The 42,546-nt window shown below is 66.0% G+C and carries 36 protein-coding genes (1 of these 36 only partly in view); 21 read left to right on the top strand and 15 right to left on the bottom strand.

Annotation, left to right across the window (positions count from 1 at the left end):
- Positions 1-521: 521 nt before the first annotated feature.
- The gene (gene tyrS / locus GGR61_RS07200; protein ID WP_184620942.1) at positions 522-1,733 is read right to left on the bottom strand and encodes a tyrosine--tRNA ligase; all 1,212 of its coding nucleotides are present in this window, start codon (positions 1,731-1,733) and stop codon (positions 522-524) included.
- A gap of 170 nt (positions 1,734-1,903) precedes the next feature.
- On the opposite strand from tyrS, the gene GGR61_RS07195 reads away from it, so the two are divergent.
- On the top strand, positions 1,904-3,322 hold the full coding sequence (locus GGR61_RS07195; protein WP_184620941.1) for a M23 family metallopeptidase: 1,419 nt from the start codon (positions 1,904-1,906) through the stop codon (positions 3,320-3,322).
- 285 nt (positions 3,323-3,607) lie between these two features.
- Positions 3,608-4,750: an anhydro-N-acetylmuramic acid kinase gene (locus GGR61_RS07190; RefSeq protein WP_184620940.1), complete on the top strand. Its 1,143-nt coding sequence runs from the start codon at positions 3,608-3,610 to the stop codon at positions 4,748-4,750.
- Positions 4,751-4,986: 236 nt separating this feature from the next.
- Here GGR61_RS07190 and GGR61_RS07185 read toward each other — a convergent pair whose 3' ends face one another.
- The 3 genes from GGR61_RS07185 to GGR61_RS07175 form a co-directional block, all read right to left on the bottom strand.
- Positions 4,987-5,214 (bottom strand): hypothetical protein, encoded by a 228-nt coding sequence (locus tag GGR61_RS07185; protein WP_184620939.1) that lies wholly within the window; start codon positions 5,212-5,214, stop codon positions 4,987-4,989.
- A 78-nt stretch (positions 5,215-5,292) separates the two neighbouring features.
- On the bottom strand, positions 5,293-6,660 hold the full coding sequence (locus GGR61_RS07180) for an MFS transporter (protein ID WP_184620938.1): 1,368 nt from the start codon (positions 6,658-6,660) through the stop codon (positions 5,293-5,295).
- Positions 6,657-7,457, bottom strand: a complete 801-nt coding sequence (locus tag GGR61_RS07175) for an exodeoxyribonuclease III (RefSeq protein WP_184406335.1) — start codon at positions 7,455-7,457, stop codon at positions 6,657-6,659. Before GGR61_RS07175 ends, GGR61_RS07180 begins: the two co-directional genes overlap by 4 nt.
- Positions 7,458-7,577: 120 nt before the next feature.
- Here GGR61_RS07175 and pyrE point away from each other — a divergent pair, with 120 nt between their 5' ends.
- From pyrE to GGR61_RS07130, 9 genes are all read left to right on the top strand, one after another.
- Positions 7,578-8,237: an orotate phosphoribosyltransferase gene (pyrE, locus tag GGR61_RS07170; RefSeq protein ID WP_184406336.1), complete on the top strand. Its 660-nt coding sequence runs from the start codon at positions 7,578-7,580 to the stop codon at positions 8,235-8,237.
- Positions 8,238-8,259: 22 nt separating this feature from the next.
- A complete protein-coding gene (locus tag GGR61_RS07165) occupies positions 8,260-8,928 on the top strand; it encodes a hypothetical protein (RefSeq protein WP_184406337.1) in 669 nt (222 codons plus the stop codon).
- A gap of 115 nt (positions 8,929-9,043) precedes the next feature.
- Positions 9,044-9,841 (top strand): AAA family ATPase, encoded by a 798-nt coding sequence (locus GGR61_RS07160; RefSeq protein WP_184620937.1) that lies wholly within the window; start codon positions 9,044-9,046, stop codon positions 9,839-9,841.
- The gene (locus GGR61_RS07155; protein WP_184406339.1) at positions 9,841-10,770 is read left to right on the top strand and encodes a ParB/RepB/Spo0J family partition protein; all 930 of its coding nucleotides are present in this window, start codon (positions 9,841-9,843) and stop codon (positions 10,768-10,770) included. The genes GGR61_RS07160 and GGR61_RS07155 overlap by 1 nt, the downstream gene beginning before the upstream one ends.
- 34 nt (positions 10,771-10,804) lie before the next feature.
- Entirely contained in the window at positions 10,805-11,113 is a 309-nt protein-coding gene (locus GGR61_RS07150; protein WP_184406340.1) for a helix-hairpin-helix domain-containing protein, read from the top strand.
- Between the two features lie 97 nt (positions 11,114-11,210).
- Complete coding sequence (locus GGR61_RS07145; protein WP_184620936.1) at positions 11,211-12,176, top strand: SDR family NAD(P)-dependent oxidoreductase; 966 nt, start codon at positions 11,211-11,213, stop codon at positions 12,174-12,176.
- A gap of 294 nt (positions 12,177-12,470) precedes the next feature.
- Complete coding sequence (locus tag GGR61_RS07140; protein ID WP_184620935.1) at positions 12,471-13,193, top strand: glycosyltransferase family 2 protein; 723 nt, start codon at positions 12,471-12,473, stop codon at positions 13,191-13,193.
- Positions 13,193-13,534 carry a lipid-A-disaccharide synthase N-terminal domain-containing protein gene (locus GGR61_RS07135; protein ID WP_039816706.1) on the top strand — a complete coding sequence of 114 codons (342 nt, stop codon included), beginning with the start codon at positions 13,193-13,195 and terminating at the stop codon, positions 13,532-13,534. Before GGR61_RS07140 ends, GGR61_RS07135 begins: the two co-directional genes overlap by 1 nt.
- Positions 13,535-13,745: 211 nt before the next feature.
- Positions 13,746-14,288 carry a hypothetical protein gene (locus tag GGR61_RS07130; RefSeq protein WP_184620934.1) on the top strand — a complete coding sequence of 181 codons (543 nt, stop codon included), beginning with the start codon at positions 13,746-13,748 and terminating at the stop codon, positions 14,286-14,288.
- A 508-nt stretch (positions 14,289-14,796) separates the two neighbouring features.
- On the opposite strand, the gene GGR61_RS07125 is transcribed toward GGR61_RS07130, so the two are convergent.
- Genes GGR61_RS07125 through coaBC form a run of 3 tightly spaced genes read right to left on the bottom strand, consistent with a single transcriptional unit; the run spans position 14,797 to position 18,909 of the window.
- Positions 14,797-17,160: a phosphomannomutase/phosphoglucomutase gene (locus GGR61_RS07125; protein ID WP_184620933.1), complete on the bottom strand. Its 2,364-nt coding sequence runs from the start codon at positions 17,158-17,160 to the stop codon at positions 14,797-14,799.
- Positions 17,161-17,173: 13 nt separating this feature from the next.
- Positions 17,174-17,641: a dUTP diphosphatase gene (gene dut, locus GGR61_RS07120; RefSeq protein ID WP_184620932.1), complete on the bottom strand. Its 468-nt coding sequence runs from the start codon at positions 17,639-17,641 to the stop codon at positions 17,174-17,176.
- Positions 17,638-18,909, bottom strand: a complete 1,272-nt coding sequence (gene coaBC / locus GGR61_RS07115) for a bifunctional phosphopantothenoylcysteine decarboxylase/phosphopantothenate--cysteine ligase CoaBC (RefSeq protein WP_184620931.1) — start codon at positions 18,907-18,909, stop codon at positions 17,638-17,640. Before coaBC ends, dut begins: the two co-directional genes overlap by 4 nt.
- Before the next feature lie 60 nt (positions 18,910-18,969).
- Between coaBC and radC the strand changes: the two genes are divergently transcribed.
- From radC to GGR61_RS07085, 6 genes are all read left to right on the top strand, one after another.
- Complete coding sequence (gene radC, locus GGR61_RS07110; protein ID WP_184620963.1) at positions 18,970-19,683, top strand: DNA repair protein RadC; 714 nt, start codon at positions 18,970-18,972, stop codon at positions 19,681-19,683.
- Positions 19,684-19,769: 86 nt separating this feature from the next.
- Positions 19,770-21,458: an arginine--tRNA ligase gene (gene argS / locus GGR61_RS07105; RefSeq protein ID WP_184406346.1), complete on the top strand. Its 1,689-nt coding sequence runs from the start codon at positions 19,770-19,772 to the stop codon at positions 21,456-21,458.
- Between the two features lie 186 nt (positions 21,459-21,644).
- Positions 21,645-22,535 carry an SPOR domain-containing protein gene (locus tag GGR61_RS07100; RefSeq protein ID WP_184620930.1) on the top strand — a complete coding sequence of 297 codons (891 nt, stop codon included), beginning with the start codon at positions 21,645-21,647 and terminating at the stop codon, positions 22,533-22,535.
- On the top strand, positions 22,536-23,075 hold the full coding sequence (locus GGR61_RS07095) for a hypothetical protein (protein ID WP_184620929.1): 540 nt from the start codon (positions 22,536-22,538) through the stop codon (positions 23,073-23,075).
- Between the two features lie 40 nt (positions 23,076-23,115).
- On the top strand, positions 23,116-23,871 hold the full coding sequence (locus GGR61_RS07090) for an SDR family NAD(P)-dependent oxidoreductase (RefSeq protein WP_184406349.1): 756 nt from the start codon (positions 23,116-23,118) through the stop codon (positions 23,869-23,871).
- Between the two features lie 27 nt (positions 23,872-23,898).
- A complete protein-coding gene (locus GGR61_RS07085; protein WP_184620928.1) occupies positions 23,899-24,192 on the top strand; it encodes a hypothetical protein in 294 nt (97 codons plus the stop codon).
- Between the two features lie 436 nt (positions 24,193-24,628).
- On the opposite strand, the gene GGR61_RS07080 is transcribed toward GGR61_RS07085, so the two are convergent.
- Positions 24,629-25,756: an acyltransferase gene (locus tag GGR61_RS07080; protein ID WP_184620927.1), complete on the bottom strand. Its 1,128-nt coding sequence runs from the start codon at positions 25,754-25,756 to the stop codon at positions 24,629-24,631.
- 396 nt (positions 25,757-26,152) lie between these two features.
- Between GGR61_RS07080 and GGR61_RS07075 the strand changes: the two genes are divergently transcribed.
- Positions 26,153-26,362 (top strand): hypothetical protein, encoded by a 210-nt coding sequence (locus GGR61_RS07075; protein WP_184620926.1) that lies wholly within the window; start codon positions 26,153-26,155, stop codon positions 26,360-26,362.
- Between the two features lie 204 nt (positions 26,363-26,566).
- Here the strand turns inward: GGR61_RS07075 and GGR61_RS07070 are convergent, their stop codons facing one another.
- The 3 genes from GGR61_RS07070 to speA all read right to left on the bottom strand — a co-directional run bounded on the left by GGR61_RS07070 (position 26,567) and on the right by speA (position 34,905).
- Complete coding sequence (locus tag GGR61_RS07070; RefSeq protein WP_184620925.1) at positions 26,567-27,904, bottom strand: glycosyltransferase; 1,338 nt, start codon at positions 27,902-27,904, stop codon at positions 26,567-26,569.
- On the bottom strand, positions 27,897-31,892 hold the full coding sequence (locus tag GGR61_RS07065; RefSeq protein ID WP_184620924.1) for a non-ribosomal peptide synthetase: 3,996 nt from the start codon (positions 31,890-31,892) through the stop codon (positions 27,897-27,899). The genes GGR61_RS07070 and GGR61_RS07065 overlap by 8 nt, the downstream gene beginning before the upstream one ends.
- A 1,126-nt stretch (positions 31,893-33,018) precedes the next feature.
- Entirely contained in the window at positions 33,019-34,905 is a 1,887-nt protein-coding gene (gene speA / locus GGR61_RS07060; protein WP_184620923.1) for an arginine decarboxylase, read from the bottom strand.
- 233 nt (positions 34,906-35,138) lie between these two features.
- Between speA and speE the strand changes: the two genes are divergently transcribed.
- Complete coding sequence (gene speE / locus GGR61_RS07055) at positions 35,139-35,996, top strand: polyamine aminopropyltransferase (RefSeq protein WP_184620922.1); 858 nt, start codon at positions 35,139-35,141, stop codon at positions 35,994-35,996.
- A gap of 395 nt (positions 35,997-36,391) precedes the next feature.
- On the opposite strand, the gene GGR61_RS07050 is transcribed toward speE, so the two are convergent.
- From GGR61_RS07050 to GGR61_RS07035, 4 genes are all read right to left on the bottom strand, one after another.
- Positions 36,392-37,003 (bottom strand): PH domain-containing protein, encoded by a 612-nt coding sequence (locus tag GGR61_RS07050; RefSeq protein ID WP_184406357.1) that lies wholly within the window; start codon positions 37,001-37,003, stop codon positions 36,392-36,394.
- Positions 37,004-37,195: 192 nt separating this feature from the next.
- Positions 37,196-37,981: a hypothetical protein gene (locus tag GGR61_RS07045; RefSeq protein WP_184620921.1), complete on the bottom strand. Its 786-nt coding sequence runs from the start codon at positions 37,979-37,981 to the stop codon at positions 37,196-37,198.
- Positions 37,982-38,260: 279 nt separating this feature from the next.
- Complete coding sequence (locus GGR61_RS07040) at positions 38,261-40,234, bottom strand: beta-N-acetylglucosaminidase domain-containing protein (RefSeq protein ID WP_184620920.1); 1,974 nt, start codon at positions 40,232-40,234, stop codon at positions 38,261-38,263.
- A 731-nt stretch (positions 40,235-40,965) separates the two neighbouring features.
- Positions 40,966-41,304, bottom strand: a complete 339-nt coding sequence (locus tag GGR61_RS07035) for a P-II family nitrogen regulator (RefSeq protein ID WP_184406360.1) — start codon at positions 41,302-41,304, stop codon at positions 40,966-40,968.
- Between the two features lie 188 nt (positions 41,305-41,492).
- Here GGR61_RS07035 and GGR61_RS07030 point away from each other — a divergent pair, with 188 nt between their 5' ends.
- Both GGR61_RS07030 and GGR61_RS07025 read left to right on the top strand, forming a co-directional pair.
- Complete coding sequence (locus GGR61_RS07030; protein WP_184406361.1) at positions 41,493-41,771, top strand: accessory factor UbiK family protein; 279 nt, start codon at positions 41,493-41,495, stop codon at positions 41,769-41,771.
- Between the two features lie 16 nt (positions 41,772-41,787).
- Positions 41,788-42,546, top strand: the 5' portion of a protein-coding gene (locus GGR61_RS07025; protein WP_184620919.1) for a YifB family Mg chelatase-like AAA ATPase. Its footprint extends 762 nt past the window's final position; only the first 759 of its 1,521 coding nucleotides appear in the window; it begins with the start codon at positions 41,788-41,790; its stop codon lies beyond the right edge, outside the window.

Raw genomic sequence — 42,546 nt, 5'->3', positions numbered from 1 at the left:
CTTCGTCGTTTCCGTCGAAGCGAGCCGCCTAGTATAGCGGACTTTTTCTTACCGTCAACACCTTGTTTCCGAGGTGGTTGACGCCGCTTCGTTTCCACCCGAAGGTTTTCTGCGAAGCGAGCCGGCCATATTAGCAGGCTTTTCATCTCCGTCAACCCCTCGTGAAGAGGACGTTGCCGCTGCTGCACCTCAATCCGCCGTAGCGTCTTTCCGTGTAGCGAGCCGCCCATCATAGCCGGCTTTTGCGTTTCGTCAACACCCTAAATTCAGGGGATTTTCGAACCCTTTTGCTCTGGTTCCGCGTTTGCGGGGCCGTTGCGTCGGGGGAGGCGAACTATAGACCCGCACGGAGCGTTTTGGAAGCGTTTTGTGAAAAAATTTTCACTGTTTCTATTGCGGTACTGCCAACCCGGCGTGGAAGCTAACTGCGGCACGCGCCTGACCGTAGACAGAGGTGCTGACGCCTACTAATAGGTTGCTGCAAGGCCAGTGGGTTGCCGCCCTGCAGCAACCTGTAACGCTCAGCCACTCACCAAAGCGATGCGGGCGAAATTGCGTTTGCCTACCTGGATGACGCCTTCAAAGCCCGGGCCGAACTGGCGCGCGAGGTCTTCGACCACTTCACCATCGATCTTGACCGCGCGCTCCCGGATCTTGCGCGTGGCTTCCGAATTACTGGGGGTCAGGCCGGCAGCGGTGAGCAGGCTTGCGATCCGCACCCCCTCGGCTGGCACGGCGACCTCTTGCAGCGGCAACAAGCTGGTGTCGCCCTGCCCCGTCACCACGGCATGCCAGCCAGCGATGGCCTGCTCTGCGGTGGCGGCGTCGTGGAAACGTGCAGTGAGCTCGCGCGCCAATCGCAGTTTCACCTCGCGCGGGTGCAGTTCGCCCGAGGCGACCTGCGCTTTCAGGCGCGCGGCCTCGGCCACGCCGATATCGAAGGACAGCAACTCGATCCAGCGCCAGGTCAGCTCGTCGCCGATCTTCATGGTCTTGGTGACGATGTCGATGGCCGGCTCGTTGATGCCGATGTAGTTGCCCAGCGACTTGGACATCTTGGCCACGCCATCCAGGCCTTCCAGCAGCGGCATGGTCAGCACGACCTGCGGGGCCTGGCCGTAGTGCTCCTGCAGACCGCGCCCCATTAGAAGGTTGAACTTCTGGTCGGTGCCGCCCAATTCGACGTCCGCCCGCAGGGCGACCGAGTCGTAGCCCTGGACCAATGGATACAGGAACTCGTGGATGGCGATCGGCTGCTGGCCGGCAAAGCGCTTGGCGAAGTCGTCGCGCTCCAGCATGCGCGCCACGGTGTGCTGGGCCGACAACTTGATCATGTCCGCCGCCGTCATCTGGCCGAACCACTCGGAATTGAAGCGCACCTCGGTGCGCTCGCGGTCCAGGATCTTGAAGACCTGTTCTTCGTAGGTCCGCGCATTGGACAGCACATCGTCGCGGCTGAGTGGCTTGCGGGTGGCGTTCTTGCCGCTCGGGTCGCCGATCATTCCGGTGAAGTCGCCGATCAGGAAGATCACCTGGTGACCGAGCTGCTGGAACTGCCGCATCTTGTTGAGCAGCACGGTGTGGCCCAGATGCAGATCCGGCGCGGTGGGATCGAAGCCGGCCTTCACCCGCAAGGGGATGCCGGATGCCAGCCGCGCTTGGAGCTGATCGAGCTTGAGGATCTCGTCGGCGCCACGGCCAATGAGTGCGAGGGATTCTTCGAGAGTGGCCAACTACAGGCTCCAGCGGCGCTTGCCGTCAAAAACGTGAACGATGTTAAACGCAGGTTAATTCCACGCCAATTGAAAATAACGAACAGGCTCAATGGTTTGACGCGCTGTTACAGGCTGTCTATGGTACCGGCGATTGGGCTCGCACTTCGAGCCACCGAGGAATTTGAACGATGCAGAATTCAGAGCAGGGCCGTGCACGCAAGCGGCGCTTTCAAGAACGCCTCCACGTCCTCCACGACACTGCCCTGCATCGCAAGCTCAAGGCCCATCTTCCGGCGGCATTCAACGACCGTTGGACGCGTCGCCACTGGATCCATGCCAGCCTGTTTGCCACCATCGGTGCGCTGGTCGCCACGATCGTGCCGGGTTTCTCCAACGCCATCGAGACGCCGTTATCGGGCCATTCCACGCTGGCCTTGCCGCTGCCGCCATTGGTCCCTAGCCGCAAGCAGTTGGCGCCGAGCACCGACTGGAACATTGTGCAGGTCAAGTCGGGCCAGACGCTGAGCGCCTTGTTCGGCGAGCTGGGAATTCCGACCACCGTGATGTATCAGGTGCTGGCGCATCCGGGCACCAAGGAAGCGCTGACCAAGCTGCGTCCGGGCGCCGAGATCGCCTTCGATATGCCGACTCCGGGCGAGCTGCGTGCACTGCGCTTCGATCGCGACGACAGCCATCGTGTGGAACTGCGTCTGCTGGGCGACAGCGTGCGCGAGAACGTCACCGAGCGCGCAACGACCACGCGCACCGTGGTGGCAAGCGGTGAAATCAGCAGCTCGCTGTATGCATCTGCCGGCAAGTCGGGACTATCGCCTGCGGCAGTGGCGACCATGACCGACGAGATCTTCAAGTACGACATCGATTTCGACAAGGACCTGCAGCCGGGCGACCGTTTTAGCGTGGTGATGGATGAGACCTGGCGCGAGGGCGAGCGGATCAGCACTGGCGACATCCTGGCGGCGACCTTTACCACCGGCGGCAAGACCTATACCGGCTTCCGCTTCGAACGCGCCGGCAAGCCGGCCGAGTATTTCGACATCACCGGCCGGCCGTTGAAGAAGAGCTTTATCCGCATGCCGGTGGCTTACAGCCGTATCAGCTCGACCTTTGGTGCACGCCGGCATCCGGTGTTGGGCACGATGCGCATGCACAAAGGCGTGGACTACGCAGCCGCTTCCGGTACGCCGATCATGGCCGCTGGCGATGCACGGGTGGTGTTCGTCGGAACCCAGCGCGGCTACGGCAATGTGGTGATCCTGGACCACGGCAAGAACTTCAGCACGCTGTACGGGCATATGTCGCGCTTCGGCAAGATCAAGGCCGGCCAGCGCATCAACCAGGGCACGGTGATCGGCTATGTCGGCATGACCGGCCTGGCCACCGGCCCGCATCTGCATTACGAATTCCGCGTGGCCGGGCAGCAGCGCAACCCGATGTCGGTGACCATGCCGCCGCCGGAGCCGTTGCAGGGCGCCGAGCTGGCAGCGTTCCGCGCGCAGACCGCACCGGCACTGGCGCGTATCGAAGGCATGGAGAAGTTGATCTACGCCGACGCCGCCAAGCCTGCCAAGGGCAAGTCACGCGGTTGAGTGGGGGCGGCGGACCTCTCAGCGGCTGACCGATCAACGGCAGCCGCTTGAACGACCGCGCATCCATTCGCCAATGAAGTTTTAGCTCACGCAAAGCCTGTCGGGCGCCCAGTGCCGCCAGCGACAAGCCGACACCGTGATGCCTACGCGATCGTCGGCACTGCATGTGGACTGCTCGCCTGGTAAGCGCAGCGTCCATTGGTGCTGTCGCGCTGCGTGCGGCGCCGGTTGACTCACCCGCCCCGGCTGCACAAGCTGGGCGATTGCGACGCAACCGGCTCTGGCATGTCTGCTCTGGAACTCAAGGAATCCCCGCTCTATCTGGGCCTGATGTCGGGCACCAGCGCCGATGGCATCGATGCCGCGCTGGTGCGCTTTGCCGACGACAGCCACCGACGCTGCGACCTGGTCGCAGGCACGACGGTGGCCTGGGAGCCGCAGCTGCGCGAGACGTTGGTGACGTTGAGCCAGGGTGCCGAGGTCATCGCCATCGATACGCTTGGACAACTGGACGCGCAAGTGGGGCTGGCGTTTGCGGCTGCGGCCAATCAGCTGATCGACGACAGCGGCATCGAGCGTGGCCGCATCCGCGCGATCGGTTCGCATGGGCAGACCATTCGCCATCGGCCAAAGGCGGACCCCGCGTTCACCTGGCAGATCGGCGATGCCAGCCGGATTGCCGAGCACACCGGCATTACCACGGTGGCCGATTTCCGCCGTCGCGACGTGGCCGCCGGTGGTCAGGGCGCGCCGCTGATGCCGGCCTTCCATCTGGCCATGCTGGGCGCGGGCGATGAAGATCGCGCGGTGCTCAATCTGGGCGGCATCGGCAACCTGACGTTGATCCCGCGCAACGGCGCAGTGCTGGGCTTCGATACCGGCCCGGCCAATGCGTTGCTGGACAGTTGGTGCCAGCAGCATCGCGGCACGGCGTTCGATGCCGACGGTGCGTTCGCCGCCAGCGGGCGCGTCGATACCCCACTGCTGCAGGCGTTGCTGGCCGACCCGTGGTTTGCGCTGGCGCCGCCCAAGAGCACCGGGCGCGAGCAGTTCCATCTGGACTGGGCGATGCAGGCGATGCGTTCGCTGGGAGACGTGGCGCTGTCTGCGGCCGATGTGCAGGCCACCCTGCTCGAACTGACCGCGGCCAGTGTCACCGACGCGTTGCTGCGGCTGCAGCCCGATACCCGCCGGGTGCTGGTGTGCGGTGGCGGGGTGCGCAATCCGGTATTGATGGCACGACTGGCGGCGCGGTTGCCGAACGTGGTGGTGGAATCCAGCGCGCGGCATGGGCTGGACCCGGATTATCTGGAGGCGATGGGATTTGCGTGGTTGGCAGCGGAGCTGCTCGCGGGACGTGCAGCCAATCTGCCGTCGGTGACCGGGGCGGCGGGCCCGCGCTTGCTCGGGGCGATCCATCCGGCGTGAGCCCGGTTGCGCGGCATGGGAGATGGCCGATACCTGGCCCGTGTTGCTTGGTCCGCATCCTCCGCACGGCATTGGGGTTCAGGGCCGCCGGACGAGCGTCAGGCACTCTACCGAGCCTTGAGGCGGCGTCTGCAAGACGCCTTCATCTTGGCGACACGACGCGTCTCACCGCGCTTGATCGTGCGCGGCTGCGATCACCGGCGAGCATGCTTTACTGCCCAGGACGCAGCCGTCGCCTAGGGATGATTTCCCGCCGGCAGCGCCTTGAGTGCGGCGATCGCGTCGGCCAGGGCATCGACTTCCGGGTGCTGCAGGCCGCCGGTGACTTCGTATTCGCTGGAAAACAGGCCTTGTTCGAGCAGATGCATGACGGTCTGGTGCTGGGTCCAGCCCCGCGCCACGGAAATGCGACGGATCCTGTCCACCAGCACCGGATCGATGTCCCGCACTACCAGATCGGTCATGCCTACTCCCTGTCTGCAAAGCGCCGCCCCTAGGCGATTCGGGCGATCATCCCGCAGCGACAGCCTGCCCTGCAACCGTCAGGTCACCGCAGTGCGCCGACGCTGTTGCAGGATCAGCATCCCGCACAGGATCACGACAGGAATCGCAATCAGCGCGGTACCAACGAAGAACAGAGCGTAGCCCTCCAGAAGCGTTCGCCCCTGTGATAAGGCCTGCACCGACCAACCAGAGAAGCCCTTCAAGGCCTTGCCGGGCATGGCATAGAACGAACTAAGCAGCGCATATTGGGTCGCCGTGTAACCGATGCTGGTCAGGCTGGACATGTAGGCGATCAGCGCAGTGCTGGCGAAGCCATTGGCGAAGTTGTCGATTGCCATCGCCACCGCAAATTTGGTGGTATCCGGGCCGACATACGCTAACCAGGCAAATGCCAGATTCGAGCAAGGACCCAACACCGCGCCAGCCATCAATGTCGCCAGCACACCCCAGCGTAAAGAGACCAACCCGGCCGCAGCGATGCCGGCGAAGGTGGCGATCAGCCCCACCGAACCACGGATGGCGCCGACGGTGTCTTCGGACAAGCCGAGGTCAACGTAGAACGGATTGGCCATCGGACCCATCACGAAATCAGCCATGCGGTAGACGCTGATGGCCACCAAGATCAGGAGTGCACCGCTGCGGTGTTCGCGGATAAAGGCCAGGAACGGCCCGGCGATCGCGTCGAACAGCCCGCGCGGTGTCCACAGCCGCGCTGCCTGCGCCTGCACGGCCACTATTTCGCGAGCAGGCTCTGGGGCCATCGCCACGGCGACCACGCCTAGCGCCATCAACGCAGCCATGACGTCATAAGACACCTGCCAACCCACGCGCGCGGCGATGATCAGGATCAGTGCATCGGTCACCAACAGGGCCGAGCGATAGCCCAACGCCGAGGAGGACGTCAGCAGGCCGAGTTGCTCGGTGTTGTCGGCACTCTCGATACGCCAGGCGTCGATGACGATGTCCTGCGTGGCCGAGGCAAAGGCAACTACTACCGCCATGACCCCGAATACCACCAGGTGTTCCCAGACGATGCCCAGCACCAGTACTTGGCCGCCCCTGGGCTGGACCCAGGCCATCCCGACCAGACCCATCGCCACGACGACTTGTGACAGCAGCATCCAGCCGCGACGGCGGCCCAGCCGTCCAAACAGCGGCACGTCGGTCTTGTCGACAATCGGCGCCCAGAAAAACTTCATGGTGTAGGCCAGGCCCACCCAGGACAGGAAACCGATCGTCTCCAGATCGATGCCCTCCTTGCGCATCCAGAAGCCGAGCGTGTTGCCCACCAGGTACAGCGGCAGGCCGGAACTGAAGCCCAGCATCAGCATCGTCAGCACTTTGCGCTGCCGCAGGTTGGTCAGCACTTGCTGCCAACGTCTGCGTGGCTTGGCCACTTCGCTCACTGCGCGTAATCCACGATGTACGGTGCGTGGTCGGAGAAGCGCTGCTCGCGGTAGATGGAGCAGGCCTTCACCTTGTCGCGCAGACCGGGGGTGACCAGTTGGTAGTCGATGCGCCAACCGACATTGTTGGTGCGCGCCGCGCCGCGGTTGCTCCACCAGGTGTAGTCCTGGCCCTCGGGATGCAGCACGCGGTAGGTATCGACCCAGCCGCGGCCGCTGGCGGCGTTGACGTCTTCCAGCACATCGGCGCACAGGCCGTTGAGCCAGTCGCGTTCGGGCGGCAGGCAACCGGAATTCTTCTGGTTGGACTTCCAGTTCTTGATGTCCAGCGCCGAGCGCACGATGTTCCAGTCGCCGCACAGCACGTACTGACGGCCGCTGGCCAGCCATTCGTCCAGGATCGGCCGCAGCCATTCCATCACCTGGAACTTGTAGCCCTGGCGCAACTCGCCCGAAGAGCCGGACGGAATATAGAAGGACACCACGCTGAGGTTGCCGAAGCGCGCTTCGACATAGCGGCCTTCCTCGTCGAACTCGGGCCAGCCCAGCGCGGTGCGCACTTCATCGGGCTCGTGCCGGCTGTAGATCGCCACGCCGCTGTAGCCCTTCTTGGTGCTGGCATCGCGGAACCAGGCCTTGTAACCGGTGGGCAGGAACTTGGGACCAGCCAGCTGATGCTCCTGGGCCTTGGTCTCCTGCACGCACAGCACGTCGGCGTCCTGGTCGGCGAACCACTCGAAGAAACCCTTGGTGACGGCCGAGCGCAGGCCGTTGGCGTTGAAACTGATGATGCGCATAAGGGCCGGGAATGGGGAGTTGGGAATGGGGAATCGTAAAGCCTACCCCAGCGCAGCCACGAAGGCTGCCGAGGCGCGATGCGTTTACCATTCCCGATTCTCCATTCCCCATTCCCGTCAATGACCGACCACCGCACCCGTTTCCTGCAGCTGGCCCTGGATGCCGATGCCCTGCGCTTTGGCGAGTTCACGCTCAAGTCCGGGCGGCGCAGTCCGTATTTCTTCAATGCCGGGCGCTTCGATTCGGGCGCCAAGACCGCGCAGTTGGCGCAGTGCTATGCCGATGCGATCGATGCGGCCGGGGTGGAGTTCGATCTGTTGTTCGGCCCGGCCTACAAGGGCATTCCGTTGGCGACCGCGCTGGCCTGCGCCTACGCCGGGCGCGGGCGCGACCTGCCGCTGGCGTTCAATCGCAAGGAGGCCAAGGACCATGGCGAAGGCGGCATGCTGATCGGCGCGCCGCTGGCCGGGCGCAAGGTATTGATCGTCGATGACGTGATCACCGCCGGCACCGCGATCCGCGAGGCGCTGGGCATCATTCGCGCGGCCGGCGGGGTTCCGGCGGGGATTGTCGTCGCGCTGGACCGGCAGGAAATCGCTTCGGAGCAGGATCGCCGCTCGGCCGCGCAGGCAGTGGCGGCCGAGGCCGGCATCCCGGTGATCGCGGTGGCCGACCTGGCCGACCTGCTTGCTTTTGCGGCAGGAAACGCCGACCTTGTGGGCTACCGGGAACCGCTGCTGGCCTATCGTGGCCGCTACGGCACCGACACCACAGGCTGACGGCAGGCGACAGGGGGCTGCGATGATGCCGAGACTCACAGGTTTGGCGTTACTCGCCGCCGTTGCGGCGGCCATGGTCGCTGCAACCGCCACCGCGCAGGACAGGCCGGCGGCGGCGAAAAAACTGTATTGCTGGAACCAGAACGGTGCGCGCGTGTGCAGCGATACGTTGCCGCCGGAGGCGGTCAACCAGGCGCGCGACGAATTCAATGCCAAGAGCGGCATGCGCAGCGCCGAGGTGCAGCGCGCGATGAGCAGCGACGAGCGTGCCGCCGCCGCTGCCAGCGAGCAGCAACGCCAGGCCGATCTGGCCGCCGAGCAGATGCGCCAGCGCACCGACCAGGCGATGTTGATGTCGTATCAGAGCGAGGACGACCTGCGCCGGGTGTTCAACGAGCGCATCGCCATCATCGACAACAACATCCATACCGCGCGCTTCAACGTGACCAGCCTGCGCGAAGGGCTGACCAGCCTGCTGCGTGCCGCCGGCGACCGCGAACTGGCCGGCCAGGCCATCGCCGACAAGCTGGCCGGCGACATCCAGCAGCGCCATCGCGAGCTGCTGGCCCAGTTGCGCCTGCAAACCGGCTTCGAGCAGCAGCGGCTGGCGCTGGACAGCGAGATCGCCGACATCCTGGTGCGCTACCGGGCCATGAAGCAGCCGCCAGACGGCTCCACGCCCGCCAGCTGACCGGCTCAGCCGGCATTCCTGCCCGTGCGGCACATTGCGGCGGCCGGCATTTCCCGATCCGCCGCCCTGCCCGCATAATGGCCGGTCTTACTCCTTGCCCACGAGGCTCTCCCGCATGGCCCGGATCATCGCCATTGCCAACCAGAAAGGCGGCGTCGGCAAGACCACGACTGCGGTCAATCTGGCGGCCGGCCTGGCGCGCGCGCCCAAGCGTGTGTTGCTGGTGGATCTGGACTCGCAGGGCAACGCCACCATGGGCAGCGGCATCGACAAGCGCGATGTGGCCGCCTCGACCTGCGACCTGTTGCTGGGCGAAAACACCGCCGCCGAAATCCGGGTCACCGCGCCGGAAGGCTTCGACCTGCTGCCGGGCAACATCGACCTGACCGCGGCCGAGATCCAGCTGATGGATCAGGGCGAGCGCGAGCAGCGGCTCAAGCGCGCGCTGGCGCCGATCCGCGACGAGTACGACTTCATCCTGATCGACTGCCCGCCGGCGTTGTCGCTGCTGACGCTCAATGCCCTGACCGCGGCCGATTCGATCATCGTGCCGATGCAGTGCGAGTACTACGCGCTGGAAGGGCTGACCGCGCTGCTGGAAACCATCGAAGCGCTGCGTGCCAACCTCAATCCGACGCTGGAAATCGAGGGTGTGCTGCGCACCATGTTCGACATCCGCAACAACCTGGCCAACGCGGTGTCGGCCGAGCTGACCGAGCACTTCGGCGACAAGGTGTTCCGCACCATCGTGCCGCGTAACGTGCGCCTGGCCGAGGCGCCCAGCCATGGCCAGAGCATCGTCGGCTACGACCGCACCTCGCGCGGTGGCGTGGCATACCTGGGCCTGGCGGGCGAGATCGTGCGCCGGCAGAACGACCGCAACATGGCCTACCGGCCCGTGGAGACCGTCTGATGAACAAGCCGATCCCCGCAAAAAAGCGTGGCCTGGGCCGTGGCCTGGAAGCGCTGTTGGGGCCGAAGGCCGCAGCGGCGGCGGCCACGCCGGCCGGTGCCACCGACGAGGCATTGCAGCCGGGCGACAGCCTGCGCAAGCTGCCGGTGACCCAGTTGCAGCCGGGCAAGTACCAGCCGCGCCGGGAGATGGACGAGGTCAAGCTGGCCGAGCTGGCGGAGTCGATCAAGGCGCAGGGCGTGATCCAGCCGATCGTGGCGCGCGAGCTGGCGCCGGGGCAGTTCGAGATCGTGGCCGGCGAACGCCGCTGGCGCGCCTCGCAACTGGCCGGGCTGACCGAGGTGCCGGTGGTGGTGCGCGAGCTGGACGACCGCACCGTCATCGCGATGGCGCTGATCGAGAACATCCAGCGCGAAGACCTCAACCCGCTGGAAGAAGCGCAGGCGCTGCACCGGCTGATCGACGAATTTTCGCTGACCCACGCCGAGGCCGCCGGTGCGGTGGGCCGCTCGCGTGCGTCGGTCTCCAACCTGCTGCGCCTGCTTGAATTGCCGGTGGCCATCCGCGTCCTGCTGGAAACCCGCCGTCTGGAAATGGGCCATGCGCGTGCGCTGCTCACCCTGGCGCCGGAGCTGGCCAGCAAGCTGGCGCAGGAAGCGGCCGACCAGGGCTGGTCGGTGCGCGAAGTGGAACACCGCGCGCAGCAGTTCGCGGCCGGCAAGGTGCCCGGCGCGCTGCGCAAGGGCAAGCCGGTGGCGGTTGCACCGCAGGCCGATATCGCCTCGCTGCAGACCGAACTGTCCGAATCGCTGGGCACCAAGGTGGTGTTCAACCACGGCCGCGGCGGCAAGGGCAAGCTGGTAATCCATTACAGCGACCTGGACACGCTGGACGGCGTGCTGGAACGGCTACGCGCGCAGCGCGGCTGACCCCCGACGCCTGCGCCAGAGGATCCTCCCGGCCATGAACCCCACCAAGGTAGATCGCCACCATCTACTGTGTCTGACCGACCTGCCGAACGTCGGGCCGGCCTGCGAAAAGGATCTGCGCCTGATCGGCATCCGCGTGCCTGCGCAGCTGCGCGGCCGCGACGCCTACGACATGTATGCGCAACTGTGCCTGCGCACCGGCGTGTTGCACGACCCCTGTGTGATCGATGTGTTTTTGTCGATCGTGCGCTTCATGCAAGGCGAAGCGCCGCAGTCCTGGTGGAGCTTCAGCAAGGAACGCAAGGCCAAGCTGGCCACCGAAGCACCGCTCAGCCTGGGCTGAGTGCGTCCGCCACTGACCGCGATCGGACGCCGCAGCGCAGGCGCAGCGGTCACCGCACCCCTCTTCCGCTTCTGCAACATCCAGGACAACGACGACCATGACCATTCTCGTGACCGGCGCTGCCGGCTTCATCGGCGCCTATACCTGCCGCGCGCTGGCCGCGCGCGGTGAGACGGTGGTGGGCCTGGACAACTACAACAGCTACTACGACCCGCAGCTCAAGCGCGACCGGGTGGCGGCGCTGTGCCCTGGCATCGACATCCGCACGCTGGATCTGACCGATCGCGACGGACTGGCCGCGCTGTTCGACGAGATCCAACCCACCCGGGTGGTGCATCTGGCCGCGCAGGCCGGGGTGCGGTATTCGCTGGAGAACCCGTCCGCTTACGTCGACAGCAACCTGGTCGGCTTCGTCAACATGCTCGAGCTGTGCCGGCATCGCGGCGTGCAGCATCTGGTGTATGCCTCGAGTAGTTCGGTGTACGGCGATTCGGCCACCCCGCCGTTCTCGGAAGACCAGCGCGTGGATCAGCCGCGCTCGCTGTATGCCGCGACCAAGGCCGCCAACGAGCTGATGGGCTACACCTATGCGCAGCTGTACGGCCTGCGCGCGACCGGGCTGCGCTTTTTCACCGTGTATGGCCCGTGGGGCCGGCCGGACATGGCGCCGCTGATCTTCAGCCGCGCGGTACTGGCCGGGCGCCCGATCGAAGTGTTCAACCACGGCAGGATGCAGCGCGATTTCACCTTCGTCGACGACATCGTGGCCGGCGTGCTGGGGGCGCTGGACACGCCCAGCGGCGAGCCGATCCCGCACCGGGTATTCAACCTGGGCAATCACACCCCGGTGGAGCTGGAGTACTTCATCGACGTGATCGCCCAGGCCGCCGGGCGCCCGGCCGAGAAGGTCTACCGGCCGATGCAGCCGGGCGACATGATCCGCACCATGGCCGATACCCAGCGCGCGCAGGCGGCCTTCGGCTTCGAGCCGGCCACCCCGGTCGAGCGTGGGCTGCCACAGGTGGTGGACTGGTGCCGCAGCTATTTCGGCGCGCGTGCGTAGAGCGCGGCGCGGCGGGCCGGCGCGTCTCCTCCGCTGGCCGACGCAGCGCCAGGAAATCCGCGACGCCCGCTGCCAATCGCGCCTGGTTGACGCCAGCCCTGCCAGGCCAGCCAATGCCGACAAGCCTGCGTGCTCCCCGGTACGTCGGCGCGCAGCAGGTCTGCGGTACGCAACAGGCCGCTTCGCACCCGCTTCAATGCACATAACGCGCGTTTGCTTCATGCCCGGCTCAGACAGCCAAGGCACAATGCGCGATCTTTTTCGCTCCGCCTTCACCCGGGCCACTACGAATCCATGAGCCAACCTCAGCTTTCCGTCGTCGTCCCGGTATTCAATGAGCGCGACAATGTCGCCGCGCTGGTCGGCGAAATCGTCACCGCGCTGCGCGGATTGGTGGCGTTCGAAATCGTCTATGTCGACGACCATTCGCGCGACGACACCCTGGCGGTGCTGCAAGGCCTGAAGACCACCACGCCGGAACTGCGCGTGCTGCATCACGTCACCCAGAGCGGCCAGAGCACGGCAGTGCGCAACGGCGTCAAGGCGGCGCGTGCAAGCTGGATCGCTACCCTCGATGGCGACGGCCAGAACGACCCGGCCGACATTCCCAAACTGCTGACCGCGCGCGCCAGCGCCGATGCGCAGGTAAAGCTGTTCGCCGGCTGGCGGGTCAATCGCCAGGATTCGGGGTCCAAGCGCTGGGCCAGCAAGTGGGCCAACGCGATCCGCTCGCGCATGCTGCAGGACAACACCCCCGATACCGGTTGCGGCATCAAGCTGTTCGAGCGCGACGCGTTCCTGGACCTGCCCTACTTCGACCATATGCACCGCTATCTGCCGGCGCTGATGCAGCGCGCCGGCTGGCGCACGGTGAGCGTGCCGGTGAACCACCGTCACCGCACCGCCGGCGTGTCCAAGTACAACAACCTCAATCGCGCGTTGGTCGGCATCCGCGACCTGCGCGGCGTGGCCTGGCTGATCACCCGCAGCAGGCGCACCGTGGTGCAGGAGCGCTGATGGAACTGCATTGGCTGGATCAACCGCTGACCTGGCTGTACTGGACCGGGCTGCATGTCACCGGCTGGAAGCTGATCGGCTATGTGGGCGCACTGATGTTCGGCGGCCGCTGGCTGGTGCAGTTTGTCGCTTCAAAACGTGCCGGCAAACCGGTGATTCCGCGCATGTTCTGGTACATGAGCGTGGTCGGCAGCCTGATGACGCTGAGCTACTTCGTGTTCTCGGCCAAGCAGGATTCGGTCGGCGTGCTGCAGAACCTGTTTCCGGCGTTTACCGCGTTCTACAGCCTGTACCTGGATGTGAAGCATCGTGGTTGGAAGCGGGATCGGGCGGTGCATTGAGCGGGGAATGGGGAATCGCCGGTGCGGTGATCGGTGATCCAAGTCTCCAGGTTTTTGAGGTGATGCTGGCTGCGCAATCGAAGCTGAGGACGCACGCTGCATCAGCTCTGCCTTGCGGTGGACAACGCCAGGCGCCCGATCCCTAGGGTCAAAGCGTTTTTTCGTACAGCGCGACGCGATGGTGACCGACCTGAGATGACGCGCGTCGCCGATGCCGCGTGTGTTTGCTCATCGGCATGCTGTGGTCATGTCCAGCGCGCTCATCCATTGCCTTGTGTCCGAGCCGGTTCCCACTGCGGCGTACTGGCATTTGTGCTTGCACACGCATCAGCAGGTGCCGCTGTTTGCAGACTGGCGTTGCGCCCGGGCGGCGGCGGCCACGCTGGCGATGCCCGCCCATTGGCGGGATGCGCGGCTGCTGTGTTGGGTGCTGCTGCCCGACTGTTGGTGCGGCCTTGTGCAAGCCCCGGGCAAGGCAGCGCTGCTGCAATGGGCAGGGATGGCGCGGCAGGCGGCCGCCGAGGCGGTCAATCGCGCACGCGGCCGTGGCGGGACAGTGTGGCAGCCGGACATGCACGCAACAGCGCTCGCCGCGCATGCCGATCACCGGCAGTTCGCGCGCGCACTGGTCGCACAGCCGCTGCGCGCAGGATTGGCTGCGCAGATCGGCGGGTATCCGTATTGGGACGCAGTGTGGTTGCTGCATGACGAGGGCAAGGACGACGCTGCGATAGCTGCGCCACACGCGCGCTGACGCGCGGCGGGAGGCTGCTGCCTTACGGATTGGTCGCTACGCTGTGCGCGACCCGATGCAGCAGGCTGTTGCCGGGAGTGTCGACGCTGCACATCGGCGTCCGGCCCGATCCTGCCGATCTCCGCATCGCATCTGCGCTGTAACGACCGCAATAACGCAGCCGGCCCGCACGCGCATTGACCGCATCGAGCGGTGCCTTGTACCACTGCAGAATTCAGAGATGCCGGATCTTTCGGGTCGCTGACAACAACTCGTCAGTGTCCTCAGATGGGCCTGGACGGCGCCCAGGACCGGCATGTTACGCGTGGCACATGCCGATTCCGATCACCGTGCGGCCCACTGACGACGACCTCGCTGTGAGGTTGACCCTCATCAGGCAGTCGATGGCGCTCAACATCCACCATCAGCCAGGCTTGAAGCGGCATGTGGCCGAGAGACCTCGCCACACGCCGCGCGGCCTGTCTCCAGGCAACAGCGCAGCCGATGCATTGCCTCAGCCGACCGCAAATCAAAAGGTCAACGGATGCTCGGGTAACAGCGCCTGCAATTGACTGCGGAACACGCCGCGAATCCGCTCCAATGCCGCCTCGGATTCGGCTTCGAACCGCAGCACCAGGATCGGCGTGGTGTTGGATGCGCGTAGCAGGCCCCAGCCATCGGCGAAGTCTGCGCGCAGTCCATCGATGGTCAACACGCGGGCCGAGGCGAATGGCGATTCTTCGCCAGACTGGGCACGCTCGACGAAGCGCGCCACCAGCGCGTGCGCATCGCCGTCCACCGGCACCTTGATCTCCGGCGTGGACACGCTGTCGGGCAATGCGTCCAATACCTCGGACGCGGTTTCCTCGCGCTGGGCCAGGATTTCCAGCAGGCGGGCGGCGGCGTAGATGCCGTCGTCAAAACCGTACCAGCGTTCCTTGAAGAAGAAGTGCCCGCTCATCTCGCCGGCCAGTTCGGCGTCGGTTTCGCGCATCTTGGCCTTGATCAGCGAATGCCCGGTCTTCCACATCAACGGGCTGCCGCCGTTGCGCAGCACATGGTCGGACAGCTTGCCGGTGCACTTGACGTCGTAGATCACCAGCGCGCCGGGATTGCGCTGCAGCACATCGGCGGCGAACAGCATCAGCAGGCGGTCAGGGAACACGATGGCGCCTTCCTTGGTGACCACACCGAGACGGTCGGCATCGCCATCGAAGGCCACACCGATGTCGGCATCGAACCGCTGCACCATCTTCACCAGATCGCCGAGATTGTGTGGCTCGCTCGGGTCGGGGTGGTGGTTGGGGAAGGTGCCGTCCACCTCGCAATACAACGGGATGACCTCGGCACCGATCGCCTCCAGCAGGCGCGGTGCGATGTCGCCACCCACGCCATTGCCGGCATCCACCACCACCTTGATCGGGCGGTCCAGCGAGACGTCGCCAACGATGCGCTGGATATAGGCATCGCTGATGTCGCGCTGTTCCAGCTCGCCGGGCGTGGCTGCCGTGTGCAGGCGACCTTCGCTGATGCGCTGATACAGCTCGGTGATTGCCGCGCCCGACAGGGTCTCGCCGCCGATCACGATCTTGAAGCCGTTGTAGTCGGGCGGATTGTGGCTGCCGGTGACCGCCACGCAACTGCCGGCGCGCAATTCGTAGGCTCCGAAATACACCACCGGGGTGGGTGCCAGGCCGATGTCGACCACGTTGCAGCCGGCGCGGCGCAGCCCTTCGATCAGGCCGTTGGCAATTTCCGGGCCCGACAGGCGTCCGTCACGACCCACCACGACGTCGTGCAGGCCCTGCGCCTGCATCACGCTGCCGATGGCCTGGCCGATCAACGCGGCCACGCCGGAATTGAGATCTTTCCCGACCACGCCGCGAATGTCGTAGGCACGGAACATCCCGGCGGCGATCTGCACCGCAGGTACCGGCACCGACACCGGTGCCTGCGCAGGCGTCGATGGCGGCGCACCCTCCTCGGCAACGCCCGCTTCGCTGGCCACACGGGCATCGTGCTGCAGGCTCTGACTGAAGGTCGGTTCGTCGGCAGTCGACGCGCCGGCGACGCGGCGACGCGGCAAGCGCACGCGGCCACGGCTGGCAAGTACCACCAGCACCGCAATGATCAGCAGCAACGCCGCCACAATCACGCAGCCGATCGCGCCAAGCCCCAACGGGCCAGTGTCGCTTTGCGGCACGGCGGCGGCGACGCGCAGGCCACTGTTTCCCAACGGCTTGGCCAGCGTTTCAGCGGCATCGGCCAACGCCGCATCGCCCTGCTGGGCGACGTTGAAACCGCCCTGGCGCAAGGCCAGATAAGCGCTGCCGGGGACCGCGATCGCATCCAGCGGGCCGGTCAGGCGCAGCAGCGGCAGGCGCACATAGACCACGGCCGGCTGGGTGCCGAGTTTCACCGCCGCCGCCACGCCCAGGCGGACCTGCTTGGCGTCGCGCACCACATGCACCTGCGTGCGCCCGGCCACCAGCGCCGATTCGAGCAGGCTCAGTCGCGCGTAGCCGAATTCCTTGGGTGTGTCGTAGGCGGCACTGAGATCGCTCGGCAGTACCTGCACCTCTTCGGCACCGCTCACCCGTTCGCGGATGGCCGCCGCACTGGCCAGCGCGTCGCCACCGGCCAGTGCGGCCGACACCTGCGGTTGCTTGAGCACGGCATCGAGCTGGCTGGCCTGGCTGGACATCGCCTGGCCCACCTCCTGCACCGCGCGGTCGCGTGCCTGCTCCAGTTGCTGGGCAATCGCGTCCTGGTGCCATTGCGCATAGCCGCTCCAGCCGAACCAGGCCGCCAGCAACACCAAGATCCCCCCCAATACCGGCGCACTCGTGCGCGCGCTGGACATCGACTGCCTGCGCTGGTTCCCCTTGCTCATCTAACGCCCCCTGTCAGCGCACCCCGGTGTGGCCGAATCCACCCGCTCCCCGCGCGCTGTCGACGAAAGTATCCACCACTTGCAAGCCCACGCGCACGATCGGCAGGATCACCAACTGCGCAATGCGGTCGCCCGGCTCGATGGTGAAGGCGGCGCGGCCGCGGTTCCAGGTACTGATCAGCAGCGGCCCCTGGTAGTCGGCATCGATGAGTCCGGTCCCGTTGCCGAGCACGATGCCGTGGCGATGGCCCAGGCCCGAACGCGGCAGGATCACCGCGCACAGCTGCGGGTCGGCCAGATGGATCGCGATGCCGCTGGGAATCAACGCCGCATCGCCCGGCTCCAGCGTCATCGGCGCTTCCAGTGCGGCGCGCAGGTCCATGCCTGCGCTGGACTCGGTGGCGTAGGCCGGCAACGGCCACGGGTCGCCGAAGCGGGGGTCGAGCAACTTCACCTGCAAGGACTGGGTCGGGGTGCTCATGCCTGCAATCTCTCCGCGATCAGGGCCAACAGTTGCTCGGCCAATTCGGTCTTGCTGCTGCTGGGAAAAACACGCTCGCCGCCTTGCCAATAGGCGGTGGCGGCGTTGTTGTCGCTTTCGAAGCCGCCGCCTTCGATCCCGACCTGGTTGGCGATGATCAGGTCCAGCCGCTTGGCGACCAGCTTGCCACGCGCGTAATGCTCCACGTCGTGCGTTTCGGCAGCAAAACCGACCACCAGCTTCAGTGCGCCGGTCTGCGCAGCGACCTCGGCCAGGATGTCCGGGGTGCGCACCAGTTCCAGGGTCAGCGTTTCGCCGGTCTTCTTGATCTTCTGTGCGACCACCCGCTTGGGGGTGTAGTCGGCGACCGCAGCGGCGCCGATGTAGATATCGGCAGGGAATGCGCCCAGCACCGCATCGCGCATCTGCGCCGCTGAGCGCACGTCGATCCGCTGCACCCCGGGCGGGGTGGCCTGATGGACCGGGCCGCTGACCAGCGCCACGTCGGCGCCCTGGTTGGCGGCGGCGGCGGCCAGCGCATAGCCCATCTTGCCGCTGCTGCGGTTGCCCACGTAGCGCACCGGGTCCAGGTCCTCGAAGGTGGGGCCGGCGCTGATCACGATGCGCAGGCCCTCCAGCTGCGCGCTGCCGGGCACGAACGCCCGAGCGGCTGCGCTGCTGGAGGCAGGCGCAGCGCTGCCGGCAGCATCGGCTCCGACCAGCGCGGCAATGATCGCCGCCGGCTCGGCCAGCCGGCCAGGACCGGATTCGCCTTCGGCCAGCGGGCCGTCGTCGGGGCCGACCACGCGCACGCCACGTGCGGACAGGGTCGCCACATTCGCCTGGGTGGCCGGATGCAGCCACATCCGGTGGTTCATCGCCGGCGCCACGGTCAGCGGCGCGGTGGTTGCCAGGCACAGCGTGGTGACCAGATCGTCGGCCATGCCGTGCGCCAGGCGCGCCAGCAGGTCGGCAGTGGCTGGGGCGACGATCACTTGATCGGCCCAGCGCGCCAGTTCGATATGCCCCATCGCCTGTTCGGCGGCGCTGTCCCAAAGCGTGGTGCGGGTGGGCTGCCCGGACAGCGCCTGGAAGCTGAGCGGAGTGACGAACTGCTGTGCGCCGCTGGTCATGGCGACCTGCACCTGCGCGCCAGCGTCGCGCAGGCGACGGACCAGTTCGAGCGATTTGTAAGCAGCAATGCCTCCGCCGACGCAGAGCAGCAAACGCTGTCCGTCCAGGGGGCGGGCCTGAGTGGAGCCGATCACGTCGGAGTCGTCCTACGGTTACAAGGACAACTAGATTAGCCGATGCCCCCGCCTGGCCTGATGGGCGTGCGCGATAAGCACCGGCAATCTCGCCATATGCACATTCACGACTGGCCCACCCACGAACGCCCGCGCGAGAAACTCCTGGCGCGCGGGGCGCCTGCGTTATCCGATGCCGAGCTGCTGGCGATCTTCGTCGGCTCCGGTTTGCGCGGGCAGGACGCCGTACGCACCGCGCGCGATCTACTGCATCGCCACGGCCCGTTGCGCCTGCTGCTGGACCGCCCCGCCTCGGCGCTGGCGCGCCTGCCCGGGCTGGGTCCGGCCTCCGCCTGCAAGCTGAATGCGGCGCTGGAGCTGGCCCATCGCCACCTGCTGAGCGAGCTGGAACGCGGCGAAGCGCTCAGCGATCCGCCCAGCGTGGGACGTTATTTTTCGCAACGGCTGCGTTCACGGTCCTACGAGGTGTTCGCGGTGCTGTTCCTGGACACCAAACATCGCGCGATCGCCTTCGAGGAACTGTTCACCGGCACCATCGACGGGGCGGACATCCATCCGCGCGAAGTGGTGCGGCGGGCGCTACTGCACAACGCGGCGGCGGTGATCGTCGGGCACAACCATCCGTCCGGCAACCCGGAGCCGTCCGAGGCCGACCGCGCGGTCACCCAACGCCTGCTGGACGCCCTGGATCTGGTGGATATCCGCCTGCTCGACCACTTCGTCATCGGCGACGGGCGCCCGGTCTCGCTGGCCGAGCGCGGCTGGCTGGGATGACGCTGCGGCGGTGACCTGAACCATCGGCCCGACCCCGGGGCGCGCGGTCGGGTAAAATCGCTGGTTTGGTTCCAAGCAGATCCCACGTGAAAGCCCAACTCCGCGCATTGATCGGCCAAGGCATTGAAGCCTTGCGCGCCAACGGCACCCTGCCTGCCGACACCCTGCCGCCGGATTTCGTGGTCGAGCGCCCCAAGACGCGCGAACACGGCGATTTCGCCACCAACGTCGCGATGCTGCTGGCCAAGCCGGCGCGCAGCAATCCGCGCGCACTCGCCCAGGCGCTGTTGGCGGCATTGCCGGCCAGCGACGACGTGGCCAAGGTGGAGATCGCCGGTCCGGGTTTCATCAATTTCCACCTTGCCCCGGCCGCGTATCAACGCGAAGTGGCGCATGTGATCAAGCAGGGCCACGACTACGGTCGCGGCCTGGCCGGCAACGGCCGCTCGGTGGGCGTGGAATACGTCTCGGCCAACCCGACCGGCCCGCTGCATGTCGGCCACGGCCGCGCGGCGGCGATCGGCGACAGCCTGGCACGCGTGCTCGATGCCAACGGCTGGAACGTCAAGCGCGAGTTCTACTACAACGATGCCGGCGTGCAGATCGAGAACCTGGCCTTGTCGGTGCAGGCGCGTGCGCAGGGACTCACCCCCGACAGCGAAGGCTGGCCGGAAAACGGTTACCGCGGCGACTACATCGCCGATGTGGCCACCGCCTACCTGGCCGGCGACACCGTCGACCTGGAAGGGCACATGGTCAGCGGCAGCAAGGACCCGGCCGATGTCGAATCGATCCGCCGCTTCGCGGTGGCCTATCTGCGTAACGAGCAGAACCACGACCTGGCCGCGTTCCGCGTCGATTTCGATATCTATTTCCTCGAAAGCTCGCTGTACAAGGACGGCAAGGTCGACGAGGCGGTGCAGAAGCTGATCGCCTCCGGCCACACCTACGAGGAAGGCGGCGCGTTGTGGTTGAAGTCCACCGACTTCGGCGACGACAAGGACCGGGTGATGCGCAAGTCGGACGGCACCTACACCTACTTCGTGCCGGACGTGGCCTATCACCTGACCAAGTGGCAGCGCGGCTACGAGCGCGCGATCACCGAACTGGGGGCGGACCACCACGGCTCGCTGACGCGTGTGCGCGCCGGCCTGCAGGCGCTGGAGCTGGGCATCCCGCAAGGCTGGCCGGAATACGTGCTGCACCAGATGGTCACGGTGATGCGCGGCGGCGAGGAAGTGAAGCTGTCCAAGCGTGCCGGCAGCTATGTCACCCTGCGCGACCTGATCGAAGAAACCAGCGCCGATGCGGTGCGCTGGTTCCTGATCGCACGCAAGCCCGATTCGCAGCTCACCTTCGACATCGACCTGGCCCGTCAGCAGAGCAACGACAACCCGGTGTTCTATGTGCAGTACGCGCATGCGCGCGTCTGCAGCGTGCTGCGGCAGGCGCAGGAGAAGGGCTTCAAGTACGAACAGGCTAACGGCCTGGCGCAGCTCGCAGGCCTGGACGACGAGCATTCGCTCAACGTCATGCTGGAGCTGTCGCGCTACCCGGAAGTGGTGGAAATCGCCGGCCAGACACTGGAGCCGTACCAGATCGCACAGTACCTGCGTGAATTGGCGCATGCCTTCCACACGTGGTATCACAACACCAAGCTGCTGGTGGACGATGCCGCAGAGCGCGACGCCAAACTCACCCTGGCCGTCGCCACGCAACAGGTGCTCGCAAACGGCCTGGAACTGCTCGGCGTCAGCGCCCCGGAAAAGATGTAACAGTGACTGGCACCACCTGGCGCGCAATCGCCGGGTGGCTGCGACCGGCGCGCTCAGGGCCAGAATGATCGGGCCGAATGGAGCGGCCGCGCACAAGGCCGCACCGTCCAGCGGTTGCACAGTGGCTACAAGCCGCGCCAAGTCGGGCCAGATGGCCCGCAACGACATGATTCGGAGAAGTGGTAGATGGCAGCACGACGCGGTAAGAGTCAGGCGCGACGCAACACCAGCAATGGCACCCCCGGTTGGGTGTGGTTGGTGGCCGGCGCGGCGATTGCGGCAGTGATCTTCCTGGCGGCACCCAACCTGTTCAAGAAGGACGGCGACGGCTTCCTGCGCGTGGGCCCACGCGCAAATCCCGATGCGCAGCCCGAGCCGGTGGCCGATGCCGACGTCGATACGCCGGCCGAGTTGCCCAAGCCCAGCACGCAGCCGCCCAAGCCGCAGGCCAAGCCCGGCGATGCGCAGACCCAATACGATTTCTACACCTTGCTGCCCGGCAAGGAAGTGCAGATGTCCGATGCCGAACTGGCCGCCAGCGCACGCGCCGAAGAAGCCGCGCGCGCGCGCGCGGCGCTGGAAGGCAAGCCGGTTGCGCCTGCACCGGGTGCACGCGTGGCAGCGGCCACGCCGGCAGCCAGCGTGCCGGTACCGTTGAACGAAACCAGCGCCAGCGCGCCGAAACCGCTTGCGGAAACCGCGCCCGCACGTCCGGCGGCGACACCGGCACCAGCCAGCACCGCAGCGCTCACCACGTCAGCGGCCGCAGCTGCCAATGCTGCGGCAAAACCCGCTGCAACGACCGCAGCTGCAACCCCAGCGGCCGCCCCTGCAGTGACGGACAACACCCGCTACATCCTGCAAGCCGGCTCGTTCGGTGCCTCCGGCGACGCCGAATCGACCAAGGCCAAGCTGGCGATGATGGGCCTGGCCGCGCGCGTGGAATCGGCCGACATCAGCGGCAAGACGGTCTACCGCGTGCGCATGGGGCCCTACGGCAGCGCCAGCGAACTGGCCGAGGCCAAGCAGAAACTGACCGGCAGCGGATTGCCTGCCATCGCCATCAAGGCGCAATAAATGCTGCCTCGCGCCGCCGGCCTGTTGCTGTGGTGGGGACTGATCGGCGCGGCGAACGCCACCGAGCAGATCCCCGACCGCATCCAGATCGACGGACAGGAGGCAGCGCTGCTGGCCGAGCCGTTGTCGTCGGTGCTCGACGATCAGGCCACCTGGCAGCGCTTCGTCGCCCATGCGCAGGAGGCGCTGGGCAATTGCAGCGCCAACTGGCGTGGTTACCAGGCCTCGTGGCGGGTGGAAAACGCGCAACTGCTGCTCGATCGCGTCGTCATCGGCGCGTGCGACGACGCGCCGCCGGTGTTGCCGATCGATGTGCTGTTTCCGGGAAAACGCGCACCACTTGCCGCCGACTGGATCGACGGCGAGCTGCTGATCGCCTTGCCAACCGCAACGCCTGCCAGCGCTACCGCAGCGTCAGCGTCCTATCTGCTTTTGCACCTACGACACGGCCGCGTGCTGTCGCGCGAGCCGCTCAGCGAGGCGATGGTGCGCGCACGTCGCGCTCAGGCACGCGCACCAGGCGCTGCCACCACGCCCTGATCCTTCACCTGCCCCCCCTCGTTCGCAGGAGTCATCCCCCATGTCCAAGACTGTTCTGATTACCGGTGCCACTTCAGGATTCGGCAGCGCTGCGGTGCGCCGCTTTGCCGCTGCCGGCTGGAAGGTCATCGCCACCGGCCGCCGTGCCGAGCGCCTGCAGGCGCTGGCCGCCGAACTGCCCGCCGGCCAGGTGCATACCGCCGCGTTCGACATGCGCGATGCGCAGGCCTTGTCGGCAGCGATCGACGCAGTGCCGGCCGACTTCGCCGACATCGACGTACTGGTCAACAACGCCGGCCTGGCACTGGGCACGGCACCCGCGCAGCAAGCCGACCTGACGCAGTGGCAGCAGATGATCGACACCAACGTCACCGCGCTGGTCACCCTCACCCACCGCCTGCTGCCGGCGTTGATCGCGCGCCGTGGCGCCATCATCAACATCGCATCGGTCGCAGCGACCTACCCGTATACCGGCGGCAATGTCTACGGCGGCACCAAGGCGTTCGTGCAGCAGTTTTCGCTGGGCCTGCGCGCCGACCTGCATGGCACTGGCGTGCGCGTGACCTCGATCGAACCAGGCATGGCCGAAACCGAATTCACCCTGGTGCGCACCGGCGGCAACCAGGCGGCGTCCGACACGCTGTATCGCGGCGCCACGCCGATGACTGCCGAGGACATCGCCGAGCAGATCTTCTACGTCGCCAGCCTGCCTGCGCATCTGAATATCAATCGGCTGGAAATCATGCCGGTGACGCAGTCGTTCGCCGGCTTCCAGGTGGCACGCGACGCGCACTGAGGCCAAGCACACATGAAGGGGGCAAGGATGCGAGATCACGGAAAAATCAAGCGGGCACATTGGCTGAGTGGTGTGGCCGTGGCAATCGCTGGCGTGATGCTGCCATGGCAGATGTTCGCCGAGGATGCGTGGTTTGGCATGGCATTTGGAGCGCTTTCGCTAGTCTTCTGGACGCTTGCTGTGATCTGGTTCGTGAGCGTGGCATATCTGCTGGGATGGGCAAGACGTTGGTGGATCCTGATCACTGCGCCGGTGGTTCTGTTTCCGATTGCAATGGCGTGCACCGTGCTGATTCAATGTGCGCGCGGCAACTGTTTCTAGCACTCCTTGGCCGCAGTGCCTGATCGAGACCCAGCTATACGGCAGGCGCCAACAGACACCTCTGCGGGCTGTGTATCGGTAGCGATACGACGTTGCGTGGATCTGGCGCGTGCGCACAACGCCCGGCATCGAGAGAGACGAACACGCCGCGCATTGCGCGGCGTGTTCGTATGGGCAGCGTGATCGCAATCGGCCATGCATCGCTTGAACACCCATGCACGTTCGCTGCCTTGCCGATAGGCGCTCTGCGCAGCGCCCGTCGGAAAGCCCGCGTGCGGCGTGCAGCAAATAGCGCATGGCATCGCGCGTTTGATCGCCACGCCAACTCGCCGTGACTGCGCAACCGTGAGGTGCGCGGCAGATGCACGGCATGGATCGCGCACCGCACTTTTGGGGGCCATCCATGGTTGCCCTGATGCCCGCTCGCCCTGCGCGATCAGCCACTTTCAGCTGCGGCCGAAGGCCGCGCGCCTCGCCGCACCAGCGTATCGCGCAGCTGCAAGAACGGGCGTTCCACTGCGTAATGCAACAACGCGCCGCCCAGCACCGCCACCACGCCATACACCGCAAACGCGCGCATGCCCTGCCCTTCCAGCGCGGGGCCAAACCAGAGGTGCGTCAGGTGGAAGACCGCCTTGTGGGTGAGATACAGGCTGTAGGAGATCGCCGCCAGCCATGCCGCGCCTGGCACGCGCAACCCGCCAAGCACTCCGCTGCTGGCGGTGCCTGCAAGCACCAGCAAGGCGAGCCCCAGCGACAGCACCGGCCAGCCCACCGCATTGCCGAGCAGGCCGGTGCGCTCGCGAAACAGCCACAGGGCCAACGCCAGAATCGCAACGCCTGCCAACAGGAAGGCGTTGCCATGTCGTTGCAGCCGTTGCCACAGGTCGGGGCGAAAGACCTTGAGCACCGCCAGTACGACACCGGCCAGCAAACCGTCCAGACGGTTCCAGGTCGGGTAATAGATGTCTTCGATAAACCAGTTGCGCTGCAGGCCCGCACCTGCGCTCTCCAAGGCCGTGTTGTGCAACCAGACGCCGGCACGCAGCGCGATGCCGGCGACCACGACCGCCACGCACAGCACCACGAAACGCGCCGCCGAGGGCCGCCGCAACAGCAGCGTCGCCAATAGCGGAAACACCAGGTAGAAATGCTCTTCCACACACAGCGACCAGGCGTGCGAGAACGCCGCATCACGGCCGTAGTCCACGAACAGATTCAGGGTGAAGGTGACAAACATCCACCAGGGCGCCAGCCCGGGTGACTCGCGAAACTGCGGCCATGCCATGTAAACGATCAGCACCACCAAGAACGCCGGCACGATGCGAAACGCACGGCGCAGATAGAAATCCTTGAAGTCCAGCCGCTGCCCGCGCGCCAATGGCGACAGCACCTGGGTGCCGATCAGGAATCCGCTCAGCACGAAGAACAGGTCCACGCCCATCCAGCCATAGCGCGACAACCACGCCCAGTCCGGCCCCAGGCCGCCGACCACGAACGAATGGAACAGCATCACCCAGACGATGGCGATGCCACGCAGCAGATCGAGGGCGGGATAGCGCATGCGGGCGAGGTGAGCAGAGGAAGCCCGATTGTGCCGCAGACACACCGATGCAGCGATGTCGGCATCGCTATGCGCCGCCGCTTTGCGCGTGCTCAGCCCAGGGGCAGATGGACCTGCATCCGGCCCGCCATCAGGAACTGCTCGGCAGCGGGCAGCGGGAGCCTGGGAGGCCGGGATCGCCTCTGCGCGGTTTCAGACGCAGGCGCCGTGGCCGCTGCACCGGATCGCCGCCGCTGCTGGGCCAGCATGGAAAACGGCGGCATGGACACGCGCGTTGTCACTGGTGACGCTGGATGCCCGGTCGGCTACGTAGCGCGGCGACCACCGCGCTGGACCGGGCCGGCACGCCGTGGCGTATCGCCTTCACCGGCAGCAGCCTGGCCGGGATCTGGACCCGTGAGCGCCAGGCCGGGATTGACCTTGCGCACGTCCGTCGGCCTGCTGGCAGTGCGGCCGCACGGCCACGCCGGGTTGCCGACACTGCCCGCGCTCGGGTTGAACCTGCATCGCGCCGAGGCAACACCTGCGCCAGCGATCGCACGGCCGGCCGCGATCCTCAGCCAGCGACTACACGAGGCGCATGCGGCGTACCTCGAGCCGACGTAGCGGCGCGTGCTGGCACAGCGCGTGGCCCGACGCGGGCGTCTGGCAGTGCGATACCCCATGACACCAACACGCACTGACAGCCGACGCCCCCCCACACAGCGGCTTACCTGAGTTGCGTACAGGTGCCCGTTAGCTGCCCGTGGTGACACGCGCCGCAGGGTGCTTCGGGCCTCGACGCAGCGGCTCCCCCCACTGCGTGAGCCGTCATGCCACGGCCTGCTGCTCGCTCCGCATGCGCGCTGCAACCGGCCGGGCGGGTTGCAGCAGGGCCCAGGCTTCCAGCTGATCCACCGCCGTGTTGATTCCATCTTCCTCGCGGATACGCTGGCCGAGTGCGCGTGCCGCCGCCCTCATTGCCGGTGCGCTGGCCTGTTGCATGGCATCGGCCAAGGCCTGCGGCTGCAAGCCGGCCCGTGCGAGCGCAGGCGGCGCCACGCCGCGCTGCGCCAGGCAGTGCGCCCAGAACGGTTGGTCGTAGCCGAACGGCAGCACCACCGATGGAATCCCCGCCGCCAGCGCGGCACCGGTCGTGCCGGCGCCGCCGTGATGCACCGCTACCGACACGCGTGGGAACAGCCAATCGTGCGGTGCCTGCTCCAGCTGGAAAAAGCGCCCGGCATCGTCGGACGCGTCTTCCGCAGCCGCCAGCCCGCCCCAGCCGCTGGCCAGCAGCGCGCGTTGACCGGTCAGACGCACTGCCGCCTTGACGATGGCGGTGAGCTGCGCCGCATCGCTGCTGATCATGCTGCCGAAACCGATGTACAGCGGCGGCGGGCCTGCCTGCAGAAACGCCTCCAGCGCGGCCGGCGGCTGCCACTGCGGCTGCGACAACTGCCAGAAACCGCTGACCTGGGCCCGGTCCGGCCAGTCCGGCGGACGTGGGCACAGATGCTCGCTATAGCCATACAACACGCGCTGCGCACTGCGATCTGGGCCAATCCACGGATACGCCGGCAACCCCAATGCCGGGCGCACGATGCCGTTGAGCGCCGGGCGCATCAGCTGCCAGCCGGCAAAGCGCATCGCGTGATGCAGCGCCACGCTCACCACCCCAGGCAGACGCACGGTGGGCATCACCATCAACGGCACATGGCGCGAAGCGGTCAGCGGCTGCAATTGCGTGAGCACCACCGGCAGGCCATAGGCCTGGCCCAGGCTGTGCGCCAGCAGGCTCGCGCTGCCGACGCCGAGAATCAAGCCGGCATCGGCACAGGCCGCGCGGCCCTGCTCGGCCCAGTCGCGCGCCCACTCCAGCAGCTGCGCACGCAAGGTGCCCCAGATGCCGCGCCAGCCACCGCGCATCTCGGCAACATCCGGATGGCCCTGCATCAGTTTCTGGTGGTCGCCGCTGAGCGGGAAGAATTCCAGCCCGTTGGCGCGGATCAGCGCCTCGAAGTTGGGACTGGTCAGCACCCGCACCGGATAGCCGCGCTGCTGCAGGCCACGCGCGAGCGCAATGATCGGACGCACATCGCCATGCGTGCCCAGGGTGGCGATCAGCACCGGGCGCTGGCGTGCGGGGTCAGCGACGGATTCACGCATATTCGGTCACTCCGTCGCTGGCGTTGGCGTTGGCGTTGGCGGTGCAGTCGGCGCGCTGCGTGGCCTGCGCGGTGGCCGCATGCAGCAACGTGCTGAGCGTGGCCGAGTGGGCCGACGAGAGCATCGAATGGTGGTCGCTGTCCAACACGTGCAGGTGCAGGTTGCGCACGTACGGATGCCACGCCTGCGGCCGGTAATCCACCCACTGCGCATCGTCGCCGCCGGAGCTGATACGCACCTTTGCTTCGACGAACAGCACGTCCTGGTCCAGCCGCTTGGGCCGGTGACGCCGCGCCAGGTGCAGGTGATGCTGGGTCACCCCACCCAGATCGTCCAGCAGCGTCGGGCGTTGCTCAAGCAACTGGCGCACTGCCGGCACATCGGTCAGCCCGTAGTGCTTGCACAGCAGGCTGGCCAGCTCGGCCACGGTGGTCGGCATCGGTTGGCCATGCGCCAGATTCAGGCCCAAGGCATGCACCGACGCGCGCACGTTTTCCGACTCCGGCAGCGACGCGGCCTGTTCCAGATGCGGATAGCTGTCGAGCATCGCCAGCAATTCGACCTCTTCGCCGAGTGCATGCAATTCGGCGGTGATGGCGTGGGCGATCAGACCGCCCAGCGACCAGCCGATCAGCCGGTACGGTCCGTGCGGCTGCACCGTACGCAGACGCGCCAGGTAATCGTGGGCGATCGCCTCGATGCTCTCCGGGCGATGCTGCGGGTCGCTTAGTGCCGGCGATTGCAACGCATACACCGGCCACTGCGGATCGAGCTGCCCGAGCAGGGTGAGATACGACCAGCCCAGCCCGACCACCGGATGGATGCAGAACAGCGGGGTGACGCCCGCGCTGCCCACGCGCAGCGGCAACAGCACGCCCAGCGGATCGTTCGGAATCTGCGCGCTGCGCTTGATCACGTCGGCCAGGCCGGCAATCGTCGGCGCATGGAACAGCGTGCCCAGCGATAGCTCGACACCGAACATCTGCGGGAAACGCGCGGCCATTTCCGCCGCACGCAGCGAGTCGCCACCGAGCTCGAAGAAGTTGTCGTCCACACCCACCACCTCGATGCCCAGCACGTCCTGCAGCATCGTGGCCAGCTGGCGTTCGAGTGCATCGCGCGGGGCGACGTGCGCGCGTTGCGACAAGGCGCCAGGAGCCGGCAAGGCGCGGCGATCCAGCTTGCCGTTGGGGGTCAGCGGCAAGGCCGGCAACGGTACCCACAACGTGGGAATCATCGAGGCCGGCAACCGCTGCTGCAGATGGGCGCGCAGCAGCTCGGTCGATGGCGTGTTGCCGTGCTTGCCTACCACATACGCCAGCAGCTGCAACGCGTTGCTGTCGCCATCGCTGTGGCCGACGACCACCGCCTGCGCCACCTGCGAATGCAGCAGCAAGGCGTTTTCGATTTCGGCCGGCTCCACCCGATGGCCGCGAATCTTCAATTGCGCGTCCGCACGGCCGATGAATTCCAGCAGGCCGTCGTTGCGCTGACGCACGCGGTCGCCGGTGCGGTACATGGTGCTGCCGTCGTCTGCGAACGGGTCGCGCACGAAGCGTTCACTGGTCAGCTGATGCTTGCCGCGATAGCCCTTGGCCACGCCTGCGCCACCGATATACAACTCGCCCACCGCGCCGGTCGGCAACGGTTGTCGTTGCGCGTCGAGCACGTAGACACGCGTGTTGAGCAGCGGCCTGCCGATCGGCGGCGCCGCCGCGTCGGTCAGCTGCAAGGGCATGATGGTCGACCAGATCGTGGTTTCGGTCGGCCCGTACAACTGGGTCAGCCGCCCGACCCGGCTCAGCAACTGGGTCGCCAGTTCCGGGATCAGGGCTTCTCCGCCGACCAGCGCGTGGATACGGTCCAGCGCCAGGTCCTGATTGGCCAGCAGGATGCGCCATAGCGATGGCGTGGCCTGCACCACACTGATCTGCTCGTGTGCGATCAAGCGCGACAGGCCGCGCGGGTCGTGGGTGATGCCCGCCGGCGCGATGACCACGCGTGCGCCCACCAGCAACGGTAGATACAACTCCAGCCCGGCGATATCGAAGGTGATGGTGGTGACCGCCAACACGCGGTCGCGCGGTCGCAATGCCAGCTCCTGCTCCATCGCATGCAGGAAATTGAACAGGTTGCGATGACTGATTTCCACGCCCTTGGGCGCGCCGGTCGAGCCGGAGGTGTACAGCACGTAGGCGGTGCCGTCCGGCGTGGCCAGCGGCGCGATCGCCTCCGGCAACACCGCCGGGCGCGGATCCAGCCAGACCATGCCACCAAGCAGATAGCGCTCGCACAAGGCCGGCTCGCACACCAGTCCGATGGCACCGGAATCGTTGAGCATCTGCCGGTTGCGCGCGGCCGGGCTCTCCGGGTCCAGCGGCAGATACGCCGCCCCGCTCCACATCACCGCCAGCAAGGCCACCAGCAATTGCTCGCTGCGCGGCAACGCAACGGCCACCACATCGCCGGGACGCACGCCATCGGCCACCCATTGCGCGGCGATCCGCGAGGCCAGTTCGCACAGCGTGGCGTAATCCAGCGTGCGGTTGTCGTATTGCACCACCACCGCAGCGGGCATCAGCTCGGCGCGCTCCAGCATGCCGTGCAGCAGCGTGGCCGCTTCCGGCAGCGGCGCGGCGGTATTGTTCCAGGTCTGCAGCAGACGCCGACGTTCTTCAGCGCCCAGCACATCGACCTCGCCCAGCGCGCATTCCGGGTTGGCCAGCACCGCATCGGCCAGATGGGTCAGGCGGCGGCAGTGTTCGGCCAGTTCGTCGCTGTCGTACAACGCAGGGTTGGCATCCAGATCGAAACGCAAGGCTGCGCCGTCGCCACGTTCGTAGCAGAAGATGGTCAGGTCGTCGGCCGGGCCGTTGCACAGGTTATGCGGCATCGCATACGCATCGCCAAAGCGCAGTGCGTAGTCGAACGCTTCGATATTGACCGCCAGGCGCGCGAACTTCTGTTCGATCCCGAACAGACCCAGATCGCGGCGCACGTCCTCGAAGCGATACTGCTGATGACGCAAGGCATGCCGCACCACCGACGACACCTGCGCGAACAAGGCATGGATCGGCTGCTGCGGATCCATCTTCAAACGCAGCGAAATCACATTGGCCACCAGGCCTGCGGTTTGCCGGTAACGCGCATTGATGCGCCCGGTCACCGGCATGGCCAGGACCAGATCTTCGGCGCCGGTGCAGCGGTAGTAATACGCGGCGATCAGCGAAATCAACATCTGCGGCAAGCTCGCGCCGTAGTCCTTGCCGAGCGCACGCAGGCGCACCACCTGCTGCGGCGAGAACTGTCCGATGCCACGCAACAACCCGGTCGACAAATGATTGCCGGGCCGCGCCAAGGTGGCCGGCGGCGGTAGATCGGCCAGCTGCTGGATCCAGTAGGTGCGATCGCGCTGAAACCGATCCGATTCGCGGTATTGCTGCTCCATCTCGAGCAAGGACAGCGCACTGCCGTACTGCGCAGGTTCCGGCTCGACATTTTGCGCGTAGGCGTTATACAGCACCGCCATGCGCTGCATCATGATCGATGCGCAATAGCCATCCATCACCAGATGGCTCACGCACTGCACCCACATATGGTGATCTTCGCCAAGACGGAACACCGCGCACTGCCATAACGGCCCGTCCTGCAGATTTTCCGGCTTGCGGATTTCCGCGTCTACCCAGTGCTCGGCGGCGTTGCGCGGCGACGGATCTTCGCTGACATTGAAAAAGGGAACCGTGCCGTTGTACTCGGGCATGACGACCTGATGCGGCACGCCATCCTGCTCGCGGATGCACAGCCGCACGGTGTCGAATTCGCGCGTCAGCTGCATGGTGGCGCGGATCAACACCTGTGGATCCAGTGGGCCGAACATCTCCAACGCTTCGGACAACATCAACGTGTTGTCGGTATGCAGTTTGCTGGCGACCCACAGGCCGCGCTGGGCTTTGGTCAGAGGAAACACGGGAGGGGCGTCAGTGTGCATTACGTGCATCCTTGTTGGGTGGCGCACAGCCGCCCGATGCGCCTAAACCGCAACGCGGCCGATGAGACGTCGGATCAGCTTGAAGGAGGTAGGGGACACCATCGACCACCAGCGGATGCCGGCGATACACGGTGGTAACGCACAATGGAGACACACAACGAAGCGACACGCGCCATCGAACCCCCGATGGACAACTGTCTGTTCCCACATCAACTTGCGTCCTGGCAAGTTAAATAGACACTAACAATTGGGCGCTGGAATGAACCGTGCAAATATCACGAATTCCGCCAAGAAAAAAAATATTTCTCTCAAAACTGTGATTTTGATTAGCGTTCTACGCACAAACGTTTGCAAGTAAGCGCAACCGTACGAGCAAGAGGCATGGAGAGCGCAATACATGCTGCGCAGGATTGGCTCAGCGACGTGCAGATGCGCCGCAACGGCAAAAAGCCAGAACGCGATAAGACCACTGCGCACCACATCACCGCCACACTTGGATAATGGCGCAAACCATTGATGCATGCCGCGATCTATTGCAAAAAAACCGTCTGTATTCTCACAATCACGCTTTGGCGGTTTGAATGTCATCGATTAGAAACATGCGCCCTGGTGGGGACACGGACGGCAGACAGGGGTGGCTCAAGCGGCATGCAGATGCGCCGCAACGTTAAAAAGCCAGGACGCGACAAGACCACTGAACAACACATCGCCGCCACACTTGGATAATGGCGCAAACCATTGACGCATGCCGCTATCGATTGCAGAGAACACCGTACGTATTCTCACAATCACGCTTTGATGGTTTGAATGTGATCGATCAGAAACATGCGCCCTGGTGGGGGACACGGATCGATTCGATCGCACAATCCGGCCTTGACGATCGACGCTGCCAATCCAAAAGATCCGCCATCTCAGGGCCAGACCCTGCAATCAGGTCGGCCCGTGCTAGTGCACGGTGTCGAATCGTGACGTCTTGCGGGTTTTTCCAGACACCGCACCGGCCAAGCCAGCGACGCCGGGGGGCGTCTGCACACGTCTCTGGCGCATTGACGCCCGTCGCGCAAACCTACCAACCCGCACATCGCGCGATGGCAGCCGCCGCCGCGCGATGCATGGGTTCGGGCGATCAGGCCAACGGTTCGTCGGACAGATAGGTGTACCCGGTCAAGCCCGCTTCCAGTGCCTGGCTCAGCTCCTGCGCGCGCTCCGGCGACAGCTGCGCGGCGGCGATGCGCTCGGCATAGGTCGCGCGCAGCGTGTCCAGCTGGTAGCCCACGTAGTCGAGCATCACGTCGGTGGTATCGCCACGGCGCTGCTGCGCGATGCGATAGCCGTCGCCGTCCACGGCCACTTCCACCGCGTCGGTATCGCCGAACAGGTTATGGATATCGCCCAGGATTTCCTGGTACGCACCAACCAGGAAAAAGCCGATGCGATAGCTCTCACCCGCGTTCAAGGTGTGCAGCGGCATCGAACTGTCCAGGCTCTCGTTCTCGACATAGGTCTTGACCATGCCGTCCGAATCGCAGGTCATGTCGGCAATGATGCCGCGCCGCTGCGGCGCTTCGTTCAGGCGTTCGATCGGCACGATCGGGAAGACCTGATCGATCGCCCACACATCCGGGATCGACTCGAACACGCTGAAGTTGACGAAGTACTTGTCCACCAGCCGCTCGTTGAGCTCGTCCAGCACCGGGCGATGGCTCTTCTCGTCGAAGCTCAGGCGCGCACGCACGCCGTGGGCGATGGCATAGAACAGGTCGTCGATGCGCGCGCGGTGGGTGAGGTCGATCTGGCCCAGCGCGTAGGCGCTCAGCCCTTCGGCATGAAAGTGCTGCGCTTCCTGGAACAGTTCCACCGCCGGGCGCACGTCGAGTTCGTCGTGGATCTCGCGCAGGTGGCGGATCGCCGCCGGTTCGTCGTCGTGCGCGTCGGGCACGCGGCCTTCCGGCGCCTGCTCCACTTCGGACACGTTGGCGATCAGCACCGCATGGTGCGCGGTCATCGCGCGGCCGCATTCGGTGACGATGCGCGGCGGGGTCAGGCCGTGTTCTTCGCAGGCGCTGGCCAGCGGCTGCACGATATTGCTGGCATACGAATGCAGGCCATAGTTGATCGAGCAATAGCTGCGCGAGCGGGTGCCTTCGTAATCGATACCCAGGCCGCCGCCGACGTCGACATGGCTGATCCTGGCGCCCAGCCGCGACAGTTCCACGAAGTAGCGCGTGGCCTCGCGCATGCCGTTGGCGATGTCGCGCACGTTGGAGATCTGCGAGCCCATGTGGAAATGCAGCAGCTTCAGGCTGTCGGCGTACTCGGTGTCGCGCAGCGTCTTCCACAGGTCCAGCACCTGACGCGGCGACAGCCCGAACTTAGCCTTGTCGCCGCCGCTGTTCTGCCATTTGCCCGCGCCCAGCGAGGCCAGCCGCATGCGCACGCCCAGGCCCGGCTTGACGTCCAGCGCACGCGCCTCTTCCAGCACCAGCTTCAGCTCGGAGGGCTTTTCGATGACGATGAAGGTCTGCAGGCCGAGCTTGCGCCCGATCAATGCCAGGCGGATGTATTCGCGGTCCTTGTAGCCGTTGCAGACGATCAACCCGCCCGGGCGCGACAGCGCCAGCACCGCCATCAGCTCGGGCTTGCTGCCCGCTTCCAGGCCGAAACCGTCGCCGTGATGGCTGGCCAGGGTGCCGGCCACGCCACGGTGCTGGTTGACCTTGATGGGGTACACCGCGGTGTAGCCGCCGGCGTAGTCCCATTCGGACTGCGCCTGCGCGAACGCCGCCTGCAGCTTGCCCAGCCGCTGACCCAGGATGTCCGGGAAGCGTACCAGCAGCGGCAGCTTGGCGCCGGCCGCGCGCGCGGCGTCCACCACCTCGGGCAGCGACACCGACGGGCCGTCGACGGTGGGGGTGACCACCACGTGGCCGGCGGCGTTCACATCGAAATACCCATCGGCCCAATGCGGGATCGAGTAGGTCTTGCGGGCTTGGTCGAGGGACCAATCGCTCATTTCGTTGTCTCGGCTGGGGCAAAAAGGGCGTGAAGTGTAACGCCTGGCACGCGCAGGGTCCGTTACAATCCGCGCCGACTTCACGCCCCGCTCCTGACCGGATCGGGGCAGAGCAAGGGTCAGCCGCTGCGCAGTTTGCGCTGCACGAAGCGACGCCCGACCCTCATCCGGCGCGACGCGCCACCTTCTCCCGCCGGGAAAAGGAACAGCCCGCTTCTTTCTAGGATCAACGCATGAGCGCCAACGACAACTGGTACATCGAACACTTCCAGCCGACCGGCTCGGCGATCGGCTTCCGCATCAGCGGCAAGCTGGACGAGGTGCAGTCCCCATTCCAGAAGATCGAGATCTACCAGACCACCGACTGGGGCAAGCTGATGCTCATCGATGGCGCGGTGATGCTGACCACCCGCGACAATTTCTTCTATCACGAGATGATCAGCCACCCGGCGCTGTTCACCCACGCCGCGCCCAAGCGCGTGGTGATCATCGGCGGCGGCGATTGCGGCACGCTGCGCGAGGTGCTCAAGCACCCGGGCGTGGAAAGCGCTACCCAGTGCGATATCGACGAGCAGGTCACGCGCATGTCGGAGAAGTATTTCCCCGAGCTGTGCGATTCCAACCACGATGCGCGCGCCGAGCTGTTGTTCGACGACGGCGTGGCCTACATGGCCAACTGCCCGGCCGGCAGCGTGGACATCGTGATCGTCGATTCCACCGACCCGGTGGGGCCGGCCGAAGGCCTGTTCAACAAGGCGTTCTATCAGAGCTGCTTCAAGGCGCTGAAGGACGACGGCATCCTGGTGCAGCAGTCCGAATCGCCGCTGGCGCTGCTGGAGCTGATCAAGGAAATGCGCACCGAAATGGGCAAGGCCGGCTTCCAGTCGTTCAAGACCCTGCCGTTCCCGCAGCCGTGCTACCCCACCGGCTGGTGGAGCGTGACCATGGCGAGCAAGCAGGCCAACGCCGATTTCGCGTTCCGCCAAAACGATGCGCAGGCCAAGGGTTTCGACACGCTGTACTACACCGCGCATCTGCATACCGGCGTGCTGGTCGCACCGCCGTTCGTGGCCAAGGCGCTGGGCGAGTAAGCCCGGCCAGCGATACAGCGTCAGCAGTGGCCAGGTGGACATGGACGGCGCGCAATCATCGCCATGTCCCCGTTGGCAGCCGGTTCCGCACGCCGGCGGGCTAAGTCGACAGGTCCATCAGGCGACATGCGCAGCGCGCCCGCCTGCCGGCTGGACGCACGGGCGTGTCCCCTGCCGCGCTCACTGACAGCCCGCGTTGCACTTTTGCGCGCAGGTTGCGCAAGCGCCGAGCGGCGCAGACAGACCGCCGCTCCAAGCGGCGATCTGAAGCACTGCAGACAGTGGCCGGTGCTTGGGTCTTGATAGGTACTGGGCGCCGCGCGTAGCGCACGCCCACGCTGTTGCTCCACCGCCCACGTCAGCGGACGGCTGCCTGCGTGGTCTGGCAGCCGCTCTCACAAGCGCGACAGCACCTCCGCCTTCTTGCTGTCGAACTCCTCTTGAGTGACCAGTCCCGCATCGAGCAGTTGCTTGAGCTTGCTCAGCACCTGTATCGGATCGTCGGTGGCGGGCACCGGGGTCGGCGGGACCGAAGGCATGGCGCCCTGTGCGGTGGGCGCATGCACCACCACGCCACCGGCCGACGCACGCAGCTTGTCGATTTCCAGCTGCTGGCGTTTTTCGTAAGCGGATTCTTCCACCTGTTGCGCATAGGCGTACACGCGCCGCGCCTGCTTCTTGGGCAGGCTGTCGACGGCGGCGTATTCGCCCTGCGTGGTGCGACACATGATCGTCGCACCCAGCATCTGCTCGCTCATGTGCACATCGAGCACCTCGCGCCACGGGAAATCCCGGAACGTCATGCCGAACAGCTTCGGGCACACCACAATGAATCTGCGATTGGTCAGCACCACCGCGTCCGGCGACAGGTTCATCACCACCTTCTTTTGCACGGCGATGTATTCGACCTGCTCGTCGCGGGTCAGTAATTCGGTCACCTTGGGCAGGATCCTGCCCACCGCCGCCGGATCCTGCTCGTCGGTCAAAAATTGCGCAAAGACATCCATACCTTCCTCATCGTGATTGTTTACGCCGCAGCGTTGTCCTACATGACACCACATCTGCGCGTTGGTGATGCCGGTGCGCGGGTGAAGAGCGTGCACTAGCGGATCGTCGAGCGTTTTACATCGTCAAAACGACAACAGGGCGGATGTTGCCATCCGCCCTGCTCGCCATCGACCCTTGCTCGGCTCGCCTGATCAGAAGCGCACTTCTGCGCCGATATTCAGTACTTCAGCGCGATTGATGGTGATGTCTTCGCTGTAGTCGTAATAGTCCTTGGCGTAGATGTAGTTGGTATACATCACACTCAAGCTGGCATATCTCCCCAGATCCACGCCCAGGCCAAGGCCTGCGTAGCCGCCGTAGATTTCCTCGCTCATGTCCTTGACGTCGGCATACCACGACCCCACGCGCACCACCGCAAACAGCGGGCTGTCACCGAAGTTGAAACGTGCCGTGCCTCCCAGGCCGGCGAACCTCACTGCGGGAACGAAGACGTCGTCCGCATTGCCGGTGCGATCCAAACGCCCAGCCGATGCCTCAAGACCGATCAGCGTCACCGAGCCGGCACGCCAACGGTAACCGGCGTTAAAGCCCAGCATGTCCTGCTTGTAGCCGTCGAACACCTCGCCTCTGCCGCCCTGCACGCCGATAAACGCACCGCTGTCGATGCGCGATGCTTCGGTCTGCGTGTAACTGGGTGCGGGCGCCGGAGCTACCGTCGCTGGCACCTCAGGGGCATCCGTTGTCACGGTCGTAAACCCATTGTCGGCCTGGCTCGCTGCGACCGAGGTGGCAGCAGTGGCGGCTTGCGACGTACTGGACGGCGCCGCTACCGGCGCGGTGCCACCCTGCGCGCCCGCCTGCTGCTGTTTTTGCTGCTGGCGATAGCTGTCCCATCCGCGCGACAACGACTGCGCCGTCGCGTCGCAGACGCAGCCAAACGCGGTGCACGCCAAGAGCAATATTGCGGTCCTTTTCATCGCATCCCCCATCAGTGGTAGTGCATCGTTTCCGCATCCTTGCGCACGCAGGCATAGCCCAACGACGTCTGGAAGTGGCGCAGTTGCCGTCAACACCTGGGGACTTCCCCGCATCACGGGACGGCGCGCAGCATCTGCGCCGGTCGGCGGCCGCATCGGCCCGCCGGATATTGCGTGTGATGCAGCCCCCTGACCGCAGCGCGCACAGTGTCTGGAGTCTCATTGGCTGTCAAGAAGAGGTGAGATGGTTTTCCGACCGACGGTTTGCCGCTCCGGTCGTCACTGCGCCGTCGCCGGTGCTGCTGCCGATGGCACGCGGTAGGCGATCAGCCTCGGCGCGTCGGCCACGAACCGGTCCAGTACGCCATCGGCGATCTTGACCGGGCCACCGAAGCGGGTGGCGCCGGGAATGGACGGGATCGCGGAGGCCACGGCGGCCGATGCGGCCGCTTCGGCAAACAACGCAGCTGCCTGGGCATCGCCGCGATTGGCCGCCTCCAATCCGGCTGCGGTCTGCTGCAACGCGCTGCCCCAGTGCTCCATCGCTTCCAGCCAGGGACGCGATTGTTCCGCAAAGCCCTTGTCGACCACGCCTGCACGAATGCTCTGCGGCGCAGCTGCGAACGCCTCCGCCGTGCGTGCCAGCTCGGCGATGGCCTGGCTGCGCGCTGCTGCATCCCCGAGCGCAATCGCCTCGCGCACATGGTCGAGCACGGCCTTCAGGCGCGGCGCCTGTTCCTGCCATGGCTGACTGCCGAAGGTCGGCGCCAGGTGCTGGGTATCGAAGAAGGTCAGCAGCGCGGCGGTCACCTGCGCGTCGCCACCGGCCAGATCGCGCGCGGCGGCGTGCCAGGTGCGCTGGGCATCGTAGCCGGTGTCGTTCCACGCAAACGCGGTCAGCCCCATCACTGCGACCCGGCTGGGCACTTCCTGATTCATCGGGTTGGAGACGATGCCGGACAGCTCGGCCGACAACCCGGCTTCGCGGCGCGCGTAGGGCGCCATCAACAGACGCCCGGCCGAGGTTTCGAAATCGTTGACCGGATAGTTGTCCCACAGCAGCGTCTTGCGGCCGAACGCCTTGGTCGCCGCACGTGCATCGGGAATGGAGATGGCCGGCGGCACCACGTCGGTACCGGTCCACTGCACCACGATCTTCGGGTCCAGGTGCTTGCGCAGCGCTTCCTTGTACGGGCTTTCCTTGGCGTCGAAATACTCGGTCGGCACCATGATCAGTTCCGACGACGCATCGTGGCGGGCGACCAGATCGGCCTGCACCAGGTTGAGCAGATGCGACTGCGCGATACCGGCCGCCTGCGCGCCGGAATCGCCGAAGGTGGTCTTGTCGCGCTCGCAGTTCCACTTGGTGTATTCGATATCGTCCAGCGCCACATAGAAGCTGCGCACGCCCAGCGCGCGGAACGCATCGAACTTGCGCAACAGCGCCTTGGCATCGGCCGGATCGGAGAAACAGACCGTCGGCCCCGGCGAGATCGCATAGACGAAATCGACATGGTTGCGCTTGGCGGTGGCCGCCAGCTTGCCCAGCGCCTTCAACGTGGCGGCCGGGTACGGCTCGCGCCAGCGATCGCGCGCGTACGGGTCGTCCTTCGGGCTGTAGATGAAGGTGTTGGCCTTGGTGCGGGCGAGAAACTCGATGTGCTTGCTGCGATCGGCCATCGACCACGGCGCGCCGTAGAACCCTTCGATGGTGCCGCGGATCGGCATCGCCGGATAATCCTGGATCACCAGCGTCGGAATGGCCGGGCGCTCGACCAGCTGACGCAGCGTCTGCGCCGCATGGAACAGCCCATCGTGATCGTAGCCGGCCAGCGTGATCAGGCTGCCGGTGCCAAGCGCCACGCTGGCGAGCGTGTAACCCTCCTTGTGCGTGTCCTGCGCTGCCTTGCTACGCGCCAGTGCATCGCGTACCACCGCCGCATCGCCGGTGCCGAGCACGAGGTGCGGGCGGTCGAACGTGGCCGGCAGACGCGACGCGGTGGCGATCTTGGTGACGCCTGCGGTGCCGAGGATGCGGCGCACCAGCGCGACCGACTCCGGGTCTGCGCCCGGTGCGACGACCAGCACCACCGACCGGCCCAAGGCGATCGTCTGCCCCTCCAGCGCGATCGACACCGGGGTCGGGAACAGCGCCGGCTGGGTCACCGGCTCGGCCAGCGCAGGCGCGGCCAGTCCCGCTACCACCAAGACCGAGAGCAGGCGCAAGCCCGACTTCCTGTTGCGTCGCTTCATGTCCGAACTCCGGTATTGGAATGGTATTACGGCCTAGAGTAGGCAAGTCGCTGCGTGGCGACAAGCGCACCTTTGGTCTTGGAGGGTCGAGCCTGCTTTGGCGTGCTTGCCATCCGCGTCTGCGTCGCCTGGGTAGACTGGAACCGGGCACGCCGGCCATGGGGTGCGGTATTGAAATGGTATGACAGCGGGGCGATTGGCGTTGTCGGGACCACGGTTGCGGGAGCGGCATCCCACGCGACGTGGCGACGGCTAGGCCAGCTCTTCAGATCACACATGGGCGTATTCGACGCTCGATCAGAGAACGGCTGCCAGGACGCGATCTGCCAAGGCCTCACGCTGCGCAGGAACCGACCTGAGCATGGCCCGTCTAAAGCGGTAGTCGCGTAGGCAGACACGTCTGCGCCCCGTCATTGCCGGTCAAGGCCGCGGTAGCCGCTGTTCCACTTGCTCGCAACGCAGCGCCCCCGCATGCATCGATCGGCGTGTGCGGTATAGGCGTCGGCGTCGGCGTCGCAGAAACTAACGCGTGCGTTAATGACGCCGCCGCTACGCCAGTGACAGGCGCGTCGCAGCCGTACCGGTTTGCCTGCAACGCGGCATTGCCCAGCGCATCCATCAATCTGGCGTGTGCTGTCAGGGTTGAGAAGGCCTGATGCGCGCCGCACTGCCGTCAGCGTCTTTCAGCACGCAGCAGAGGCGCCGCCACAACGCAGCGCCACGCGACAGGGCTACAGCGCGTCGCTATCCAGCTCGCCGGTGCGGATGCGCACCACGCTCCCCAGATCGTAGACGAACACCTTGCCATCGCCGATCTTGCCGGTACCGGCTGCGGCGACGATCGCCTCGACCACGCGCTCGGTCTGGTCGTCGGTGACCGCCACTTCGATCTTCACCTTGGGCAGGAAATCGACCACGTATTCAGCGCCGCGATACAGCTCGGTGTGACCCTTCTGCCGCCCGAAGCCCTTGACCTCGGTCACCGTGATACCCGCCACTCCGCAGCCGGCGAGCGCTTCGCGCACATCGTCGAGCTTGAACGGCTTGACGATGGCCATGATCATTTTCATCGGTGCAGATCCAGGGCATGACAGGCGCGCAGCATACCGTGGACAGCGATAACACTCATCCCATCGCGCGCGCCCGTTACCGCGACCGACAGCCGAATGGGACTATCCTTACCGCCTGCCGACTGACTTGCCGATGTTCCGCGTGCCCCGGCCTGCACTAGGCTTCCTACGGACCTGCGGAGAACACCATGATCGATTTCAACCAGCTCGACGACCTCGCCCGCCGCCTCAGCGACCTGGTGCCGCCGGGCCTGCGCCAATCGCGCGAAGAGCTGCAGAGCACCTTCAAGGGTGCGCTGCAGGCCGGCCTGGGCAAGCTGGACCTAGTCACCCGCGAAGAGTTCGACGTGCAGCGCGCGGTACTGCTGCGCACGCGCGAAAAACTCGATGCGCTGGAACAGGCCGTCGCCGCCCTGGAAGCCCGCGCGCCCGGCACACCGCCTGCCGCGCCCCCCACCACTCCCTGAGTCAAGGCCGCCCACCATGAGTCTGGCGCTGGTACACAGCCGTGCCCGCGTAGGGGTGCGTGCGCCTGAAGTTCGGGTGGAAGTGCATCTCTCCGGCGGTCTTCCCTCCACCCAGATCGTGGGCCTGCCCGAGGCGGCGGTACGCGAATCGCGCGAACGCGTGCGTGCCGCACTGCTGTGCGCACAGTTCGAATTCCCCGCACGCCGCATCACCATCAATCTGGCGCCGGCCGATTTGCCGAAGGAAGGCGGCCGCTTCGACCTGCCGATCGCACTTGGCATCCTGGCCGCCAGCGGGCAGATCGACCGCCAGGCGTTGGCCGATTACGAATTTCTCGGCGAGCTCGCGCTGACCGGCGAGCTGCGCGGCGTCGATGGCGTGCTGCCGGCCGCCCTGGCGGCCGCGCAAGCCGGGCGGCGGCTGATCGTGCCGCTGGCCAATGGCGCCGAAGCGGCCATTGCCGGGCACGTGGAAGCCTTCACCGCGCGCACGCTGCTGGAAGTCTGCGCCGCGCTCAACGGCAGCCAGCAAGCGCCCGCAGCAGAAGTGGCGATCCCCGCACTTGGCGCGCGCGCCCTGCCCGATATGGCCGATGTCCGCGGCCAGCCGCACGCACGCCGCGCACTGGAGATCGCCGCCGCCGGAGGCCACCATCTGCTGCTGGTCGGCAGCCCCGGTTGCGGCAAGACCTTGCTCGCCTCACGCCTGCCCGGCCTGTTGCCGGAAGCCAGCGAGGCAGAAGCACTGGAAACGGCCGCGATCACCTCGATCAGC

The organism is Xanthomonas sp. 3058 (genome assembly GCF_014199765.1).
GTDB lineage: Bacteria > Pseudomonadota > Gammaproteobacteria > Xanthomonadales > Xanthomonadaceae > Xanthomonas > Xanthomonas campestris_B.
Note: the sequence above shows the minus strand (reverse complement) of the source record. Positions and strands in the feature narration are given on the sequence as shown.

Bases quoted from the DNA above. Each gene is read 5' to 3' on its own strand.
- GGR61_RS07195 (WP_184620941.1), top strand. From the start codon at position 1,904: ATGCAGAATTCAGAGCAGGGCCGTGCACGCAAGCGGCGCTTTCAAGAA.
- GGR61_RS07190 (WP_184620940.1), top strand. From the start codon at position 3,608: ATGTCTGCTCTGGAACTCAAGGAATCCCCGCTCTATCTGGGCCTGATG.
- GGR61_RS07185 (WP_184620939.1), bottom strand. From the start codon at position 5,214: ATGACCGATCTGGTAGTGCGGGACATCGATCCGGTGCTGGTGGACAGG.
- GGR61_RS07175 (WP_184406335.1), bottom strand. From the start codon at position 7,457: ATGCGCATCATCAGTTTCAACGCCAACGGCCTGCGCTCGGCCGTCACC.
- pyrE (WP_184406336.1), top strand. From the start codon at position 7,578: ATGACCGACCACCGCACCCGTTTCCTGCAGCTGGCCCTGGATGCCGAT.
- GGR61_RS07165 (WP_184406337.1), top strand. From the start codon at position 8,260: ATGATGCCGAGACTCACAGGTTTGGCGTTACTCGCCGCCGTTGCGGCG.
- GGR61_RS07160 (WP_184620937.1), top strand. From the start codon at position 9,044: ATGGCCCGGATCATCGCCATTGCCAACCAGAAAGGCGGCGTCGGCAAG.
- GGR61_RS07155 (WP_184406339.1), top strand. From the start codon at position 9,841: ATGAACAAGCCGATCCCCGCAAAAAAGCGTGGCCTGGGCCGTGGCCTG.
- GGR61_RS07150 (WP_184406340.1), top strand. From the start codon at position 10,805: ATGAACCCCACCAAGGTAGATCGCCACCATCTACTGTGTCTGACCGAC.
- GGR61_RS07145 (WP_184620936.1), top strand. From the start codon at position 11,211: ATGACCATTCTCGTGACCGGCGCTGCCGGCTTCATCGGCGCCTATACC.
- GGR61_RS07140 (WP_184620935.1), top strand. From the start codon at position 12,471: ATGAGCCAACCTCAGCTTTCCGTCGTCGTCCCGGTATTCAATGAGCGC.
- GGR61_RS07135 (WP_039816706.1), top strand. From the start codon at position 13,193: ATGGAACTGCATTGGCTGGATCAACCGCTGACCTGGCTGTACTGGACC.
- GGR61_RS07130 (WP_184620934.1), top strand. From the start codon at position 13,746: ATGCCGCGTGTGTTTGCTCATCGGCATGCTGTGGTCATGTCCAGCGCG.
- GGR61_RS07125 (WP_184620933.1), bottom strand. From the start codon at position 17,160: ATGAGCAAGGGGAACCAGCGCAGGCAGTCGATGTCCAGCGCGCGCACG.
- dut (WP_184620932.1), bottom strand. From the start codon at position 17,641: ATGAGCACCCCGACCCAGTCCTTGCAGGTGAAGTTGCTCGACCCCCGC.
- radC (WP_184620963.1), top strand. From the start codon at position 18,970: ATGGGCGTGCGCGATAAGCACCGGCAATCTCGCCATATGCACATTCAC.
- GGR61_RS07100 (WP_184620930.1), top strand. From the start codon at position 21,645: ATGGCAGCACGACGCGGTAAGAGTCAGGCGCGACGCAACACCAGCAAT.
- GGR61_RS07095 (WP_184620929.1), top strand. From the start codon at position 22,536: ATGCTGCCTCGCGCCGCCGGCCTGTTGCTGTGGTGGGGACTGATCGGC.
- GGR61_RS07090 (WP_184406349.1), top strand. From the start codon at position 23,116: ATGTCCAAGACTGTTCTGATTACCGGTGCCACTTCAGGATTCGGCAGC.
- GGR61_RS07085 (WP_184620928.1), top strand. From the start codon at position 23,899: ATGCGAGATCACGGAAAAATCAAGCGGGCACATTGGCTGAGTGGTGTG.
- GGR61_RS07080 (WP_184620927.1), bottom strand. From the start codon at position 25,756: ATGCGCTATCCCGCCCTCGATCTGCTGCGTGGCATCGCCATCGTCTGG.
- GGR61_RS07070 (WP_184620925.1), bottom strand. From the start codon at position 27,904: ATGCGTGAATCCGTCGCTGACCCCGCACGCCAGCGCCCGGTGCTGATC.
- GGR61_RS07065 (WP_184620924.1), bottom strand. From the start codon at position 31,892: ATGCACACTGACGCCCCTCCCGTGTTTCCTCTGACCAAAGCCCAGCGC.
- speA (WP_184620923.1), bottom strand. From the start codon at position 34,905: ATGAGCGATTGGTCCCTCGACCAAGCCCGCAAGACCTACTCGATCCCG.
- speE (WP_184620922.1), top strand. From the start codon at position 35,139: ATGAGCGCCAACGACAACTGGTACATCGAACACTTCCAGCCGACCGGC.
- GGR61_RS07050 (WP_184406357.1), bottom strand. From the start codon at position 37,003: ATGGATGTCTTTGCGCAATTTTTGACCGACGAGCAGGATCCGGCGGCG.
- GGR61_RS07045 (WP_184620921.1), bottom strand. From the start codon at position 37,981: ATGAAAAGGACCGCAATATTGCTCTTGGCGTGCACCGCGTTTGGCTGC.
- GGR61_RS07040 (WP_184620920.1), bottom strand. From the start codon at position 40,234: ATGAAGCGACGCAACAGGAAGTCGGGCTTGCGCCTGCTCTCGGTCTTG.
- GGR61_RS07035 (WP_184406360.1), bottom strand. From the start codon at position 41,304: ATGAAAATGATCATGGCCATCGTCAAGCCGTTCAAGCTCGACGATGTG.
- GGR61_RS07030 (WP_184406361.1), top strand. From the start codon at position 41,493: ATGATCGATTTCAACCAGCTCGACGACCTCGCCCGCCGCCTCAGCGAC.